At 53.2% G+C, this 45,136-nt stretch carries 48 protein-coding genes; 28 read left to right on the forward strand and 20 right to left on the reverse strand.

The features are described 5' to 3' along the window. Positions 1 to 119: 119 nt before the first annotated feature. Together KNP06_RS14015 and KNP06_RS14020 are read right to left on the reverse strand one after the other, a co-directional pair. Positions 120 to 1,520: an MBL fold metallo-hydrolase gene (locus KNP06_RS14015; protein ID WP_034776653.1), complete on the reverse strand. Its 1,401-nt coding sequence runs from the start codon at positions 1,518 to 1,520 to the stop codon at positions 120 to 122. A gap of 69 nt (positions 1,521 to 1,589) precedes the next feature. Next, the gene (locus KNP06_RS14020; protein WP_029595926.1) at positions 1,590 to 1,886 is read right to left on the reverse strand and encodes a rhodanese-like domain-containing protein; all 297 of its coding nucleotides are present in this window, start codon (positions 1,884 to 1,886) and stop codon (positions 1,590 to 1,592) included. Positions 1,887 to 1,999: 113 nt separating this feature from the next. On the opposite strand from KNP06_RS14020, the gene KNP06_RS14025 reads away from it, so the two are divergent. From KNP06_RS14025 to KNP06_RS14040, 4 genes are all read left to right on the forward strand, one after another. Further along, a complete protein-coding gene (locus KNP06_RS14025) occupies positions 2,000 to 2,371 on the forward strand; it encodes a rhodanese-like domain-containing protein (protein WP_235420128.1) in 372 nt (123 codons plus the stop codon). Positions 2,372 to 2,413: 42 nt separating this feature from the next. Further along, the gene (locus KNP06_RS14030) at positions 2,414 to 3,193 is read left to right on the forward strand and encodes a sulfite exporter TauE/SafE family protein (protein ID WP_214707954.1); all 780 of its coding nucleotides are present in this window, start codon (positions 2,414 to 2,416) and stop codon (positions 3,191 to 3,193) included. 197 nt (positions 3,194 to 3,390) lie between these two features. After that, positions 3,391 to 5,298, forward strand: a complete 1,908-nt coding sequence (locus KNP06_RS14035; protein ID WP_214707956.1) for an LTA synthase family protein — start codon at positions 3,391 to 3,393, stop codon at positions 5,296 to 5,298. Between the two features lie 103 nt (positions 5,299 to 5,401). Next, positions 5,402 to 6,016, forward strand: a complete 615-nt coding sequence (locus tag KNP06_RS14040; protein ID WP_214707958.1) for a class I SAM-dependent methyltransferase — start codon at positions 5,402 to 5,404, stop codon at positions 6,014 to 6,016. A 19-nt stretch (positions 6,017 to 6,035) separates the two neighbouring features. Here KNP06_RS14040 and KNP06_RS14045 read toward each other — a convergent pair whose 3' ends face one another. The 4 genes from KNP06_RS14045 to KNP06_RS14060 form a co-directional block, all read right to left on the reverse strand. Further along, positions 6,036 to 6,230 carry a hypothetical protein gene (locus KNP06_RS14045; protein WP_138859834.1) on the reverse strand — a complete coding sequence of 65 codons (195 nt, stop codon included), beginning with the start codon at positions 6,228 to 6,230 and terminating at the stop codon, positions 6,036 to 6,038. A gap of 106 nt (positions 6,231 to 6,336) precedes the next feature. Next, positions 6,337 to 6,885 carry a cysteine hydrolase family protein gene (locus KNP06_RS14050; RefSeq protein WP_214707960.1) on the reverse strand — a complete coding sequence of 183 codons (549 nt, stop codon included), beginning with the start codon at positions 6,883 to 6,885 and terminating at the stop codon, positions 6,337 to 6,339. Between the two features lie 64 nt (positions 6,886 to 6,949). Next, entirely contained in the window at positions 6,950 to 7,687 is a 738-nt protein-coding gene (locus tag KNP06_RS14055; RefSeq protein ID WP_034776666.1) for an ABC transporter permease, read from the reverse strand. Further along, entirely contained in the window at positions 7,665 to 8,603 is a 939-nt protein-coding gene (locus KNP06_RS14060; RefSeq protein ID WP_034776668.1) for an ABC transporter ATP-binding protein, read from the reverse strand. The genes KNP06_RS14055 and KNP06_RS14060 overlap by 23 nt, the downstream gene beginning before the upstream one ends. A gap of 334 nt (positions 8,604 to 8,937) precedes the next feature. Here KNP06_RS14060 and KNP06_RS14065 point away from each other — a divergent pair, with 334 nt between their 5' ends. Together KNP06_RS14065 and odhB are read left to right on the forward strand one after the other, a co-directional pair. Next, the gene (locus KNP06_RS14065; protein WP_214707964.1) at positions 8,938 to 11,784 is read left to right on the forward strand and encodes a 2-oxoglutarate dehydrogenase E1 component; all 2,847 of its coding nucleotides are present in this window, start codon (positions 8,938 to 8,940) and stop codon (positions 11,782 to 11,784) included. Between the two features lie 18 nt (positions 11,785 to 11,802). Then, entirely contained in the window at positions 11,803 to 13,080 is a 1,278-nt protein-coding gene (gene odhB, locus KNP06_RS14070) for a 2-oxoglutarate dehydrogenase complex dihydrolipoyllysine-residue succinyltransferase (protein WP_214789437.1), read from the forward strand. A 37-nt stretch (positions 13,081 to 13,117) separates the two neighbouring features. Here odhB and KNP06_RS14075 read toward each other — a convergent pair whose 3' ends face one another. Continuing rightward, a complete protein-coding gene (locus KNP06_RS14075; RefSeq protein ID WP_214707968.1) occupies positions 13,118 to 14,710 on the reverse strand; it encodes a diguanylate cyclase domain-containing protein in 1,593 nt (530 codons plus the stop codon). Positions 14,711 to 14,867: 157 nt separating this feature from the next. Between KNP06_RS14075 and KNP06_RS14080 the strand changes: the two genes are divergently transcribed. The 4 genes from KNP06_RS14080 to KNP06_RS14095 all read left to right on the forward strand — a co-directional run bounded on the left by KNP06_RS14080 (position 14,868) and on the right by KNP06_RS14095 (position 17,734). Continuing rightward, on the forward strand, positions 14,868 to 15,539 hold the full coding sequence (locus tag KNP06_RS14080; protein WP_214707971.1) for a DsbA family protein: 672 nt from the start codon (positions 14,868 to 14,870) through the stop codon (positions 15,537 to 15,539). Then, positions 15,536 to 15,952, forward strand: a complete 417-nt coding sequence (locus tag KNP06_RS14085; RefSeq protein WP_214707973.1) for a disulfide oxidoreductase — start codon at positions 15,536 to 15,538, stop codon at positions 15,950 to 15,952. The genes KNP06_RS14080 and KNP06_RS14085 overlap by 4 nt, the downstream gene beginning before the upstream one ends. Positions 15,953 to 15,963: 11 nt before the next feature. Continuing rightward, positions 15,964 to 16,551 (forward strand): SCO family protein, encoded by a 588-nt coding sequence (locus tag KNP06_RS14090; RefSeq protein ID WP_214707974.1) that lies wholly within the window; start codon positions 15,964 to 15,966, stop codon positions 16,549 to 16,551. Between the two features lie 88 nt (positions 16,552 to 16,639). After that, positions 16,640 to 17,734 carry an MBL fold metallo-hydrolase gene (locus KNP06_RS14095; protein ID WP_251129171.1) on the forward strand — a complete coding sequence of 365 codons (1,095 nt, stop codon included), beginning with the start codon at positions 16,640 to 16,642 and terminating at the stop codon, positions 17,732 to 17,734. A gap of 22 nt (positions 17,735 to 17,756) precedes the next feature. On the opposite strand, the gene KNP06_RS14100 is transcribed toward KNP06_RS14095, so the two are convergent. Further along, complete coding sequence (locus KNP06_RS14100; protein WP_214789439.1) at positions 17,757 to 18,974, reverse strand: MFS transporter; 1,218 nt, start codon at positions 18,972 to 18,974, stop codon at positions 17,757 to 17,759. Positions 18,975 to 19,113: 139 nt separating this feature from the next. Between KNP06_RS14100 and relB the strand changes: the two genes are divergently transcribed. Together relB and KNP06_RS14110 are read left to right on the forward strand one after the other, a co-directional pair. Further along, positions 19,114 to 19,338, forward strand: coding sequence for a type II toxin-antitoxin system RelB family antitoxin (relB, locus tag KNP06_RS14105; RefSeq protein ID WP_214789441.1), 225 nt, complete (start codon positions 19,114 to 19,116; stop codon positions 19,336 to 19,338). Beyond that, positions 19,335 to 19,604: a type II toxin-antitoxin system RelE family toxin gene (locus tag KNP06_RS14110; RefSeq protein WP_214710439.1), complete on the forward strand. Its 270-nt coding sequence runs from the start codon at positions 19,335 to 19,337 to the stop codon at positions 19,602 to 19,604. Before relB ends, KNP06_RS14110 begins: the two co-directional genes overlap by 4 nt. Positions 19,605 to 19,693: 89 nt before the next feature. Here KNP06_RS14110 and KNP06_RS14115 read toward each other — a convergent pair whose 3' ends face one another. Next, positions 19,694 to 20,389, reverse strand: coding sequence for a DsbA family oxidoreductase (locus tag KNP06_RS14115; RefSeq protein ID WP_131437502.1), 696 nt, complete (start codon positions 20,387 to 20,389; stop codon positions 19,694 to 19,696). An 87-nt stretch (positions 20,390 to 20,476) separates the two neighbouring features. Next, entirely contained in the window at positions 20,477 to 21,121 is a 645-nt protein-coding gene (gene trhA, locus KNP06_RS14120; protein WP_214789443.1) for a PAQR family membrane homeostasis protein TrhA, read from the reverse strand. A 125-nt stretch (positions 21,122 to 21,246) separates the two neighbouring features. Between trhA and KNP06_RS14125 the strand changes: the two genes are divergently transcribed. After that, positions 21,247 to 21,771, forward strand: a complete 525-nt coding sequence (locus KNP06_RS14125) for a DUF1836 domain-containing protein (RefSeq protein WP_214789445.1) — start codon at positions 21,247 to 21,249, stop codon at positions 21,769 to 21,771. A gap of 40 nt (positions 21,772 to 21,811) precedes the next feature. On the opposite strand, the gene KNP06_RS14130 is transcribed toward KNP06_RS14125, so the two are convergent. From KNP06_RS14130 to KNP06_RS14140, 3 genes are all read right to left on the reverse strand, one after another. Next, positions 21,812 to 22,426, reverse strand: a complete 615-nt coding sequence (locus KNP06_RS14130) for a PH domain-containing protein (RefSeq protein WP_214710443.1) — start codon at positions 22,424 to 22,426, stop codon at positions 21,812 to 21,814. 13 nt (positions 22,427 to 22,439) lie between these two features. Beyond that, positions 22,440 to 23,273, reverse strand: coding sequence for an aldo/keto reductase (locus KNP06_RS14135; protein WP_214710444.1), 834 nt, complete (start codon positions 23,271 to 23,273; stop codon positions 22,440 to 22,442). Between the two features lie 63 nt (positions 23,274 to 23,336). Further along, complete coding sequence (locus tag KNP06_RS14140) at positions 23,337 to 24,248, reverse strand: MBL fold metallo-hydrolase (RefSeq protein ID WP_214710445.1); 912 nt, start codon at positions 24,246 to 24,248, stop codon at positions 23,337 to 23,339. 364 nt (positions 24,249 to 24,612) lie between these two features. Here KNP06_RS14140 and abc-f point away from each other — a divergent pair, with 364 nt between their 5' ends. From abc-f to KNP06_RS14155, 3 genes are all read left to right on the forward strand, one after another. Beyond that, on the forward strand, positions 24,613 to 26,310 hold the full coding sequence (gene abc-f, locus KNP06_RS14145; protein WP_214710446.1) for a ribosomal protection-like ABC-F family protein: 1,698 nt from the start codon (positions 24,613 to 24,615) through the stop codon (positions 26,308 to 26,310). A gap of 12 nt (positions 26,311 to 26,322) precedes the next feature. After that, positions 26,323 to 27,099: a hypothetical protein gene (locus KNP06_RS14150; RefSeq protein ID WP_214710447.1), complete on the forward strand. Its 777-nt coding sequence runs from the start codon at positions 26,323 to 26,325 to the stop codon at positions 27,097 to 27,099. A gap of 115 nt (positions 27,100 to 27,214) precedes the next feature. Then, positions 27,215 to 28,126, forward strand: coding sequence for a cation diffusion facilitator family transporter (locus KNP06_RS14155; RefSeq protein ID WP_214710448.1), 912 nt, complete (start codon positions 27,215 to 27,217; stop codon positions 28,124 to 28,126). A 43-nt stretch (positions 28,127 to 28,169) separates the two neighbouring features. Here KNP06_RS14155 and KNP06_RS14160 read toward each other — a convergent pair whose 3' ends face one another. The 3 genes from KNP06_RS14160 to KNP06_RS14170 form a co-directional block, all read right to left on the reverse strand. Continuing rightward, complete coding sequence (locus KNP06_RS14160; RefSeq protein WP_114165942.1) at positions 28,170 to 29,309, reverse strand: zinc-dependent alcohol dehydrogenase; 1,140 nt, start codon at positions 29,307 to 29,309, stop codon at positions 28,170 to 28,172. Between the two features lie 106 nt (positions 29,310 to 29,415). Next, on the reverse strand, positions 29,416 to 30,273 hold the full coding sequence (locus tag KNP06_RS14165; RefSeq protein ID WP_214707994.1) for a metallophosphoesterase: 858 nt from the start codon (positions 30,271 to 30,273) through the stop codon (positions 29,416 to 29,418). Positions 30,274 to 30,368: 95 nt separating this feature from the next. Next, positions 30,369 to 30,782, reverse strand: a complete 414-nt coding sequence (locus KNP06_RS14170) for an organic hydroperoxide resistance protein (protein ID WP_214707996.1) — start codon at positions 30,780 to 30,782, stop codon at positions 30,369 to 30,371. Between the two features lie 118 nt (positions 30,783 to 30,900). On the opposite strand from KNP06_RS14170, the gene KNP06_RS14175 reads away from it, so the two are divergent. After that, positions 30,901 to 31,347: a MarR family winged helix-turn-helix transcriptional regulator gene (locus KNP06_RS14175; protein WP_214707998.1), complete on the forward strand. Its 447-nt coding sequence runs from the start codon at positions 30,901 to 30,903 to the stop codon at positions 31,345 to 31,347. Between the two features lie 19 nt (positions 31,348 to 31,366). After that, a complete protein-coding gene (locus KNP06_RS14180; RefSeq protein ID WP_214708000.1) occupies positions 31,367 to 32,293 on the forward strand; it encodes a CAP domain-containing protein in 927 nt (308 codons plus the stop codon). A gap of 42 nt (positions 32,294 to 32,335) precedes the next feature. Here the strand turns inward: KNP06_RS14180 and KNP06_RS14185 are convergent, their stop codons facing one another. Continuing rightward, a complete protein-coding gene (locus KNP06_RS14185; RefSeq protein WP_029595900.1) occupies positions 32,336 to 32,809 on the reverse strand; it encodes a glutathione peroxidase in 474 nt (157 codons plus the stop codon). 162 nt (positions 32,810 to 32,971) lie between these two features. Between KNP06_RS14185 and KNP06_RS14190 the strand changes: the two genes are divergently transcribed. Next, positions 32,972 to 33,493 (forward strand): VanZ family protein, encoded by a 522-nt coding sequence (locus KNP06_RS14190; RefSeq protein ID WP_214708002.1) that lies wholly within the window; start codon positions 32,972 to 32,974, stop codon positions 33,491 to 33,493. A gap of 290 nt (positions 33,494 to 33,783) precedes the next feature. Next, positions 33,784 to 35,085 carry a murein hydrolase activator EnvC family protein gene (locus KNP06_RS14195; protein WP_214789447.1) on the forward strand — a complete coding sequence of 434 codons (1,302 nt, stop codon included), beginning with the start codon at positions 33,784 to 33,786 and terminating at the stop codon, positions 35,083 to 35,085. 33 nt (positions 35,086 to 35,118) lie between these two features. Here KNP06_RS14195 and KNP06_RS14200 read toward each other — a convergent pair whose 3' ends face one another. The 3 genes from KNP06_RS14200 to KNP06_RS14210 all read right to left on the reverse strand — a co-directional run bounded on the left by KNP06_RS14200 (position 35,119) and on the right by KNP06_RS14210 (position 37,514). Beyond that, positions 35,119 to 35,325 (reverse strand): hypothetical protein, encoded by a 207-nt coding sequence (locus tag KNP06_RS14200; protein WP_214708006.1) that lies wholly within the window; start codon positions 35,323 to 35,325, stop codon positions 35,119 to 35,121. Between the two features lie 42 nt (positions 35,326 to 35,367). Next, entirely contained in the window at positions 35,368 to 36,213 is an 846-nt protein-coding gene (locus KNP06_RS14205; protein WP_214708008.1) for a GNAT family N-acetyltransferase, read from the reverse strand. A gap of 86 nt (positions 36,214 to 36,299) precedes the next feature. Continuing rightward, the gene (locus KNP06_RS14210; RefSeq protein WP_214708010.1) at positions 36,300 to 37,514 is read right to left on the reverse strand and encodes a dicarboxylate/amino acid:cation symporter; all 1,215 of its coding nucleotides are present in this window, start codon (positions 37,512 to 37,514) and stop codon (positions 36,300 to 36,302) included. A 211-nt stretch (positions 37,515 to 37,725) separates the two neighbouring features. On the opposite strand from KNP06_RS14210, the gene zapA reads away from it, so the two are divergent. The 8 genes from zapA to KNP06_RS14250 form a co-directional block, all read left to right on the forward strand. Further along, positions 37,726 to 37,947: a cell division protein ZapA gene (zapA, locus tag KNP06_RS15360; RefSeq protein WP_021066785.1), complete on the forward strand. Its 222-nt coding sequence runs from the start codon at positions 37,726 to 37,728 to the stop codon at positions 37,945 to 37,947. An 8-nt stretch (positions 37,948 to 37,955) separates the two neighbouring features. Continuing rightward, on the forward strand, positions 37,956 to 38,492 hold the full coding sequence (locus KNP06_RS14220; protein WP_034776712.1) for a CvpA family protein: 537 nt from the start codon (positions 37,956 to 37,958) through the stop codon (positions 38,490 to 38,492). 63 nt (positions 38,493 to 38,555) lie between these two features. Further along, complete coding sequence (gene polX, locus KNP06_RS14225; RefSeq protein WP_214789456.1) at positions 38,556 to 40,271, forward strand: DNA polymerase/3'-5' exonuclease PolX; 1,716 nt, start codon at positions 38,556 to 38,558, stop codon at positions 40,269 to 40,271. Further along, entirely contained in the window at positions 40,272 to 42,626 is a 2,355-nt protein-coding gene (locus tag KNP06_RS14230; protein WP_034776714.1) for an endonuclease MutS2, read from the forward strand. A gap of 13 nt (positions 42,627 to 42,639) precedes the next feature. Beyond that, on the forward strand, positions 42,640 to 43,050 hold the full coding sequence (locus tag KNP06_RS14235; protein ID WP_034776716.1) for a DUF350 domain-containing protein: 411 nt from the start codon (positions 42,640 to 42,642) through the stop codon (positions 43,048 to 43,050). A gap of 141 nt (positions 43,051 to 43,191) precedes the next feature. Beyond that, positions 43,192 to 43,656 carry a hypothetical protein gene (locus tag KNP06_RS14240; protein ID WP_214710452.1) on the forward strand — a complete coding sequence of 155 codons (465 nt, stop codon included), beginning with the start codon at positions 43,192 to 43,194 and terminating at the stop codon, positions 43,654 to 43,656. A gap of 32 nt (positions 43,657 to 43,688) precedes the next feature. Next, complete coding sequence (locus KNP06_RS14245; RefSeq protein ID WP_214789450.1) at positions 43,689 to 44,156, forward strand: hypothetical protein; 468 nt, start codon at positions 43,689 to 43,691, stop codon at positions 44,154 to 44,156. A 308-nt stretch (positions 44,157 to 44,464) separates the two neighbouring features. Next, positions 44,465 to 45,136, forward strand: a 672-nt coding sequence (locus tag KNP06_RS14250; RefSeq protein ID WP_214789453.1) for an EcsC family protein, incomplete at its 3' end; no start/stop codon positions are given.

Here is a 45,136-nt window from a genome sequence, read left to right on the forward strand (position 1 = left end):
ATTCACTCCCAATATGATTTAGTCCAGTGTACACAAAAACCCTGAGCAGTAGACTTTTTTTTAGTGTCTACTACTCAGGGTACAGTTTAGTGGGCGCTTTCTTTGTTTGTAGTATAGCATTAGCCGATTTGTTCTGCATTGAGGACAGTCTTCATTGCGCCATAGCCACCGAGGATGTTTTGGATATCCTTGTAGCCGAGTGATTGAAGCACACTCGCGGCCATTCGTGAACGGACGCCAGATGCACAGTGAACGGCGATTGTTTGATCTGTCGGGAGACCTTCATGGTCGCGTGCCAGTTTACCGAGTAGGATGCGCTCGGCTTTCTCGTAGTGGCTCGCGTTCCATTCTGTCGCATTTCGGACATCGAGGACGAAAACGTCACCTTTTTCTGCCGACTCGATCGCTTGTTCCGCTGTCACATCTGTGTACGTTTCCGTCAACAGTTCTTGACCGAGTTCTTCGACTGGGACGACGAAGCGGAGACGGTCGAGACCGATTGATTGGAGGTCCGTCTGTACTTGATCGACATCTTCCGCGCTCGCGATGAGCGTGATGTCTTTGTCGAAGTTGACGAGCCAGCCGGCCCATGAGACGAACTTCGTGTTGTAAGGGATGTTGATTGTGCCTGGGACGTGACCTTTGGCGAACTCTTCCCCTTTACGCGTATCGACGACTTGTGTTTCCTCGACGAGCGTATCGAGGCGGTCCGAACCGACGACTTCTGGACGAGCGATTTCGTTCGTGACTTGGATGCCTTCTTTGTTCACTTTTTTCATCATCGCGAAGTAGTTCGGCGGTTCTGGTTGGTCCGTCGTCAACTCTTTGATGAACGCGTCTTTGTCTGTCATTTGAAGCGCCCAGTTCGTCGCTTTCTCGTAACCGACCGTCGATGTCGGGATGGCGCCGAGCGCTTTCCCGCAGGCACTTCCGGCACCGTGACCCGGCCAAACTTGAACGAAGTCAGGAAGATCTTTGAACTTCTTGAGCGAGTCGAACATTTGCTCGGCACCGATTGCTGTCGTTCCTTTTACACCGGCTGCTTCTTCGAGCAAGTCAGGACGACCGATATCGCCGACGAAGACGAAGTCGCCTGTGAAGATACCCATTGGTTGTGTTTGGTTTCGGTCGTAGAGCAAGAACGAGATATGTTCTGGCGTGTGCCCTGGTGTATGCATGACTTCGAGTGTGACGTTACCGACTTTGAACGTGTCGCCATCTTTGACGAGTTTTGAGTCGATGTCTTTCGCGAATGCATATTTCCATGACGCGTCGCCTTCGTCTGATAGATAAGCCGTTGAACCGGTACGTTTCGCAAGCTCGAGTGAACCTGAGACGAAGTCGGCGTGGATGTGAGTCTCAGCCGTCGCGACAATCTTCATGCCTTCTTTTTCAGCTTCCTGAAGATAAGGTGTGATGTTACGGGCCGGATCGATGACGACGGCCTCGCCGGTCATTTGGCAACCAACCATATAAGATGCTTGTGCTAATTTTTGATCATAGAAATAACGTAATAACATGTGAAATACCCCCTAAGAATAGTTGACTGTAAACGATTGTCGTTTTTGAAATATATATATAGAAGATTGTTAGACTGTTTCGCCCGTCCAGCTCATCATGCCGCCATCGACGTTGATGACATCGAAGCCGAGTGAATCAAGGTAAGCCGAAGCGTTCATGCTTCGTCCGCCTGCTGCACAGATGACGTGAATCGGTTTCGAACGATCGAGCTCATCGACTTTCGCACCGAATTCAGAGAGTGGCACGTTTTTCGCTTGCTTGATGTGGCCACCTGCAAATTCGTCTGTCTCCCGAACATCAATCAAGTTGAGTGTTTCATCAGATTGAAGCAATGTTTCTAGTTCAGTTGTCGAAATGGTTTTCATGAGTCATTGATCTCCTTTGTGATTGTAGAGTTTTTGAAGTGAGTTTCTTTCGTTGTTTTTAATATACCCCCTGAGGTATACTGAATGCAAGAAAAAGAATCGGAGGTCGAAAATTGAAGAAATTAATGCTGATTTTATCGATTTTGGTGCTAGTGACGATCGGAATCGTCCTTTTCACGTCCAAAGAGACTGGAATCACAAAAATCGACGTGGAAACACTACAAAACAGATTGGAAAACGAAGAAATAACCTTGTTAGACGTCCGAGAAGTAGACGAATACGAGGGGGGGCATATCGAAGGAGCGGTGAACGCACCACTTTCTTCATTAAATGAAACCGAATTGCCTTATCCGAAAGATGAACCGATCTATGTCATCTGCCGGAGCGGAAATCGAAGTGCCCAAGCGGCACAACTGTTGAAAGAACGTGGCTACACTGAAATTTATGATGTCTCGGGCGGCATGATTGCCTGGGAACAAAAATAAAAACTTACTTATTATATAGGGTAGGGAATTGGAGGAATTGATATGGAATTTGGATTTATCATCACCATCTTTTTGATCGGCTTTATCGGGTCGTTCATTTCAGGGATGGTCGGAATTGGCGGATCGATTATTAAATATCCGATGTTGTTGTATATTCCACCGCTCCTCGGCTTCGCGGCGTTCAGCGCCCACGAAGTATCGGGAATCAGCGCGATTCAAGTCTTCTTCGCGACGATCGGTGGAATTTATGCATACCGGAAAGGTGGTTATTTGAACAAACAGCTCATCTTGTATATGGGTGTCGCTGTCTTGATTGGGAGTTTCATCGGCGGCTACGGCTCGACGCTCTTGTCTGAGAACTTGATTAACGTCGTTTATGCCGTGCTCGCGACGATTGCGACAATCATGATGTTCTTACCGAAAAAGAACGTCGAGGATGTTCCGCTCGACCAAGTCACATTCAATAAAGTAATTGCAGCGAGCTCGGCGTTCATCGTCGGGGTGGCAGCAGGAATCGTCGGGGCAGCAGGAGCGTTCATCTTGATGCCGATCATGCTCGTCGTGCTCCGGATTCCGACGAAGATGGCGATCGCGAGTTCGCTCGCCATCACGTTCATCTCGTCAATCGGCTCGACAGCGGGGAAAATCATCACCGATCAAATCGTGTGGGAACCTGCCGTCATCATGATCATCGCGAGTTTGATTGCGGCACCGCTCGGTGCAAACGTCGGTAAGAACATGAAGACGAAGTCACTTCAAATGATTTTGGCGTTACTGATTTTAGCGAGTACAGTAAAAATTTGGATGGACATTATCGGTTAAGCGAATCAATGTTAAATGGCTACTGAGGCGACTTGGTAGCCTTTTTTTGTGTAAAGACTGCAATGGAATTGTTAAGTTTATGTATAGTTGTAAACGTCAATTAGTTGAATCGGGTTCACAAGAACGTTAAAATAGAGGCTATACGTCTAAAAAAGAAAATGAACCTTTCACTTGAATTCCATATAAGGAGTGTTTACATGAATCGCACGAATCAATCGAAAGGAAGAATGGACCGATTCCGCCAAGCGGCGCTCGACTCGTTCAAAACACATCGTCTGTTCTGGATGTTCACCATCTTGTTATGGACGAAGTCGCTGATCGCGTATCAGTTCTTCTTCAACATGCCGGCCGAGAATCTGGTCCAGGCATTCATTCTCATCATCAACCCGCTCAGCTTCACGTTGTTCTTGTTCGCCTTCAGCTTCTTCTTCGGGGGAAATAAGAGGAAGTGGGCGCTGTATAGTCTATATCTCGTCTCCTCGCTCATCTTGTTCGCGGATACGACCTATTACCGTGAGTTCACGGATTTCTTGACCGTACCAGTCCTATTCCAATCGTCGAACATGGAGACGCTCTCGTCGTCATTCCTCTCGCTTCTCGAATGGAAAGACTTGCTCTTGTTAGGGGATCTCGTCGTGCTCCCGTTCCTACTATGGAAAATGAAAGAGACGAGCCAAGCGTCACAGCGCCGCGTCTTGATCACATTTACGGCAGCCGCCGCCATGTTCGGGTTCAACCTCGTCCTTGCGGAAATGGAGCGTCCAGAGTTACTCACGCGCTCGTTCGACCGGGAACTGTTGGTCAAAAACTTAGGAACGTTCAATTTCCACGTCTACGATGCCATGCTTCAAACGAAGACATCGGCCCAAAAGGCGCTCGCAGACGGATCTGAATTGGATGAAGTCGAGAACTTCACACGTCAGAACTATGCGGCTCCAGACCCGGAGATGTTCGGGAAGTATAAAGGCAAAAACGTTGTCGTCGTCTCGTTCGAGTCGGCTCAAAACTTCACGCACAACATGAAAGCGTCGAACGGCGAGTACATCACGCCGAACTTGAACAAACTGATCGAAGAATCCCACTACTGGCCGAACTATTACCATACGACCGGCCAAGGGAAGACGTCAGATGCCGAGTTCGCACTCGATAACTCGCTTTACGGCCTCTCGCGTGGAGGAGTCTACTTCACGAACGCCGATAACGAATACAACGCGTTACCAGAAGTCATCAAAGAAGATAACTACTACTCGGCCGTATTCCACGCCAACAACAAGTCGTTCTGGAACCGCGACCAGATGTATCAAAACATCGGCGTCGACAAGTTCTTTGACGAAGCCAGCTACGACCTCGGGAACCCTGAGGATATGACGGAGTGGGGTCTGCTCGATGATGAGTTCTTCCGCCAATCGGTACCGATGCTCGAAGAGCTGCCAAAACCGTTCTATGCGAAGTTCATCACGCTGACGAACCATTTCCCGTACACGATGCCGAGTGAGAAGCACGAGCTCGTCCCGAAATTTGAGACGAACTCGACGACACTCAACAACTTCCCGCAGGCGCTCGCCTATCAGGATTACGCGCTCGGGTTGTTCATCGATGAGTTGAAGGCGAACGGCATGTGGGATGACACGATCTTCGTCGTCTACGGCGACCATTACGGCATCTCGACGAACCATAACGCCGCCATGGCGGATTTGCTCGGGAAAGACGAGTTGACGCCATACGACGTCGCCAAGCTCCAAGCGGTCCCGTTCGCGATTCATTTGCCGGGACAAGACAAAGGTGAAGTGCACGAGACGATTGGAAGTCATGTCGACATGAACCCGACGATTCAGCACTTGCTTGGAATCGATACGTCAGAACAGGTCGGATTCGGGAACGACTTGTTCTCGAAAGAGCATTATGACCGCGCCATCTTCCGTGATGGGACGGTCGTGACGCAAGACCATCTGTTCACGCAGTCGATGTGCTATGACGCCAAGACTGGCGAAGTCGCAGAAGACGGTGAGGCGTGTACACCACTTGAATCAGAAGCGAACAAAATCCTCGAGATGAACGACCAGCTCATCTATTCAGATTTACTCCGCTTCAAACAAGCTCAATAATGAAGAGAGAAAAGATTGGAAACAGTCTTTTCTCTTTTTTTGTGGTCGTCGCGCCTTAGGAAGACTAAGATGAAAGAAGTGCACATCAGAAAAGGAGAACGAGATGACATTAGATTATACGGGAGAACGGGTCATCCCAGATCGCATGGACCCGCTGAACGGCTTGTTGCTTGAACATATCGCCCGTTACCATTTCGCCCTCTTATACATGAACGGACGCGTCCTCGATTTTGCGAGCGGGAGCGGATACGGCAGTCAATTGATCGCCAAGAACTTGAAAGGGACCGTGACCGAGGTCGTCGCGCTCGACTTGTCAGAAGAGGCGACGCGCTATGCGAAAGGCCGCTATCACCATCCGAACGTGGCCTATGTAGTAGGCGACGTGTTAGACCGGACGTTGCCGGAGAAACTCGGGACGTTCGACTGCATCGTCAGCTTCGAAACGATCGAACACGTGACCGACTATGAGGCGTTCATGGCGAACGTGTGGCAACTCTTGAAGCCAGGGGGCATCTTGGTGTTATCGACGCCATTCGGGCAAGGGGTCGGGCAACCGACGAATGAACTGTTCCATGTCCACCAGTTCACCGAGGCCGAGTTTGAGGAATTATTTACGTCATTCACGTCGACCGAATTTTATTATCAACGAGGTGTGCTCGTCGAACCGAAACGGGGGGCACGCCATTATCCGATCGGGATCACCGTCGCGGTTAAATAAAAAATCCCGATGAACGAGGTCATCGGGTAATGAAATAGTATAACAGGCCGAGCGCCACGAAGGAGATTGGGAACAGGACGATATACGTCCACGACACCATCGACCAACTTTTCTTTTGACTGTAGTCTGATTTGTCTTTCCCGAGTCCGACCATGATGGTGAAGACGAGGGCAATCAAGCAAACGAGTAGCGATAATCCGATTGTGAGATACATATTGTCACATCCTTCTTTGTTTCTTCATATATCAAGCATAGCTGAAAACGTAACGAAAAAGCCTCTGAAATGTTGGGATTCTGTGTCCGACAATCAGAGGCTTTTATCACACCTGGGCATTTTTTATATATGTGTCGGCATCATCGATTGGAATGCCAAGCGCCTCGTGGATGACGATCAAGGCGCTGTCGTTGCGCTTGTCCGTCTCGGCGGCGACACAGTCGCGCGGGACGTGGAGCTCATACTCACGCATATAGCCGTCATTCGCCGAGAACAGGATACAGATATCTGAGGCGACACCGGTCAGGACGAGCGATGTGACGTCAAGTTGACGCAACAAGATGTCGAGCTGTGTCCCGTAAAACGTCGAGTGTCTCGGCTTGATGATGAAGTATTCTTTTTCTTCCGGCGCGATCCGTTTGGCGATGTCCCTGCCTTTCGAAGACTCGACGTGCCGGATGATATCCTCGGTGCTATCTTTCCACTGCCCGAAGTTATCGTTGCAGTAGATGACCGGCCAGTCGTTCTCTTTAAAGTGACGTTTCAGTTTCAAAATCGGGTCGACGATCGGCTCCGTATGTCGAAACAGGTCGTCCCCACCGACGAAGTCGAAGTCGTTAAACAGATCGATGATGAGTAACGCCGTCTTTGGCATCGTGGTCCCTCCATTCAAAGAAGTCTCTGTATAGGAAGTACCACACTCGTTCAGACGTTAATCGTCATTCAGCAAACGTTTTGCTGCGGAACATGAACGCCGTGATGATATAGAAGGCGACGATGTGAATCAAGACGTAGAACGCCGAGAACCAAATCGTCACGTCCATCGTCTCCATGAAACCTGGGCTTTGGTAGTAGATCGACAAGTCCGTGTGTAGGAAGACAATCCATTTGGCGATGGCCGGTTTCCACGCGATGAGAAGACCACCGATCATCGTCGAGACGAAGTTTGCGAGCACGGTGAAGCCGATCACGACCCCGACCGATTTGAAGACGACCGAGAACATGAGCGTCAAGAAGATGACGAACACGCCGCTCGAGACGCTAAGCAGGACATTGCGGAACTGCTCGAGCGTCAACTCCCCGTCGAGCGTCAACGCAAAACCGTACGTGACGGCAAGAATGAACACGAACTGGGCGAGCATGATGAGAAGGGCGGCCACAAGTTTCGACAGTAAAATTCGATCGCGCGAGTAAGGGCTCATGAGCAAATGCTTCAACGTATCAAATTTCAACTCGTTCCCAATCATCTCAGCGGTGAACACGATCGTGAAGATGCCGAGGAACGTCATCGCCGCCATCGTCGCATAGTTGACGAACGTTTCCGCGTCACCTGGGTTGTTGCCGCTCCGGACGATGAAGTACGTTAAGACGATGATCCCAGTGTACATACCGAGTGCGACGAGCGGTTTGATCGTACGTCGCCATTTCATGAACTCATTGGCTAGTAATGAACGCATTGTTCGTGCCTCCTTCTTTTTTCGTCAATTTCAAGAACTGTTCTTCAAGTGTCTCGTGTTTCATCCCGATCTGATAGACGGCGATGTCACGTTCGACGAGATGTTTCAACAAATGCGGGATATCGGTTTCCGGACGCGGGACGATGAACGTCTCAGCTGACTGTTGAATGATTTTCACATCATCAAAAGCGAGTGCCACGACATCGAGCGCTTCGTTCATCTGCTCGCGGCCGACTTTACAGAGGATGACACTTTCCGTCTTAGCCTCACCGTCTCCGCCTTGGACCGACTTGATTTGTCCTTGATCGATGATGGCGAACCGGTCGGTGATCAGTTCCATCTCGCTCAATAAGTGACTTGAGATGAGGATGGCGATGCCGCGGTGGTCGGCTAAATGCCGTAAGTAGTTGCGCAAATCAGCGATGCCTGCTGGGTCGAGACCGTTTGTCGGCTCGTCGAGGATCAATACTTTCGGGTTATGGAGCAGGGCACGGGCGATGCCGAGTCGCTGTTTCATTCCGAGTGAGTATTGTTTCACTTTCATATCGAGCTTTGTCTCAAGTCCGACGAGGGCACCGAGGGCGTTCAAGTCGACTTTCTTTAGACCAGGAATCAAATTCATCGCGTGAATCAGGTTCTCGCGGCCCGTCAAATACGGATAGAAAGCCGGGTTTTCGACGATGGCCCCGATGCGACTGAGCGCTTGTTGGCGTTCTGTCGAGACGTCGAATCCGTCGACGGTCACTTTGCCGTGTGTTGCTGGCATGAGGCCGGTGATAATACGAATCGTCGTCGTCTTCCCGGCGCCGTTCGGTCCGAGGAAGCCAAAGATTTCTCCGGGCGTGACGTCAAAACTGACATTCGTCAGGACGTTCGTCTGGCCCATTTTCTTGTGTACATTTTGTACGGATAACATAGGGTCACCTTGCTTTCGTTTAGAGTATTTTTCAACTGGACACCCCTATATACGGACTGGATTGAAACAAGGTTTCACCTTTTTTTGAAACTGTTGAAACAAAGCGGTGATTTCACAATTAATTGATAAGGAAAACTTATTGAAATAGTATGGACGAATTGTGAATTTGAAAGGGTCTTTCCACAGGGAAAGGTGTAGTATGAAGAGGAGAGAAAGAGGCAAGATTTGGCTCTTTTTGCAGGACGAATCAGATGGATGAACTGCTTCGTGCTTAATGTTAAAATGAAAGCGTTCACACATCGGACGCACAGGAACGGATAGGGGGATTTATTCAATGGGAGAGTCGTCGAACGGTCGCGAAGAAGTGCAAGCATTTTATGGTCCAAACTTAGGCTATATCGTTGAATTGTACGAGCAGTATGTGGAAGACCCAGAATCGGTCGACGCGGAGACGCGTCAATACTTTGACGAACACGGGGCACCGGAAGCGAGCGCACCTGTCGCGCCGGCTGCATCGTTTGATTTAGAGAAAGTCGTGGCAGCGACACGGTTGGTCAATGATATCCGGGCACTCGGCCATAAAGCGGCCGATATCTATCCGCTCAAAGACCACCCGCGCGAACACGGCTTGTTTGCATTTGACCGTTACGGATTGAGTGAGGCCGACCTCGAGCAAGTACCAGCTCACTTGTTGTCGGAAGACGTGCCAAAACCGGGCGCGAACGCGCTCGAACTCGCTCGTCATTTGCTTGACGTCTATACGGGCACGGTTGCCATCGAGCTCCGCCACTTGGACGATATGGAAGAGAAGCGTTGGATTCGCCGCCGCATCGAGCAAGGCGCATTGAAAGCGAAGTACTCGAAGAACGAGAAAATCGAGCTGTTCCAGCGTCTAGCCGAGACAGAGTTGTTCGAGTCGTTCCTTCATAAAACATACGTCGGACAGAAACGCTTCTCGATCGAAGGGCTCGACGCGATGGTGCCGCTCCTTGACGCCATGGTCGGCGGCCTCATCTCGAGCGGGTCAGAACATATCAATATCGGGATGGCCCACCGCGGACGCTTGAACGTACTCGCCCACGTGCTCGGCAAACCGTATGAGATGATTTTTGCCGAGTTCCAGCACGCCCCGAACAAAGAGTTGATCCCATCGGAAGGGTCGATCGGCATCAACTTCGGTTGGTCCGGCGACGTGAAATATCACCTCGGTCTCGACCGCAAAGTGTTAGAAGAGAAGAAAGAGGTCCGCTTGAACCTCGCCAACAACCCGAGTCACCTCGAGTTCGTCGGTTCGGTCGTCGAAGGCTACACGCGCGCCGCGCAGGACGACCGCTCAGAAAAAGGGATGGCAGTCCAACATGACGACAAAGCGGCATCAATCTTGATTCATGGGGACGCCGCATTCCCGGGACAAGGCATTGTCGCCGAGACGCTCAACATGACGAACTTGAAAGGCTATCGGACAGCCGGGACGGTCCACGTCATCGCCAACAACACGATCGGCTTCACGACCGACCCGAGCGACTCGCGCTCGACACGTTATGCGAGCGATATCGCCAAAGGCTATGAGATTCCAGTCTTCCACGTTAATGCCGACGACCCGGAAGCGTGTGTCGCCGTCGCCAAACTGTGCAGCGAGTATCGTGCCAAGTTCCATAAAGACATCCTCGTCGACTTGATCGGTTACCGCCGCTACGGTCATAATGAGATGGATGAGCCGATGAACACGAACCCGGTGCTCTATAAAGCCATCAAAGAACACCAATCGGTCCGTCACGTCTACGCAGATGTGCTCGAAGCGGAAGGTGTCATGTCGAAAGAAGACAAGGCGACGATCGAACAGTCGATTGAGGATCGTCTCAAGTCGGCCCGTGACCTCGTCCCGGCCGAAGAAGAAGATGCCGACATCGTCTTGCCGGAAGCGGTCCATAAAGGATTCCCGTTCGTCGAGACGGGCGTGGAACGTGACGTGCTCCAACAATTGAACGATGAATTGCTCGTCTGGCCGGAAGGCTTCGGCGTGTTCCATAAACTTCAAAAAGTGCTTGACCGTCGCCGTGACGCGTTCGCGGACAATGGGAAAGTCGACTGGGGCCATGCCGAGACGCTCGCCTATGCCTCAATCATCTCGGACGGCACGCCGATCCGCTTGAGCGGGCAAGATTCGGAGCGCGGAACATTCGCGCAGCGTAACATCATGTTGAACGATGTCGAGACAGGCCAGAAGTTCTCGCCGCTCCATCACTTGTCGACGGCGAACGCCTCGTTCTCGGTCCACAACAGCCCGCTCTCAGAAGGCTCGGTACTTGGTTTCGAATACGGATATAACGTGTTCGCCCAAGATACGCTCGTCCTATGGGAAGCACAGTACGGTGACTTCGCCAACTCGGCGCAAGTCATGTTCGACCAGTTCATCTCGGCCGGTCGCGCCAAGTGGGGCCAAAAATCAGGTCTCGTCATGCTGTTGCCGCACGGCTATGAAGGCCAAGGTCCTGAGCATTCGAGCGCCCGCATGGAGCGTTACTTGACGCTCGCTGGAGAGAAAAACTGGACGGTCGCGAATTTGTCGACGGCCGCGCAGTACTTCCACATCTTGCGTCGTCAGGCGAAGATGCTCGGTACAGAACAAGTCCGTCCGATGATCATCATGACACCGAAGAGCCTGCTCCGTCATCCGCTCGCAGCCTCATCGGTCGATGAACTGTCCGACAATAACTTCCGCCCGATCATCGAACAAGTTGGTCTCGGTGAGAATCCGGATCAAGTCGAACGTCTCGTCTTCTGTTCAGGGAAGATGGCAATCGATTTGCAAGAAGCGACGATGAAGTCAGAGGAGTCACTCGACTTCCTGCACATCATCCGTGTCGAAGAAATTTATCCGTTCCCGGTCCGTGAGATCCGTGAATTGATCAGCCGCTATCCGAACGCGAAAGAGATTGTCTGGGTCCAAGAAGAGCCGAAAAACATGGGGGCATGGACGTACATCGAGCCTCGTCTCGAAGCGGTCACATCGAACCGATTGAACGTTCGCTACGTCGGCCGCCGCCGTCGTTCGAGCCCGGCCGAAGGAAATCCGACGGCCCATAAACAAGAACAAGCACGCATCATCCGTGAAGCCATCTCACGTGACGCCGTCTCGGCTGCTGCCGGCACGAGCACATATCAAAAAGATCGTAAATAAGTTAAGGGGGAACTCATTGTGATCGAAATCAAAGTACCGGAATTAGCAGAGTCCATTACGGAAGGAACGGTCGCGTCTTGGCTCAAACAGCCAGGCGACCACGTTGAAAAAGGGGACGCCATCGTCGAACTCGAGACGGACAAAGTCAACATCGAAGTGCCGGCCGATGAGTCGGGCACGCTCGACGAGCAATTGGCGGCCGAAGGGAACACGGTCCAAGTCGGACAAGTGATCGCCCGCCTCAGCTCAGGATCGGGCGGCGGTACGGCTGTCGCGACGAAGACAAAAACGGAAGCGGCGACAGAGACAGCTCCGGCACCGGCCGAGACAAAAACAGAGGAAGTCGGCGAAGCGAAGAAAGTCGAACGCCGTGAAGAGCACGTGGCGAGCCCAGGCAAAGGACCAATCGCGACACCGGCGGCCCGTAAATTGGCCCGTGAGAAAGGCATCGACTTGTCGGCCATCCAAACGAACGACCCGATCGGCCGCATCAACGTCCATGATGTGACGAACCACGAGTCGAAACCGGCACCGGCACAAGCACCACAAGCGCCAAAAGCACCGGCAGCGGCACCGCAACCGGCAGCGAGCGGCAAAGATGAAGAGCGCATCAAAATGACGCGTCGTCGTCAAACGATTGCCAACCGCCTCGTCGAAGTGCAACAGACGGCAGCGATGTTGACGACGTTCAATGAAATCGATATGTCGGCCGTCATGGCGCTCCGCAAACGTCGCCAAGAGAAGTTCGTCAAAGATAACGACGTCAAACTCGGCTTCATGTCGTTCTTCACGAAAGCGGCCGTCGCGGCGCTCAAACGGATGCCATACTTGAACGCAGAGATTCAAGGCAACGAGATCGTCTTGAAGAAATACTATGACATCGGCATCGCCGTGTCGGCTCCGGACGGCCTCGTCGTCCCGGTCGTCCGCGAAGCGGATCGCAAAAACTTCGGTGAGATCGAGAAAGACATCTTGCACCTCGCCGATAAAGCCCGCAACAACAAGCTCGGGTTGAGCGACCTCACAGGTGGCACGTTCACGATCACGAACGGTGGCGTCTTCGGCTCACTCTTGTCGACACCGATCTTGAACGGACCACAAGTCGCCATCCTCGGGATGCACTCGATTCAACTCCGTCCGATTGCTATCGACGCAGAGACGATGGAGAACCGTCCGATGATGTACGTGGCCCTCTCGTATGACCACCGTATCGTCGACGGTCGTGAGGCTGTGACGTTCCTCAAGCACATCAAAGACATGATTGAAGACCCAGAACAATTGTTGTTCGAAGCATAAGCAAAAAATCCATGTCGCGTCGGCGACATGGATTTTTTTATGTGAGCGATTCATCGAGCGTGATTTGATTTTTTCCGTTCGCTTTGGAGCGGTAGAGCGCCTGGTCCGCCCGTTTGATGGCGGCGTGCGGCACCGTTTCTGTCTGCCAGAGCGAGGCGCCGATACTGGCCCCGACGGTTGCCGTCCCGCTTTCAATAGCGATCGGTTTGGACAGGGACGCGATAATGTCTTCGCCGATGCGTGTGATGGAGTGTCCGTTCTGTCCGTTCCGTTCGAACAAGAGGAAGAACTCGTCACCGCTCAAACGGACCGGATAGGACCCATCGAGCGTCACTCGTTTCAATCGCTCGGCAATCTTAATCAAGACGTCATCCCCGACGGCGTGCCCGTATGTATCGTTGATTGCTTTGAAACCGTCGAGATCGATATAGAAACAGACGTATTCGTTCTTTGTCGCCTGGGCTTCGTTCAAATAGTGACGAAGCGCCGTCCGATTGGCGAGCCCGGTCAAGACGTCGCGATGGGCGAGCGACTCGTAATGGACCCGCTCCGTCTCGGATTCGGTGAGTGACGTGACGAGCGATTCTAAGGCGAAAGCGAGCGACTCGATCTCATGAATCCCTGATTGGTGTGGAAACGTCTTCGCTTTGCCTTGTTTCATGAGGGCTGCCGTCTCGGTGATCCGTTTTAGCGGCCGGGTCACGACTGAGGCGAGGAGCCAACCGAGGATGGCCGTCACGAACGAGGCGACGAGGCCGATCGATAAGATGTTCCGCTCGAGTGAGGCAACCGGGGCGAAAGCGACTTCGGCCGGTTGGCGGACGACGACACTCCAGTCGAGGCCGGCGTAATCTTCATACCCTTCCCCGGTGGCGACGCCCGTCAAATAGGATTTCCCGTCCGCCCACGTGTCGACGTGCCATCCGTCGTCTAGTTTCGTCGGGAGCGGTTTCCCGACGAGATGGTCCGGGCCGAGCAACACGGTGTTGTCGCGTCCGCTGACGACGAAGAGGTCGGTATACTCGGACTGATGGTGGAGCGTCCGGTTGAAGTGGCGGAGCACTTCCTTCCCCCATTCCCAACTGAGGTGAGTCGCGAGCACGCCTTGGAAGGCCCCGTCACGGAACAGCGGGACACTGATGTCGACGAACTGAAGGACTTCACCGGTCGGGTTCGGCAACAGCTCCGCGAGCAACACGGCCTCGTGGACATCCCCGATGAACGGCTCATCCTGGGCTTCTAGAAAGACAGGGCGTTCGCTGATTGAAGCGCCTTCTAATATTCCATTCGTCGAAGCGACGACGTTCCCCGCCGCATCGGTCACGCCCATCCATGAGAAAGCGGGGATGTTCGTTTGGACTTGGTCGAGCAGGGCCCGGCTCGAGGCGGGTTCGTTCAAGGCGTCGAGTCCTTGGAGCAATTGGATTTCTTGATAGCGCGACCACATGTAAAAGTCGAGCTTATCGACGAGCTGGTGCGACGTCATCGACAACCGTTCCCCGATCTCTGCTTCGAGCGAGGCGGCGGAGCGTTGGCTGGTCATGTACGTTAGCGTGATGGTGAGCAAAAAGACGAGTGTGGCGATGCTGAGCGCCAAGATCAGGCCGAGGCGCATCGAAAATGATTTCATGAACAAATTCCTCCTACAGTGACAATCTCCACTCTGTTCATCGTCATCTTTTCCGTGACATGAAGCGAAGTTATAAAAAAACAAGGTCGATTTCGTGGAAACAGATAGCGCTTTCGTTATAATGAAAGACGAATCGATACAAATAGAGGTGAGACAAATGAAACAGAATAAACTATTGGTCATCGCGACGCTGCTCGCGGTCGCCCTCGTGGCCGTCGTGGTCGTTCTCTTGAACCGGCCGGCCGAACAAGCGGAGACGGCGGCACCAGTAAAGGCAGAGCATGTGTCGACCGAAGGACAGCCGACGCTCGGAGATGCGGACGCACCCGTCTCGGTCGTCGAGTTCGGGGATTATAAATGCCCGTCTTGTAAACAGTGGGGTGAGACGGTCTATCCGAAGTTGAAGCAAGACTATATCGACACAGGGAAAATCAGTTTCAGCTACATCAACGTCCTGTTCCACGGACAAGAGTCGATTTTGGCATCGCTCGCGTCAGAGTCGGTGTATAAACAAGACCCGGACGCGTTCTGGGATTTCCATAAGGCGCTCTACGACGCGCAACCGGCGAGTCAGCAGCACGACGAGGCATGGGTCACGGTCGAGCGGTTGACAGAGATTGCGAGCGAGACGACATCGGTCGACGTGGCGAAGCTCGAGGACGACTTGAGTGAGAACTCGACGGTGCTCGATCAAGTGAGCCTCGATGACGGGCTCGTCAAAGAGCACGGTGTCCAGTTCACCCCTTCAATCATGATCAACGGCGCCATGCTCGAAGATCCGTTTGACTATGAGACGATTGAACGATTGATTGAGCAAGGCACACCATGAAGCAGTCGTTCTTGACCCGTTATGGTCTCTATCTCGCTTGGCTCGTCGCTCTCACAGCGACGCTCGGCAGTCTTTACTTCAGTGAGATTCGCGAGTTCGTGCCATGTGAGCTTTGCTGGATTCAACGCATCTTCATGTATCCGCTCGTCATCCTGCTCGGCGTTGCCGTGTTCACGGACGACAGGGCGGTGAAGAAGTATGTATTGCCGCTGTCGATGATCGGCGGTCTCGTTTCTTTGTACCACTACTTGGTCCAAAAAGTGCCCGGGTTCGCCGACATCAAACCGTGTGTCGCAGGCGTACCTTGTAACGTGCAGTACATCAATTGGTTCGGGTTCGTGACGATCCCGTTCCTTGCCTTGACGGCATTTACTTTAATCACGCTCCTCGTCTGGCGCGTGAGACGCAATTGACAATGAAGGAGATGGAACGTGTGAAGAAATGGATGCTCATCGGATTGATCAGCTTGATGGCGGTGCTCGCCGCGTGCGGCCAGGAGATTGAAGACCCGCTCAATTGGGAGATCGAGTCGTTCGACTATATGAATCAAAATGAAGAGATGGTTAGTCTGGACGATTTGAAGGGCAAAGTTTGGATGGCCGACTTCGTCTTCACGAGCTGTGAGACGGTCTGTCCACCGATGACGTACAACATGACAAAGCTCAATGAGGCGCTCGTTGAGGAAGGTGTCGAGGACGTCCAGTTCGTGTCGTTCAGCGTCGATCCAACCGTCGACACGCCAGATAAAATCAAAGAATTCATGGCAAACTACGACTTGGCACAGGCTGACTGGCAGTTCTTGACGGGCTACTCGCAGGAGGAGATTGAGGCGTTCGCTCAACAGAACTTCAAGGCGCTCGTTCGTAAACCGGCAGAGGGCACGCAAGTCGATCACGGGACATCCTTCTACCTCGTCGACCAAGATGGGAAGATCATCAAAGTGTATCCCGGTTTCCAAGACGTACCGCTCGAGGATATCGTGAACGATATCAAGATTTTACAAGAATCATGAGACGGCCATGTGCCGTCTTTTTCTGTATTCAAAAACAGGGAAATCGGCGCTAGTACCGTATAATGAAAACGTAGAGGAGTGGATGAACATGAAGAAGACATTATTATTTACATTGATGGGCATGGCAGCCGTGACGGGGACCGTGCTTACCCAATATAAACCGCTCGGGAAAAAGCCGAAAACGCTACGGTCGCCGAACCTCGTGAACGGCAAGTTCCGCAATCAGCTCGATACACCGATGCGGTTTTCAACGGACGACATGATCTCGATGTCGAAGGAATATTTGAACCCGGACTCGCTCCGGAAACCGAGTGAGCGGTTGCCGGTCGTCCCAATCGACTTCAGCGAGAAACTCGGCTCGAGCTTCACCCGCATCTATTGGCTCGGCCATTCGGCGATGCTCGTCCAAATGGATGGCAAGACGATGCTCGTCGACCCGATGTTCGGCCGGAGCCCGTCGCCGCTCCCGTTCGCAAAGAACGTGCGGTTCAGCGAGGACTTGCCGTTCGAGCTCAACGACTTACCAGATATCGATGTCGTCCTGCTCACGCATGACCATTACGATCATTTGGACTATGCGACGATTCAAACAATCAAAGACAAGGTCGCGGTCTTCATCGTCCCACTCGGTGTCGGCAGCCACTTGAAACGGTGGGGTGTCGGGACGGAACGCATCGTCGAACGTGATTGGGGCGAGACGTACAACTTCGGGCCATGGACGTTCGTCTGCACGCCGGCTCGGCACTTCTCGGGCCGCTCGCTCACTGACCGCAACGCGACGCTCTGGGCGTCATGGGTCGTCCTCGGTGAGACGGATCGCCTGTTCTTCAGTGGGGACGGTGGATACGGGCCGCACTTTAAAGAAATTGGTGATGCGTACGGACCGTTCGACTTCGCAGCGCTCGAGTGCGGCCAATACGACGAGCGTTGGCCGGACGTGCATATGCAACCGACTGAGACGGCACAGGCGTTCCGGGACGTGCGGGCCGACAAGATGCTCCCGATCCATTGGGGCGCGTTCACGTTATCGTTCCATGCCTGGTTCGACCCAGCCGAACAGATGGTGGGGCTCTTACCACGAGAGGACGTGCTCACGCCGCGAATCGGTGAGCGGATCACGCTCGACGGACGGAACGACACGACCAACTGGTGGCGTGACATCGAAGACATGAACAAGCGCTGACCGAATTCGGTCAGCGCTTTTGTCACGAAGAGAGGCGTTCGGCCTCGTCCGTTTCGATATGAAGTTTGTGTTTGCGCGTGTAGATGAGGAACGCACCCGTCATGAGGATCGAGCTGATCCCGAACAAGACGACCATGAGCTGTAAGCCGATCAAGTCGAGGAAGAAGCCGGTGACGAGTAACACGACTTGGAAGACGATCCGGTCGAGCATGTTCCGGAACGAGAAGAAACGTCCGTGATAGTCTTTCGGCATCCGTGTCTGGAAAATCGTCACCGCCGTCGGGAAGAAACAGCCGACCGAGAAGCCGAACAAGACGAACGCCGCGATCGAGACGGCCGGGATGTCGGCGAAGTAAAGCATGAGCTGGGCGACCCCGATCAAAAACGAGAACGTGAACAAGATGGAGAACACGGAGAACTTCTCACCGATCCGTTTGATGAGGAACGCACCGACCATGAAGGCAATCCCTTCGGCCGTGTAAATCCATCCTTTGATCGCCGTCGAGTCCTGTAGCTCGCTAATGTTGATGACGAGTAAGTTGAACCCGCCGATGAAGAGGAGCGGGATGAGCGTCATGACGAGCGTCATAAAGATGACCGGAATCGATTTGATGATCGGAAAGACGTCCTTAAACCCGCCGGACGACTTGGCGTCCACTTTCTTCGCAGACGGGACGGTCGTCTCGTCGATCTTCAAGAACCACGTCGCGACGGCGAGGAGCAGATAAGCGACAAGCGAGAGCGCGTAGACGTCCCGAAGTGAGATGAGCGTGAGCAAGATGCCGGCAATGGCTGTCCCGATGACACGCGACAGCGTCGATACGTTCATGTGCACCCCGTTCAAGGCGAGCAACTCTCGTTCCTTGACGATGAGCGGGATGGCCGCCTGGAGCGCCGGAAAGTAGAACGCGGCCGACCCTTGCAGGAAGACGAGGAAGACGACCATCCACAGCACGCTTCCCGTCTCGATGGCGACGAACATGAACAGGACGCTCAGTGCCCGGACAATACTCGAGATGAGCATGATTTTCTTTTTCGAGCCTTGATCGGTGAGACGGCCGGCGAGCGGCCCGATGGCGACCCCGGCGAGCAATCCGCCAGCGAGGATGAGGGCCTTGACGAAGTCAGACGGCACTTTCTCCTGCATGAACTCCAAGTTGCCGATGATGCCGAGCCAAAGCCCGAGACCGGCCACGAACTCCCCGGTCAAGATGATCCAGACGTTGCGATTTTTCCACATATGGTTAAGTCCTCGATTCTTATTAGGTAATAATAATTATCCTTCAGAACGATTTAGAAAGCTACAAAAAAGAAGCCGGGATTCGGCTATACAAATATGTATTTTCGTAATACAATGTATTACAAAGGAGGTCGATCATATGAGTACAATATCTGTTCGACTCGACGAAGAGGATGCACGTCTCATTAGAGAGTATGCGAAAACGAAGAATCTTACCCTTTCCACTCTCGTCCGCGATGCTGTTTTAGAACGAATTGAGGATGAACTCGATTTAAAATTGTATCATGAAGCCATGAATGCTCATCAAGAGCATTCTGAGGCAATTTCATTCGACGACATGATGAAGGATTTAAACTTGAAATGAAAGTTTATCAAGTCGCATTCGAACGAAATGCTCAAAAAACATTGAAAAAGATGGATCCCCAACAGGCACGGATCATCATGGCCTGGATCAAGAAAAACTTGGTCGGAACAGATGATCCGCGCCGTCATGGGAAAGGGCTAGTTGCCAATCACTCTGGCGAATGGCGGTATCGCATTGGTGATTATCGTCTAATTGCAGATATTCAAGACGAGACAATCACAATTCTCATTTTAGAAATCGGTCATCGCAGAGATATCTACAAGTAAAACATTGCGTATACATAAGGTTTTTTAAGAAAACCCTAAAAAGCATTCGTCCAAATATAGGCGAATGCTTTGCTTTTGTTCGTGTAACATCAGATATCGCAGTTGTCGTCCGTGCACGTCGCGCCACCCGAGAGCACTTGAAGCGTCGGTGCCGATTCGGCCCACGTCTTCTCAAGCACTTGTGTGAACGCCTCGGTCGGTTGCGCGCCAGAGACGCCATATTTTCCGTCAAAGACGAAGAACGGGACGCCGGTGATGCCGAGGTCGCTTGCACGCTTCTCTTCAGCGCGAACGTCTTCTGTGTATACGTCTGAAGCGAGCACGTCTTTCACGGCGTCAGCATCGAGTCCGACACTTGTCGCAATCTCGACGAGGACGTCGTGGTCGCCGATATGTTTCGCGTCGACGAAGTACGCCTTGAGGAGCGCTTCTGACAGTTCTTTCTCTTTGCCGACCGTCTTCGCATAGTGCGTCAATCGGTGCGAGTCGAGTGTGCCCGTGACGACCATGTTGTCGAAATCGTACTCAAGTCCGACGGTGCGGGCCTGGGCAGCGACTTGTGCCGTCGTGCCTTTCGCCTGCTCGAGCGGCATGCTGTATTTCTTCGCAAGTGCTTCGTAAATCGAACGCGAGTCCGTCGTCGGGGCGTTCGGGTCGAGCTCGAAACTCTTGAACTCCACTTCGACGTTGTCCGCGTGCGGGAACTGTTCGAGCGCTTCTTCTAGACGGCGCTTGCCGATATAACAGAACGGGCAGACATAGTCTGACCAAACTTCAATTTTCATATTCAATCCCTCCTACAGTCAGTGTAGGATGTCTTGAATTTGAAGTAAATGAATGTGCTCATGAAAAAAAGTCCTCACGAGGAGGACTTAGAAGACGTACCAGAACACGCAGACGAAGTGGGCGAAACTGCCGAACAAGATAAACAAATGGAACACCTCGTGGAAGCCCCAACCGCGCCAGTTGACGAACTTCGGCTTGAAGCCGTAAATGAGTCCGCCAATCGTGTACATGACGCCGCCGAGGATGAGCCAGAAGATGCCGGCGTTGCCGATGACGTCATGAAGCGGCCCGATGAAGAACACCGATAACCAGCCCATGCCGATATAGAGTGCCGTCGACAAGAAGCGCGGCGCGTGGAACCAGACGAGCTTGAAGATGATGCCGAACAAGGCGAGCGCGTGGACGGTGCCGAACAACACCCAACGCGTCGGCCCTTCGAGCGCAAGCAACGTGAGCGGGGCGTATGTCCCGGCGATCAAGGCGTAAATCATCGCATGATCGATTCTCCGGAAAAAGGCGATGACTTTCGGCGAGGCGATGATGCTGTGGTACAGGCCGGACGACAAATAGAGGAAGACGAGGCTAATCCCAAACAAGATCGCAGCCATGATGGCGAGCGGCGACCCGAGCAGAGACGCTTTCACCGTCATCGCAATCAACGCGACGAACGCGAGCACGGCCCCGGCCAAATGGGTCAGTGCATTAATCGGTTCCCGAAAAATCGAATTCATGTAAAAACACTCCTTATCACGTCATGTAGTATCCATAACTACATGATAAGCTGTATACGGAAGAACAACAAGGTTTTTGTTTCGACAAATTGAGTTTGTCCGTATACTGAAAGGGAGGTGATCCAATGAAACCGCACGAGATTGTAGAGACGGAAGGGACGTTGCCGAAACAGGTGCTCCCGACGATCGACTTATATATGGACCAAGTCATCCAGCTGTTCGAGCAACATTACGGCAAGATGAAACGAAGCGACGATGAGACGATTTTGACGAAGACGATGATCAACAACTACGCCAAGGGCAAGTTGTTCCATCCTGTCAAAAACAAGAAATACACGAACGAGCACTTGATGTTGCTCAGCCTGATTTACGAGATGAAAGGATTGCTCTCGATCAATGACATCAAAGAGACGCTCCGGCCGTTGAACGAGTCGGACGAGGGCTTCTCGCTCGAGGACTTCTATGACGCGTACCAGGTTCAGAAAGAGCAGAACATGCAGGCGTTCGAGGCGCAAGCCGAGACGCTCCTCGCCAACGTACGCACGAACGAGACGAACGGCATCCAACAGTCGCTCGCCATCGCCTCGGCCGTGCACATGAGCCATTTGTTTCAACGGCTCGCCGAACAGTTGATTGATGAAAGTAAATGAAAATGGCCCCGATTCAGAGACGAATCGCGGGCCATTTTCATTAGTTGTTGATATATTTTTCGAACACGTCACCGAAGTCTTTGCGGTTCCACTCGTGATAGTGGCCTTTGAGCCAGTCGAAACTCTGTTCGTTCAATTCCTTGAACGTCGCGGCAACGTTCATGTCGCCTTGGCGGAGCCCGCTCAAAATCGACACCGAATGCGTGAGTGACGCGTTGGCATACTCCATCATCTTCCGGCCTTCACGTTGCTTCTCAGCGATGGCGAGGAGCGATTTGTACAAGTCTTTCACATGCTCGATTTGTTTCTTGTTCACGTCGATCGAGTACGGCTTGTCGCCGATGGTGAACTTGATCTCGACGTCCATGTCGACCGTACCGGCCGTCTCGAACATGACGTTATTCAATGGGAAATGGGCGTAAGGATAACGGTACAAGACGCGTTTCGAACTCATCGCACTCGTCCCGTCCAGGTGGATCATCGCCAAGTTTGTGAAGCAGTACTCGTCCGATTTCGATTTGATCAAGAAATAAATCTTCTCGTTGTCCTCATGCAGGACGTAATCATCCGAATCCGCTTTATCAAAATCTTTCGGGTCGATGACTTCGCCGATATCGCTGAAGCCTGTCAAATCAGAAGCTAGTTTTTTGAACATGTACAATCTCTCCTCAGTAGTGGATTTTGTGCATCTCGTTCGGGTCAGACCCGGTCCGCTCGTCGCGGTTGAGTCCATCGATCGCGTGCATCTCTTCTTTCGTCAACGTGAAGTCGAATACCTCTATATTCTCGCGAATCCGGCTCGGCGTGACTGATTTCGGGATGACGGCGACGCCGTTCTGCAAGTGCCAACGCAAGATGACTTGAGCCGGCGACTTCCCGTATTTTTCAGCAATCTTAGTGATGACCGGGTCCTCAAGCGCCTCACGCCCTTTCATGAGCGGGCTCCACGCCTGAATCTGGATATCGTAGCGCTGACAGAACGAAATCAACTCTTTTTGGGACAGGTATGGGTGGATCTCGACTTGGTTCACCGCCGGGACGATCGAGCATGACTGGATGATCTGTTCGAGGTGGCTGATCTCAAAGTTCGAGACCCCGATGGCCCGAACCTTGCCTTCCTCATACAACTGTTCGAGCGCTTTATACGTCTCGACGAACTTGCCGAAGCGCGGCATCGGCCAGTGAATCAAGAACAAGTCGACATATTCGAGCCCGAGCCGGTCGAGGCTATCTTGGAACGCTTGGAGTGCCTCGTCATAGCCGTGGAACTCGTTCCACAGTTTCGTCGTCACGAAGATGTCTTCCCGCGGGACGCTTGACTCGCGAATCGCTTGGCCGACGCTCTCCTCGTTTTGATAGATGGCCGCCGTGTCGATTAACCGATAGCCGGCATCAAGCGCCGCTTTGACCGTGTCGACCGTGACCGCTCCGTCTTCCACTTTGTACACGCCGAGTCCGAGCATCGGCAGTTTCACATCATTGTTGAGTGTGGTCCATTCCATAAATTGATTCCCTCCCTCTCACCTCTTACGTTACCGAAAATCGTCCGGAAGTGAAAGCGAAAGCTACAGCCGAATACTTTCGCCGTGCGCCTTGATCACGATTTGATCACGTTCAAGCTTTGCCGCGGCGACGAGTCGCTCATACGGCTCCTCGACGGGTTCGTAGGATAAGACGAACGTGTCCCAATGCATCGGGAAGAAACGCTTCGCGCCGCTCTGTTTGAACATTGTCCATGCCTGCTCCGGGGTGCAGTGCGCTTCCTCGAACGACTCGGGTTGATAGGCGCCGATCGGGAAAAAGGCGAGGTCGATCGGCTCTTTGTTCGCGAGCCCGTTGAACGACTCGGTGTACGCCGTATCCCCGGCGAACAGCATGCGGACCCCTTTATATTTCAAGACGTAGCCGTTATAGCCCATATGTTTGTCCCATGGGAAACGATTGCCCCAGTGGGCGACAGGAATCGCTTGGACGTGGAGCCCGTTCGCGAGCGTCAATTTATCGTGTGGATGCATCTCGAGCGTCTGTAAGCTCGGATATTTACGTAACAGTTTGCTCGTGCCCGGGGCCGAGATGACGACCGTATCGCGGGTGATCAGCCGCTTCAGGCTCTTATGGTCGAAGTGGTCCATATGGGCGTGACTGAGCAAGATGACGTCGACGTGCCCGATCTCCTCGATCGAGAGGGCGGGGGCGGTATGGCGTTTCATACCGAACGTGACCGGGCCGACGTGGACCCCAATCCGGTTCGAGAACACCGGATCGGTCAAAATCTTTAATCCGTACCAATGGATGAGCACGGTCGAATGGCCGACCCAGGTGGCGCCGACCATCGTCTCATCGAACGAGGAGAGGTCCGGCTTGACCGTCGGGACTTTGAAGGCGGGGCGAGGCAGTCTTTGTTTGAATCGTGTATATAAGAACGTACCGACGCTCGCTAGGACAGCGCTCGGGACGAGTAGGTTTCGTAATTTCATGGCAGTCACCTCATCATCTAAGTTGGTTTAATCATACCGCTCGCATGACGCGCTTGCATCCGCCGGAAGGTGTAGAAAAAATCGGAGATTGTGGGGCACCCCCTTGCGAATCCGCTTTCAATTTGGTACGGTTGCAATAACTTAGGAAAGGAAGGTACAACGTGCCATGAAAAAGTCACACGCCCTCAACAGATGAAACGAATCATCACTGTTCGCACGAACAGTCACGGGTGAAGTGTGTCCAATTTCAGGCTACGGGGGTAACCCTTCTTTCCGCTTGACCGGAGCTCTTCACACCATCGCTTTTGAGCGGATGGTGTTTTTGTTTCATCGCGTATCCGAACAATTAGCGAGGTGAAACAATATGTTATCAATCCAACAAGTCCGGTTCGACCACGACCGGCAACCATTATTCGACAACGTCTCGTTCGACGTGGCGGCAGCAGAACGGGCCATCTTATTCGGACAGAACGGGTCCGGCAAGACGACGCTGTTCAAGCTGCTTATCGGCGAGCTGACCCCACAGGCAGGCACGATCGACGTCTTAGGTTCGGTCGGTGTCGTCGAACAGACGGTGTTTGACGGAGAAGAGACTGCGCTGGACTACGTCATGCAAGGCGACCCGCAGCGCTATCCGCTCTACATGGATGTCACATCAGGTGACACGGCGCGCGTGCTTGAAGCATACGACGAGGCGCTCGCAACTGACGCCTTCGGACTCGAGACCGAAGCGAGACGAGCGCTCAAACGGCTCGGTCTCGACGCACAGGACTCGATCCGGCTCCGAGAGTTGAGCGGCGGTGAACAGACACGGGCCCAACTTGCTCGGCTCACGATGCGACATGTCGATATCGTCCTGCTTGACGAGCCGACGAACCATCTCGATGTCGACTCAATCGAGTGGCTGACGCGCTGGGTGAACGAGTTTCCGGGTACGGTGCTCGCCATCTCCCACGACCGCCAGTTCATCGACGATGTCGCGACGGTCATCCTTGAATTAGACGAAGGGAAAGTCGTCCGCTATCCTGGCAACTACACGGCCTATAAACACCAGAAGGCCGAGGAACGTGTACGCGACGAGCGAGCCCATGCCCGCTACGTAGCGCGGAAGTCGGAGCTGCTTGATATGATCGCCCAATATAAGGGGTGGCATTTGAAAGCGAAAGCGACGGCGAGCGTACGGAGTCCCGGCGCGCAAAAAGGAGCGGCGAACCTCGCCGTCAAAATGAAGGCAAGGGAACGTAAGCTCGAGCAACTCGAAGGTTCTCGGCCCGATCGCCCGAAAGACGCGGCCCATGTCTCCGTCCGTTTCCAAGCCGACCCGCTCGAGGCGAAGACGTGGATCACGGTCGACGACGTCTCGTTCGGTTACGAGGAACCCCTCTTTGAGCACCTCTCGTTCACGGTGAACCGGGGTGACCGCATCTCCATCGTCGGGCCGAACGGGAGCGGGAAGACGACGCTGTTGAAACTATTGATTGGAGAACTCGCACCGGAGACCGGGGACATCCAGCGTCACCCGAAACTGAAAATCGGTTACTTCTCGCAGACGCTCGCCCGATTGCCAGCCGAAGGAACGTTGCTCGAGGCGCTCCTCGCCGAAAGTGACATCACCGAGACGGAGGCGCGGACGCTGCTCGCCCATTTCTTGTTCCGCCGTGATGAGGTGTATAAGCCGATTCGAGAGGCGAGCATGGGGGAGAAGTGCCGCATCGCCTTCCTCATCTTGTACTTCTCGGAAGCGGACCTGCTCGCCCTCGATGAGCCGACGAACTATTTGGATGTGGCCACACGGGAGCAAATCGAGGCCGCGCTCGAAGTGTATCGAGGCGGATTGATTCTTATCTCGCATGACCGGACGTTCCACCGCTTGACGGACCGGACGATCGAGCTCGGAAAGACGGTGCGCGTCCTTGAGTCGGGTGATACAAAACCTCCGGTCGACGTCGACGCGACGCTGCGGACGCTCGAGACGTTGACGAGCGAGCCGCAAATTTTCTTCGACGAGGCAGGAAACGGCATCCCCCTTACCGAATCCGAACAGAATAGACGAAACAAATAGGGGTGGAATCACATGAAAGAAGAAGTACGGGTATCACGGGCCGCATCACGGAAACGGAAGCGGTTATGGCAAACGGCGACGGTCATCGCATTGATCGCTTCACTCGTCGGCGTCATCGCCTTCGCGGCCTTCATGGACACGAAGAAATCGGCGTTGCCGGAGACAGACGACATCGCGACCGAGTCGGTCAATAATGAATCAGAGGCGACAGAAGAAGACGAGCCGGAAGCGGAGGCCGACGAGTCAGCGGGAACGTACGTCTATATCGCGGCACCTTATACGAAAGTGTTCGCCGACGACCGGGCGACGGTCATTTATGAGGCCGACCTCGGTGACCGGTTCGAACAGCTCGAGGCCGTCAGTGGTTTCGTCAAGCTCCAATTGAATGAGCGGACGACGGGATGGGTGACGGAAGCACAAGTGACGGGAGAAGCGACGAGCATTTCCGATGACGATGTGACCGCGGCATGGAAGACCGTCGTCCCGACGGCGGATGCGGCGACAATCGAAGTGCTCGGCCAAGACATCGACAGTGTCCGGGCCACGCTCGGTACCCCGAAAGCGGTCCAGCGTGACCAAGTGAACGAATACCATTTCTATGACGGCTTCTTCTTGATGGTACGTGACCAACAAGTGCGGGCGATCGACTGGGACCGCCAAGCGGTCGCGACGCCTGATGTGACGGCGACGAGCAGTCAAAACGCCGGCAGTTGGTATGAAGGTGAGACTCGCCAGTTGAAGTTGTTCCCCTATGACGGCGTCATGCGGGTCCGGCTCGAACAGAAATAACGACAATCGTCGAGAGGACATCCCTTTCGGCGATTGTTTTTATGTATTCATTCAAATTAACGTTTGAATGTTTGAGGTGGAAGGTATAGACTATATAGAGAGAGGGGGAGAAACAATGGGCGCACATCACGATCATCACGGGCACGACCATCACCATCATCATACGACGAACCAACGGGCATTATTCTGGTCGTTCGTCCTGATTGCGACGTTCATGGTCGTCGAGGTCATCGGCGGATTATGGACGAACAGTTTGGCGCTCTTGTCGGATGCGGGCCACATGCTCAGTGACGCAGCCGCGCTCGGTCTCAGTTTTCTCGCCGTTCGGTTCGGGGCACGGCAGGCGACGCCGGAGCGCACGTTCGGCTATCGACGGTTCGAGATTTTGGCGGCGTTCGTCAATGGATTGACGCTGCTCGTCATATCCATCTACATCATCATCGAGGCGTATCAGCGCTTGTTCGCCCCGCCTGAGATTTTGAGCGGGGGCATGCTCACGGTCGCCATCATCGGACTGCTCGTCAACGTACTCGCGGCCTGGCTGCTCATGCGGGGGGAACGTGACAACTTGAACGTCCGCAGTGCACTGTTGCACGTGTTCGGCGATTTGCTCGGCTCGGTCGGTGCCATCACGGCGGCCGTATTGATCATGGCGTTCGGATGGACACTTGCCGACCCGATCGCGAGTCTGTTCGTCGCTGTCCTGATTTTGTTGAGCGGCTACCGCGTGACGCGGGAGGCGATCCATATTTTGATGGAAGGGACACCCGACCAAATCGACGTCGTGGCGATGCAACGTGAACTCGGTGGCGTCGATGGCGTCAAAGAAGTCCATGACTTACATGTCTGGTCAATCTCATCGAACGAACTCGCCGTCACGTGCCACGTCTTGATCGGGGCAGACACGGACGACCAGCGCGTCTTGCGTGAGGTGACGAAACGAATCCGACAGTTCGCCACGTTCGAGCGTTCGACCGTTCAAATCGAAAGGGAAGCACAATGTTGCGAAGAACGGACGATCTGGTAAATAAACAAGCGGTCCCTGACATCTGTCGGGGACCGCTTGTTCGTTATGGTTTCAAGACGACTTTGACGCAGTCGTCCAAATGATCATTGAACATCTTGTACGCATCAGCTGCCTGCTCGAGCGGCAGACGGTGCGTGATGATATCGGTCGGGTCGAACTTCTTGTCGACAATCATTTGGAACAGCTCAGGCATGTAGTGAATGACCGGCGCTTGTCCCGTCCGAATGCTGACGTTTCGGGTAAAGAAATCACCGAGCGGGAACTGGTTGTAGTTCATCGCGTAAATCCCTGTCAATTGTACGGTACCGAACTTACGCACCGCTTCTTTCGCGACTTTGATGGCGCTGAGGGTTCCTCCTTGGACCATCAACTTTTGTTCGACTTTCTCAATCGGTGATTTTTTTCCGTCGAATCCGACACAATCGATGACCACGTCAGCCCCGCCGTTTGTAATTTCATAAATATACTTGCCAGTATCGATCGGGTCTTTCATCAACACGGTCTCGACATTGTTAGAGAGTTTAGCCCGGTTCAACCGGTAGATTTCCGGGTCGACGGCGATGACGCGTTTCGCACCACGCACCCAGGCTAATTTTTGTGTCATCAAACCGACAGGACCTGAGCCGAGGATGACGACCGTGTCTCCCGCTTTCATACCGGCATTCTCTAGACTCCACCATGCTGTCGGAATAACGTCCGACAAGAACAAGAGTGCCTCGTCGTCTAGTTCACATGACTCCGGGATGACAAGCGGCATGAAGTTTCCATATGGCACTTTTAAGTACTCGGCTTGACCGCCGGGATGGTTCCCGAACTGCTCCGTGAAACCGAAGTAGCCGCCTGCATCGGTATGAGGAGCATGGTTCGAGTTGTCGCACTGGCTCTCCATTTCATGCTCACAGTAGTAACAGTGTCCGCAAGAGACGTTAAACGGTAAGACGACACGGTCGCCTTTCTTCACTTTCGTCACATCCGGACCGACTTCTTCGACAATTCCCATCGGCTCGTGACCGATCACATAGCCATGACGGGTCGGCATATTTCCTTGGTAAATATGCAAATCGGATCCGCAGATGGCCGTTGACGTGATTTTGACGATAATCTCTTCCCGGTTCTCAATCTCCGGGTCTTTCACATCCTTGACTTCAATGTTTTTTGCTCCTTGATAGGTGACAGCACGCATATGTCCACTTCCTCCTTTTTTTGAAAACAGGTAAGTTACAACAAGAGTACTGTACCCTTCTTAAGCGCCTGCGAATCCGATTTATGGGGAACATAGGAAAAGGGGCTCACTGGGGAGCCCCTTTCCCGATGACGTCGATGACGACAATCTCCGGTGGATTGAACACACGCGGTACGCTGACGCTATAGTTGAAGCCACGCCCGATGACGTGTGTGAATGATTCGTGCTCGTACAAGCCCCCGGCGTACTTCGGGAAGAAGCCTTGGTCCGGCGCATACAGCCCGTTCAATAAATAGGGAATTCGAACCTGTCCGCCGTGGGCATGGCCTGACAGGACGAGGTCAAACGGTAAGGCGGCGTACGTCTCGACCTGCTCGGCCCGATGTGACAAGAGCAGACTGAACGCCGTCTCCGCGTCGACATCACCGAGTGAGGTCAATGCCGTCTCTTCCCAGCTGCCGTGGATGTTTTCCGTATACGTCCGCAATGGGTCCTCGAGTCCGCCGACGAGGACGTCGACGCCGTTGACATTGATTGACGCGGTCTCGTTCTCGAGCACGGTCACACCATAGGAGCGAAATACGTCCTTGACGTCGTGGCGGACGAAATCGTCCGAGCCGTCGATCTCATGATTGCCGGTGACGAAATACATCGGCGCGATGCCTTGTAAGCCTTTGATCAATTCAAACGAGGCGTCAGGTGAGCGGAACCGGTCGAGAATATCGCCGGGAAGGGCAATCAAATCGGGTTCTTGTTCTCGTACTTTGTCGATCAAGACACGTTGGTCGTCCCCGTATGAATAACCGTGCAAGTCGGACAACAAAATCACCCGGAACGATTGACCGGTCTCAAGTTTGTCGGATTCGACCTTATAATTTCGAATGGTCAGTCCGTTATAAAAAGCAGCGAGGAGGAACGCGACCCCGACGCCGATCGTCACATATTTGCGTTTACCTTTGAACATCGTCCGCCTCCTCTCGATGAATCGTTCGTTTCTTCATTCTACTCTGTAGAGTAGGGAGACGCAAAAAAAAGCCCGCTCGGAAGGGGGCCATCTGATTATGCTGCTTTGGCAGTCAACTTGACGTCGACGTTGCCGCGTGTCGCTTTCGAGTACGGGCAAACTTGGTGTGCCGCTTCGACGAGACGTTCCGCCGTCGCTTGATCCACACCTTTGATCTCGACTTCGAGTTCGACCGAGATGAAGAAGCCTTCATCGTCTTGGTTGAGCGTCACGTGTCCTGTGACGTTCGTGCCATCTGTTTTAATACGTTCTTTGCCGATAACGAGGTTCAAGGCGCTACCGAAACATGCCGCATAACCCGCTGCGAAGAGTTGCTCCGGGTTCGTCGCTTCGTCCGCGTGTTTTGAGCCAGGCATTGAGACGTTCAAGTCGATGACGCCGTCCGTCGATGTAACGCGACCTTCGCGGCCACCGATTGCAGTTGCAGAAGCTGTGAATAATTGTTTCATGATTCAATTCCTCCATTTCGTTTTTAGGCAATTAAGTTGTGCACAATCTAATTATAGAGCAGTCAAACAGATAATCAAATGATATGCTTGTCCTAAGACTGTAGCCGGAGGAAATACTATGAAAAGTTCGTTAACATTAGAGCATCAGATCTGTTTTCAGCTCTATACCGCTTCAAAAGAGCTTACAAGATTATATCGCCCAATCTTGGCGCCGTTAAACCTGACATATAGCCAGTACTTGGTCATGCTCGTTTTATGGGAAGAGGACAATATCGATTTGAAACAGCTCGGGGAGCGGCTCACGCTCGATTCGGGCACATTGTCACCGCTCGTCAAGCGGCTCATGCAACTCGATTACGTGGAGAAAGTGCGGGCGACCGACGACGAGCGCCGTGTCCTGTTGTCACTCACGCCGTCCGGGAGCGCATTGCGTGAGCAGGCCGAGGAGGTACCGCTCAAAGTGAGTGGTATGCTGAATATAGATGAGGCGACGTATATCGCTTATATGGAGATGCTCATCGACATCAAGGCGCGGTTGCGTGCGTTCGGTGAGCGAGAGGAGTAGGTTTTCGAAAGGAGACGCGATGTTTCGTAAATTAGTGATTTTATTGCTCGCGATCGGCATGTATGCGGCCTGGAAATTTGAAGTGCCGAACGTGTCGGCGCCGACGAGCATTCAAGTGAAGTCGACGGAAGTGGCGGAGGAGCAACAAGAACGCTCGACCGACGCCCCGCGCTTCACGAGCCAATATGCCGGGCACGACTGGTACTTGCTCGAGAAGAGCGGCGACCGTAGCCTCGAGTTGATCGATGCTGACGGTTCGAAGAAAGGCCATTACCAGTTCGAGACGGGCAGCATCTTTGAAGGGCTCATCGTGGGCAAGACGACGCGACAACAAGTCGAGCAAATCGGTTTCGATGAGGTCAAGTCATACAATAAGGGATTGAAACGCTATTTGATTCCGGACGACCCGTCGTTCAACGTCTATGCGATTGATGATGACTACTTGACGCTGTTCTTCGATCAGCACGATGAGGACAAGCTAAAGGCCGTGCTCACCGTCGACCGGGACGTCGAGGAGTCGAGCGACGGCTATTACGGCGACGTGTCGGAAGACAATCTCGTCGCGAACGAACAATTGATGCGGATGCTCATGAACTGGGACCGTCAGAAGTTTGGATTGTCGGCGCTCGCTGACTACGAACCGCTGCTCCCGGTCGTGCGCGCCCATAGTGAGAACATGGCCCGCAACAACTTCTTCAGCCATACCGATCCCGAGGGCCGCGACCCGTTCGAGCGGATGAATGAAGCCGGCATCGCCTACTCCCTCGCCGGAGAGAACTTGGCGATGGGGCAGATGAGCGTCTTCCACGCCCACTGGGGACTCATGAATTCGCTCGGCCACCGGGAGAACATTTTGAAAGATGGTTTCACGCACGTGTCGGTCGGCCTCGTCTATAATGAAGAATCAAGTCCGTTCTACACGATCAACTTCATCACCCCACGCTAAAAAAAGAATGGCCCGCCGGATTTCGGTGGACCATCCTTTTCCTTATAACAGGCGTTTGACCGCCGTCTCGATCTCGTCCGGTGTCGTCTGCGGCGAGAACCGTTCGATGACGTTGCCGTTCCGGTCGACGAGGAACTTCGTGAAGTTCCACTTGATCGTCTTCGAGCCGAGCAGGCCAGGTGCTTCTTTCGATAAGTATTGGAAGAGCGGGTGGGCGTCTTTCCCGTTCACGTCGACTTTGGCGAACATCGGGAACGTCACGCCGTAGTTCAATTGACAGAACTCGCTGATTTCCTCGTTCGAGCCCGGGTCTTGATTGCCAAACTGGTTGCACGGGAAGCCGAGGATATGGAAACCTTGCCCTTGGTAACGTTCATATAATTTCTCGAGCCCGTCGAGCTGTGGTGTGAAACCGCACTTGCTCGCCGTGTTGACGATCAACAGGACGTCCCCCTCGTATTTGGATAGCGGTTGGAGCTTGCCGCTCATGTCGGCCGCTTCATATTGATAGATCATGTTGATTCCCCCTTTTTGATTTTATTATACCAATCGGAATTTCAAGACACGACTTTGAACCGGTTGTTCGCAATCAAATTCTCATGAAATGATGAAGTCGTTGTTACAATGAAACATGATGGACGGCGTATAATGAGACTCGTTGTAGAAAGGAACGGTGTTATGTACATACTGAAAAATGAATTTATATGGATCAGTTTGATCCTGATTGGCTTATTCTTCTCGAGCGCGACCCCGTATTCGGACCAGAGCATCGTCTCACCGCTCGAACGGTTCGATTGGACGTGGGCCGAACCGGTACTCTCGACCGTCGACTTCGAGTACGCCGGAGGACCAGTATCGCTCGAGGCGAAAGGGAGCGTCGGCTTGATTGAGTTCTTGATTCGGAAAGCGGCGCACTTCACCGTCTTCTTCGCTCTCGGGGCACTTCTCGTCAAAGCCGTGTCACGGACAAGACTCCATGCCGGTCTGACGATCTTGTTTGCATGGACGCTCGCAAATACGGTCGCCATCTTTGATGAGTTCCATCAAAGCCTGACGCCTGAGCGGACGCCGCTCATTCAGGATATCCTGCTCGACAGTTTCGGGGCAGCCTGTGGCGTCCTTCTCGTTGGCGGTTATTATTTGTGGAAACACGGCCGAACGAACCGGTCGCGATCGGGGTATGTCTCCCCAAGGTGGTAAAAAAATCATATAGGTAGTTATTTGAAAAGCGCTTTCAAGAAGTGCTTTTCTTTTTTATTTATAACGTTTTTGTGACATGAGTAAATGAGAAATCCCTTTATACCCCCATTTTTAAACGTATAAAACCCAAAACAGGTCAATGTAATGCGAATGAAATATAAGTGTAAAATAACTTTAGGTTTGGATTGCTATAATGAGTCTCAGAGCGATACAGGAATTCGCGTTTTAACTTATAAATTATTCGATCTATTTTATATAGAAATTCACAGAACTCAGCGGAGGGAAGCACATTGGTTAACTTGAAGAAACTTGCAGCAACCGTCACTTTAGGAGCTCTTCTCATTAGCGGCACGACACCTGGCTATGCAGCGTCACTTACAGACAAACAGAAAAAGGTGCAGCAGCAACAACAAAAGAATAGCAGTGAACAGAGCAAAGCGAACGCCTCGATCCAAAAACGTGAACAGGCAATCAGCAAAGAGCAGCAAGAAATCAACAAGTTAGATGCTGAACTCCAAGACGTCATCAACGACGTCGCACAAAAGAAAGCTGAGATTCGTGCGACACAACAAAAAATCGCAGCCCTTCAAAAGCAAATCAAGCAATATGAAGCGAAGATGAAGGCGCAAGAAGAGCTCATGAAAGAGCGCATGGCCACAATGCAAAAAAACGGCGGCGGCTCGATCGACTGGGCAGAGTTCATCTTCGGTTCGAAAGACTTCGGTGACTTGCTCACACGCATGATCACAGCTGGTACGATCCAAGAGAACGACAAGCAAATCTTCGAAGAGTACCAAGCGACAAAAGAGAAGTTGGCGAAAGCGCAAGCTGAATTGAAAGCCGAGCGCGACGCTCTCGTGAAACAAAAAGAAGAACTCGAACAACGTCAAAAGACGCTCAACAAGAAAATGAAAGAGCGCGCAGCGAAGATCAAGAAACTCAACGCTGAAAAAGTGAAGTTCGAATCGAAATTGGTGAGCCTCCAAGAAATGGAGTCAACACTCAAGTCACAAGAAAAAGCCATCAAAGCTGAAATGGAAGCACAACGTCGTGCGGCCGAAGAAGCCAAACGTGCGGCAGCGGCAGCAGCGGCAGCGAAGAAACAACAGAGTTCGAACTCTGCTGCGAGCGCAGTCAGCACGCCGACAGCATCGGCAGCAGCTTCAGTACCAGCAAGCGGCGGCATGTTCCAACGTCCGGCGAACGGTCGTCTTTCACAAGGTTGGGGCGCGGCGAGCGGTGCGAACGGCTACTCGTTCCACAACGGACTTGATATCGCGGGACCAGTCGGAACGCCGATCAATGCGTCACAAACAGGTACGGTCACACGTGCTGGATGGGGTGGGGCCTACGGCAACCACGTCATCATCACACACGTCTTGAACGGGCAGGTCTGGACGACAGTGTACGCACACATGAGCTCGGTATCGGTATCAGCCGGTCAACGTGTGACACAAGGCCAAAACATCGGCGCGATGGGTAGCACAGGGAACTCGACTGGCTCACACTTGCACTTTGAGATTCACCGTGGCGGCTACTCGTACTCGTCTTCGAGCGCGGGTAACACGGTCAACCCAGCTTCATTCTTCTAAACGTATAGTAAAAGTGATCGACGAACGCGTCGATCACTTTTTTGTTGCCTTATACGCGATCAAGGTCAGCAGGGCGGCACCGATGACGCTCAGCCAGAGCGTATCCCAGTTCGGGTCGTCGAGCATGCTCCTTCCGCCGAGGAAGACCATGTAGCCGAGCACCGCGAGCGTGACGACTGTCAAGGCGGTCATCCGGACCCGGCGCGGGATGCGGAGCCACCAACCGAATAGTCTGTTCATCAAAAATCGCCTCCCCCTACAGTATAGGGGAGACGCATCAAATCAGCTAGGCAATCGAATCCACGCCGAGGTGAAGATTTTCTGATAGCCGACTTCTTTGTAAATCTTGTTCGATGTCGGGTTGCTCAAATCTGTATAGAGCGTACAATATTGTTTCGACGTCAAGAGCTCCCGGCTCAGCTCGGCGACGAGCGAGCGGGCATAGCCGCGCTTGCGCAACGCTTTTGGCGTGTAGACGAACGAGACGGTGACGCCGTTTGCGGTCTCACGCGATTTCTTCGCGCAGGAAACGACCTTGCCGTCGACTTCCCAGACGTACACTTCTTGATTCTCGAGCATCGTCGCGATCTTTTGTTTCGCTTCCTTCTTCGACGAGACCCGCAAACCGGTTTCCTTTTCAAACGCGTTATACGCCTTCACGAGGAACGTCTCATCTTCCTCGGTGGCACGTCGCATCGACCCTTCCGACAGCGGGATGTCGTTGACGTGATCAAGACGATACAGGCCTTGCTCCATGAAGACTTTCGGCTCTCGCGCCGTCAGGATGTACCAGAGCGTGTAGAAGTTCATTGCTGAATCAGCTTGCGAGACGACCTCGGTGAAGGGAATATCCCCGTTCAACAGTTCAGGCACGAGCAGACGAAGGACGTCATTCTCTCGCTCAAGATTCACGAGCACATAATTGAGCGGATGAGGCGGCGTCACTTGCAGGATCGCGAGCACATCACCGTCATCTTCGACGGTCAGTTGATGATACGACTCGTATCGGTCTTGCTTGATGGCATCGAGCACACCGATCATCAAGCTGTTCTCGGCCTCATGTTCGAGCAGGTGGGGCATGACGCGTTCTTCAAATCCGGACAGGTCGTTCCAACGAATCAGTTCCATGTAAACACCCTTTCTTCGTATGTATGAAAAACGGGCAAACCGCGTGGCCTGCCCGTTTTCCTCATTCTATCAAATTTTGGAGCGTATTATGCGATTTCTTCGCGCGCTTTCGCGTCGTCGAGGAGTTTCGTGTTGCGTTTGAAGTAATGAACGATCTTGGCGATGGCCCCGTCTCCCGTGACGTTCGTCGCCGTGCCGAAGCTATCTTGTGCCAAATAGAGAGCGATGACGAGACTTTGCATCGTCGCATCGAACCCGAGGATTGAACCGAACAAACCGAGCGAGGCCATAACGGCTCCACCTGGTACGCCTGGTGCCGCGATCATCGTGACGCCGAGGGCGAGGATGAACGGGAGCACGATCGCGAAAGACATCGGCATGCCGTTCAAGTACATGAGGGCGACACCGACCGATGTGAGCGTGATCGTCGACCCTGACAAGTGGATTGTTGCACAGAGCGGGACGACGAAGTTGGCGACGCCTTCGTCTGTGTTGTTCGCTTTCGCTTGACGAAGCGTGACCGGGATTGTCGCCGCTGACGACTGTGTCCCGATGGCTGTGAAGTAAGCCGGCATCATCGTCTTCAAGAGGCGAAGCGGGTTCTCTTTGTTGAGACCCCCTGCGATCGAGTATTGAATCAAGAGCATCGTCAAGTGTAGGACGATGATTGTGACGAAGACGAGCGAGAACACCGAGAGAATCTCAGCGACTTGTCCGGCATACGTCATGTTCATGAAAATTCCGGCGATGTGAATCGGTAATAGTGGAATGATGACTTTGCTGATGAGTAGTTCAATGATATCGCGGAAATCCATGGCCAAATCGAGCGAGCGCTTGCTTTCGATGGCGGCAATCCCGATGCCGATGACGAATGCGAGAATGAGCGCCGTCATAACGCCGAATACCGGTGGGATCTCGAATTCCATGAAGCCTTTTAAGAGCGCTTCCTCCGGGCTTTCAGCTGACGCGTTGTTACGTGTCAAAATTTGTGGGAACAGGTTGCTCGTCGCGAAGTAGGCGAGCGTCCCGGCAACGATTGTCGATACGTATGCGATCAGTGCCGTCAAACCGACCAATTTCCCAGCGCCTTTTCCAAGTTCCCCGATTCCTGGAATGATGAAGGCGAGAATGATGAGTGGGATGGCGAAGCCTAGGAACTGTCCAAAGACCGTGTTGAACGTGACGAACGTCCGGACAATCCAGTTCTGGCTTTCTGGTACGATGCTACCGAGTAGAATCCCGAATGCGATAGCGATGATGATGCGACCTAGAAGGCCAATGCGTAATTTCAAATAAATCATCCTCTCTTGATGTTTGAATTGTTGCTATTTTCGCACATTTCATGCGGTGTTGCCACCCTATCTTTCATTTTTCAATGAAGATTGACGTTTGACAACTTTGAAATAGGGTATTACAAAATGTTGGAGTGGAAAAGCGAGGGACCTTCTTCTTTTCCTAATATACAAACGATGTTATGATTAATTTTGAATAGACGTAAAGGAGGGGTGACGCGTGCAGGTACAACGAACAACAATTCATATCGCGGGTCAAGACTATACGATCGTCAGCGAAGAGCCGGCCGATCATGTGAGGGAAGTGGGCTTTCTGGTCGATAGCAAAATCCGTGAGATTCGTGAACAGTCCCCTCATCTAGACGCTCGTCAGGCAGCGGTGCTCGCCGCTATCCAAATCGCGAGCGATCACGTCAAAACTAAACGAAATACGGGAGAATAAATCACTTTATGGTTACTCTACTTATACTGTTTTTCTTGTTCATCGGAATCGTTAACGGGTTCCGTCGCGGGGCGATCTTGCAGCTCGGCCATTGGGTCGCGCTCATCATCAGTTTCCTCGTCGCCAATGCATACTACCGTGATCTCGCCGAAGCGTTCAAGCTTTGGATTCCGTATCCGTCGCAACTCGATGGAACGCTTCCGAAAGGTGTCATCGATTTAAACGCGCTCACGGGGCTCGAGATGACATTTTATAACGTCTTTTGGTTCGTCGTGTTGTTCGTCATCACGAAACTTGTCTTGCATCTCATCCTATCGATGCTCGACTTCTTGACGGACTTGCCGATTTTGCGCCAATTGAAAGGCATCATTGGTGCCGTCCTCGGTTTCTTCGAGGCGTATGTGATCACGTTCTTCATTTTATGGGTCATCGCCTTCGTGCCGATGGCAAGCGTCCAAAGTGCGGTCGATAACTCGTCGCTCGCGACGTACATCATTCAAGACACGCCATACCTCTCAGAATGGTTCTCGAATAAGATGTTGTAACACGACAGGCCGGAATGCAAGCTAGTGCTTGTGTCTCGGCCTTTTCTGTATGGAAAAGGGGGAATTTCAATGAATAAAGTTGAAGCGATGATGCTGTTAGAAAAAATCGCGCAATATATGGAGATTAAAGGGGAGAACCCGTTCAAAATCAACGCCTTCCGGAAAGCCGCGACGGCGCTCGAGAACACGGAGCTCGAACTCGAAGACATCGAGGATTTGACGACAATCTCTGGGATCGGCAAAGGGACGGCTGCTGTCCTGCAAGAGTGGCGGGACACGGGGCGGAGCGAAGTGCTCGAGTCACTCCAAGAAGAGATCCCATACGGTCTCATGAAACTGCTCAAAATCCAAGGACTCGGCGGCAAGAAGCTCGCCAAGCTCCGTGAAATCGGCGTCGTCGACCTCGAGACACTCATTACCGTGTTAGAGGACGGCACGGCCGCGAGCCTGCCGGGATTCGGGGCCAAGAGCGTCGAGAAGTTGCTCACGGCGGCACGGAACCTCGAGTCACGTCCGGAACGTTTGGCGTACGCCATGATGCGTCCGGTCGTGGAAGAGATTGAGACGGTGCTCGAAGCCGAACCGCTCGTCTTGCGCCATTCGGTCGGCGGCAGTTTCCGCCGTGCCGAGGAGACGTGTAAAGACCTCGACTTCATCATCGCGACCGAGGAACCTGTCGCGCTCCGTGACAAGCTGCTCGCCCTCCCGTTCATCAACGAGGTCATCGCGGCCGGCGAGACGAAAGTGTCGCTCGTCCTTGAGCGCGAGGAGATGGTGTCGGTCGACTTCCGCATGGTCGAACCGGGCGCCTTCGCTGCGACGCTCCATCACTTCACCGGCTCGAAAGACCACAACGTCCGCATGCGCCAGCTCGCCAAGGCGAAGGGTGAGTCGATCTCCGAGTATGGCGTCGAGACCCCGGACGGCCTCTGGCAACCGGAGACGGAAGCCGAGCTGTTCGAACGCTACGGTCTGCCGTTCATCCCGCCGGAGCTCCGGGCAGGGAACCTTGAGTTCGAGCATGACATCTCGAAGCTCGTGACGCTTGACGAAATCAAGGCCGACGCCCATATGCACACGGTCTGGTCGGACGGGAAGCTGACGGTCGACGAGCTCGTCGCGGCGATGAAAGCGCGCGGCTACGAGTGGATCGCTATCACCGACCACGGCAAATACATGTCGTTCGTCAACGGCTTGACCGAGGAACGGCTCGAGGCGCAAGGGGAAGAAATCCTTGAGGCCGCGAAGAAACACGACATGCACGTCCTACGCGGTGTCGAGATGGACATCCGCCCGGACGGGACGCTCGACTATGAGCCCGAGTTCTTGGCGACGCTCGACTACGTCGTCGCCTCGATTCACTCAAAGATGGACCAGTCCATCGACGAGATCATGGCCCGGCTCGAGAACGCCTGCCGCTCGCCGTACGTCAACGTCATCGCCCATCCGACCGGTCGCCTCATCGGGCGCCGTGACGGCTATCCGATCGATGAGGAGCGCTTGATCGCCCTCGCCAAAGAGACGGGGACGGCGCTCGAGTTGAACGCGAACCCGAACCGGCTCGATTTGACGGCCTCGACGCTGAAGAAAGCGAAGGCGGCCGGCGTCAAACTGATGATCAACACCGACACGCACCACCCTGATATGATGGAAGATATGGCACTCGGCGTCCTGCACGCTCGGAAAGCCTATCTCGAACCGTCAGACATCATCAACTGCCTCTCGTTCGAGGACGCCAAGGCGTTCATCGACGCGAAGCGACAGAAAGGAACATGCTAGATGGATCACGCGTTACGCGTTTTAGAATATGAAAAACTACGCCAGCAGCTCGCCGCCCACGCCGCGAGCTCACTCGGGAAAGAACGGGCGCTCAACATGCAGCCCGACTATACGTACGACCGGGTATTGTCGAACTTGAATGTCACCCGTGAGGCGACCGAGGTCGTCCGACTCCGGGATCGTCTCCCGCTCGGCGGGCTGACCGACGTCCGCAGTGAAGTGAAACGGGCCGCCATCGGCTCGGTCCTCTCGACGAGCGAACTGCTCGCCGTCGCCGCCGTCATGTACAGCGGTCGCCAAGTGAAGAACTTCTTCGAGAAGCTTCATGAGGACAATGAAGACCTCCGCATCCCGCGCCTCGACGAATACGCCGAGCGCTTGACGAAGCTGATCGAGGTCGAACAGTCGATCCGTCACGCCATCGACGACCAAGGCACGGTCCAAGACTCGGCGAGCGACCGTCTCCGTGGCCTCCGGACCCAGCTCCGTAGCTTTGAAGGCAGCGTCCGCTCACGGATCGACAACATCCTCCGCAACAACGCGAAGATGCTGTCAGACGCCATCGTCACGATCCGGAACGACCGTTACGTCGTCCCGGTCAAGATGGAGTACCGCCAAGCGTTCGGCGGAATCGTCCACGACCAATCGGCATCGGGCCAGACGCTCTTCATCGAGCCACAGGCGATCGTGTCGATCAACAACGAGATTCAAGAAGTCCGCCTGAAAGAGCGCGCCGAGATCGACCGCATCTTGAGCGAACTGTCGAACCTCGTCGGCGGTGTCGCCGATTCGGTCGTAATCAATCTCGACGTGCTCGCCACGCTCGACTTCGTGTTCGCGAAAGTCGCCTACGGCCATCAGCTCAAAGCGACGGAGCCGAAATTGAACGACGAACGCGAGATCAAGTTGAAACAGGCGCGTCACCCGTTCATCCCGCAAGATGAGGTCGTGCCGATCACGGTCGAGCTCGGTGAGGCGTTCACGTCGCTCGTCATCACCGGACCGAACACCGGCGGTAAGACGGTGACGCTCAAGACGCTCGGATTGCTCCAACTGATGGTGCAGTCAGGTCTGTACGTGCCGGCCGAGTTCGGGACGGAGCTGTCCGTCTTTGACGCCATCTACGCCGACATCGGGGATGAGCAGTCGATCGAGCAGAGCTTGTCGACGTTCAGCTCGCACATGACGAACATCGTCAGCATGCTCGACAAGATCGACTTCATGTCACTTGTCCTGTTCGATGAGCTCGGTGCCGGGACCGACCCGCAAGAAGGGGCGGCCCTTGCCATCGCCATCCTCGACGAAGTGAAACGACGCGGCGCCCGCGTGGCGGCGACGACGCACTACTCGGAACTGAAGGCTTATGCCTACAACCGCGAAGGCGTCATGAACGCCTCGATGGAGTTCGATATCGAATCACTCAGCCCGACGTACCGCCTGTTGATTGGCGTACCGGGCCGTTCGAACGCGTTCGAGATTAGTCGACGTCTCGGTTTATCGGAACAAGTCATCGACAAGGCACGGAGCCACGTCGGTACCGACGCTGAATCAGTCGAATCGATGATCAATGAGCTCGAGGCGGCCAAGCAACGCGCCGAACAGCTCGAGAAAGAACTCATCGTCAAACGCCACGACCTTGAAGAAGAGCAGGCGGCGTTCGAGGCGAAGCTGACCGATTTCGAGCGCGAGCGCGACACGATGTACGGCGAAGCCGAGGCCCGTGCCGAGAAGGCCGTCGAACAGGCGAAGCGCCAGGCGAACGAAGTCATCGACCGTTTGAAGAAGCTACGCGCAGAAGGGATCGTCAAAGAGCACGAGATCATCGCCGCGAAGAAACAGCTTGAATCGGCGAAACCGACGCTCCAAGAGAAAAAGATCCAAAAAGTGAAACAAAAAGCGCAACAGAAACGTACGTTCAGTAAAGGCGAAGAAGTGAAAGTGACGACGTTCAACCAAAAGGGCTATATCGTGAAGCAATTGAACGACAACGAGTACAACGTCCAAGTCGGGATCATGAAAGTGAACGTCAAAGCGGACGACCTTCAGAAGATCGGCCCATCGAAAGAGCAGTCGCTCCAGTCGAAAGGCAGCTCGCTCAAGCGTCAGAGCTCGACGAAGTCGGAGCTCGACCTGCGCGGCGTCCGGGTCGAAGAAGGGCTTTCCCGCCTCGACAAATATATCGACGAGGCGCTCGTGTCCGGGTATGACAACGTCCGTATCATCCATGGTCTCGGGACCGGTGCGATGCGACAGGCGACACAAGAGTACCTAAAAGGACATCGTCACGTGAAGAGTCAGCGCCCCGGTGGGATGGGGGAAGGCGGACTCGGAGTCACGGTCGTCGAACTGAAGTGAGGGGAACAGACGGATGGGGAATGTGAACGTGAACGTATTGCTTGAGTCGCTCGGCCTGTATTCAATCGCCGGGCTCATGATTGTCGTCGGTCTCGCCGTCTTCGAGGTGACGACACCGTACAGCAATTGGCGCGAGATTCAAAAAGGAAACATCGCCGTCGCGCTCGCGACCGGCGGGAAAATCGTCGGTCTCGCCAACATCTTCCGTGTCGTCGAGAGCCATCACGACCAAACGATGGATGTGTTGGTCGGGGGGAGCTTCGGCTTCTTCCTTCTCTTGACGACGTATTGGTTATTCGAATTTTTGACGCCGTCGCTCAAAGTGAACGAGGAGATTGGGAAAGGGAATATCGCTGTCGGCCTGATGGCGTTCCTGCTCTCGATTGGGGTCTCGCTCGTCGTCGGCGCGGCGTTGGTGAGGTGAAGACATGGTATATGAGAGACTAGCGAAGATTCTCTTCATCGGGGCCGGCCTGTTTTTAGTGGCAGCGGCACTGTGGTTTATCTTTTATTGAGGGAAAGCGACGTTTTCGGACGTCGCTTTCTTTGAAAGGGGGAGACAAGTGTGGCAATCGATTTGAACTTTTTGATGACGACGGAAGACTATGTGCTCGAGACGGAGTCGTTCCAGATGAAGGGCGTCACCTATTATCCACTTGAGTGGACGTTTTTCGGGGCAAATGATCCGACGATGTTGCTGACGTGGGACGCGGAACGCGACCGAATCAGTATCCGTTTTGAGCAATATGCGGTATTTCTTGGGACGATCGAGGACCACAGTATGCATGAAGATGGGCTACGCAATGCCTGCCCAATCGTGAAACTGAAGACGTCCCGATTCACACGATTTGCTGCAGAGAACATGGGGACAGAACGTGTCAACACGTACCGAGGCGAACTATCCCATTATGTGATTCGGACGTTTGAACAAGAGTTTCACGTCTTGGCGTACGAAGACCCGACCGTCATCGACTTGGGGAAAGTTGGAGATACAGGGGTTGTGGTCGAAACCACAGATGAACTTTCTTAAGAAAATCTAGCAGATGCGGAGGAGGGTCGATGATGAAGAAGTTACTCTTATCCGTCGCTCTGTTCGCAGGAGCAATGCTTGCTTTAACCGGTTGCGGAGGAACGGACACGGTTGAAACGATTGACGACAGACCCGTTATTCATTTCGATGCCGGTTCAATCATTTCGTCAGCACGCGACCATCAAATCAAGATGCTCACGCTATCGAGTGTTCCGACCGATGTCGTTGCCATATCCGGAGCGGTTAAAGAGTTGCAGGGCATGCAAGCAGACAACGACATATACTCGACCGAACTGGAGGGCTTGCAACATGAGGATTCCTCGGCCGTTCAGTTCAAAGACCTCATTGTCGAATATTTAGAAGCTGAAAACGCGTATATCGATCAAACCATCGAGGCCTTATACGGTGGAGGCACGAGCCGCCCAAGTCGATTTTCGATGGAGTCGCTCTACTCGCGAATAAACGCAAAAGTGTCAGACTTCCGATATGAGCCCAAATAAACGGCTATTTCATAAAGTCAGAGTATGAAAACGTGTATGCAGAAGATGTGATACACGTTTTCAGCCTCTATATCAGCGTATTCAAAAAGCCTCAATCTTACAGATTACATCGCACAGCCCTAAACGCAGCTAGGTGACGTAATTCGTAGTGAGGTTTTTTGATTTTTAGTTGGTGACAGAAATCAACCCTTAAGAAGGCAATCAATCTAAACTGAAATGTTTCTCTAGACGAGCTTAAAGGAAACAGTATATAGCTGAGTAGGATTTTAGTGATGATGAGTGCTATAAAAGGGGACGAGGTGTGGACCATGTTGAACGGGGCAAAATTTTTCGAACAGTTAGTGATCAATGTCGTGAAATTGCCAGGGGTGAAAGTAGATCGAACAGAGTTTTTAGCAAAAAGTTTTAGTAAGCACGTGACCGCAAGACAATTAGCAGACATCCTTGAAAAAGGACCGGTTCAATCAAACGTTTCAAAAAAATTGATTCGACGAGTCGCAAAGAAGACCATCTTGAATCGAACGATGAAAAGTTCATCGGCTTCGTTTGCTGCGGGGTTACCTGGTGGGGTGGTCATGGCGGCCACTGTTCCAGCGGACACGGCTCAATTCTTTGGTGTAGCGCTTCGAGTGGCTCAAGAAATTGGTTATATCTATGGATATGAAGATTTTTGGAGTGAGAATGGCCTAGATGTCAATCGAGTGAGCGGAGAATTGATTTTGTTTCTCGGTGTCATGTTTGGTGTTGGCGGAGCGACGGCCACCATTAAAGTGTTGTCTTCGCAATTATCCAAACAAGCATTAAAGAAAATTCCGAATCGAGCAATGATGCAGACGATTTATTATCCGATTCTTAAGAAGATGGGAAGCTACTGTATTTTGCAATACAAATGTGGTTCTTACGCAATGTTGGTGAATGATGATGAGCAATCGCCCGAAGGTGGTCGCTCATTTTTTTGGAATATCAGTGAGCACAACTCG

Origin of the sequence: Exiguobacterium sp. s21 (assembly GCF_018617975.1) — a bacterium.
In the GTDB taxonomy this organism is placed as follows: domain Bacteria; phylum Bacillota; class Bacilli; order Exiguobacteriales; family Exiguobacteriaceae; genus Exiguobacterium; species Exiguobacterium mexicanum_A.

Excerpts from the sequence above, each read along its gene's own strand:
- KNP06_RS14015 (WP_034776653.1), bottom strand. The coding sequence starts at position 1,520 with ATGTTATTACGTTATTTCTATGATCAAAAATTAGCACAAGCATCTTAT.
- KNP06_RS14020 (WP_029595926.1), bottom strand. The coding sequence starts at position 1,886 with ATGAAAACCATTTCGACAACTGAACTAGAAACATTGCTTCAATCTGAT.
- KNP06_RS14030 (WP_214707954.1), top strand. The coding sequence starts at position 2,414 with ATGGAATTTGGATTTATCATCACCATCTTTTTGATCGGCTTTATCGGG.
- KNP06_RS14035 (WP_214707956.1), top strand. The coding sequence starts at position 3,391 with ATGAATCGCACGAATCAATCGAAAGGAAGAATGGACCGATTCCGCCAA.
- KNP06_RS14040 (WP_214707958.1), top strand. The coding sequence starts at position 5,402 with ATGACATTAGATTATACGGGAGAACGGGTCATCCCAGATCGCATGGAC.
- KNP06_RS14045 (WP_138859834.1), bottom strand. The coding sequence starts at position 6,230 with ATGTATCTCACAATCGGATTATCGCTACTCGTTTGCTTGATTGCCCTC.
- KNP06_RS14050 (WP_214707960.1), bottom strand. The coding sequence starts at position 6,885 with ATGCCAAAGACGGCGTTACTCATCATCGATCTGTTTAACGACTTCGAC.
- KNP06_RS14055 (WP_034776666.1), bottom strand. The coding sequence starts at position 7,687 with ATGCGTTCATTACTAGCCAATGAGTTCATGAAATGGCGACGTACGATC.
- KNP06_RS14060 (WP_034776668.1), bottom strand. The coding sequence starts at position 8,603 with ATGTTATCCGTACAAAATGTACACAAGAAAATGGGCCAGACGAACGTC.
- KNP06_RS14065 (WP_214707964.1), top strand. The coding sequence starts at position 8,938 with ATGGGAGAGTCGTCGAACGGTCGCGAAGAAGTGCAAGCATTTTATGGT.
- KNP06_RS14075 (WP_214707968.1), bottom strand. The coding sequence starts at position 14,710 with ATGAAATCATTTTCGATGCGCCTCGGCCTGATCTTGGCGCTCAGCATC.
- KNP06_RS14080 (WP_214707971.1), top strand. The coding sequence starts at position 14,868 with ATGAAACAGAATAAACTATTGGTCATCGCGACGCTGCTCGCGGTCGCC.
- KNP06_RS14085 (WP_214707973.1), top strand. The coding sequence starts at position 15,536 with ATGAAGCAGTCGTTCTTGACCCGTTATGGTCTCTATCTCGCTTGGCTC.
- KNP06_RS14090 (WP_214707974.1), top strand. The coding sequence starts at position 15,964 with ATGGAACGTGTGAAGAAATGGATGCTCATCGGATTGATCAGCTTGATG.
- KNP06_RS14095 (WP_251129171.1), top strand. The coding sequence starts at position 16,640 with ATGAAGAAGACATTATTATTTACATTGATGGGCATGGCAGCCGTGACG.
- KNP06_RS14100 (WP_214789439.1), bottom strand. The coding sequence starts at position 18,974 with ATGTGGAAAAATCGCAACGTCTGGATCATCTTGACCGGGGAGTTCGTG.
- relB (WP_214789441.1), top strand. The coding sequence starts at position 19,114 with ATGAGTACAATATCTGTTCGACTCGACGAAGAGGATGCACGTCTCATT.
- KNP06_RS14110 (WP_214710439.1), top strand. The coding sequence starts at position 19,335 with ATGAAAGTTTATCAAGTCGCATTCGAACGAAATGCTCAAAAAACATTG.
- KNP06_RS14115 (WP_131437502.1), bottom strand. The coding sequence starts at position 20,389 with ATGAAAATTGAAGTTTGGTCAGACTATGTCTGCCCGTTCTGTTATATC.
- trhA (WP_214789443.1), bottom strand. The coding sequence starts at position 21,121 with ATGAATTCGATTTTTCGGGAACCGATTAATGCACTGACCCATTTGGCC.
- KNP06_RS14125 (WP_214789445.1), top strand. The coding sequence starts at position 21,247 with ATGAAACCGCACGAGATTGTAGAGACGGAAGGGACGTTGCCGAAACAG.
- KNP06_RS14130 (WP_214710443.1), bottom strand. The coding sequence starts at position 22,426 with ATGTTCAAAAAACTAGCTTCTGATTTGACAGGCTTCAGCGATATCGGC.
- KNP06_RS14135 (WP_214710444.1), bottom strand. The coding sequence starts at position 23,273 with ATGGAATGGACCACACTCAACAATGATGTGAAACTGCCGATGCTCGGA.
- KNP06_RS14140 (WP_214710445.1), bottom strand. The coding sequence starts at position 24,248 with ATGAAATTACGAAACCTACTCGTCCCGAGCGCTGTCCTAGCGAGCGTC.
- abc-f (WP_214710446.1), top strand. The coding sequence starts at position 24,613 with ATGTTATCAATCCAACAAGTCCGGTTCGACCACGACCGGCAACCATTA.
- KNP06_RS14150 (WP_214710447.1), top strand. The coding sequence starts at position 26,323 with ATGAAAGAAGAAGTACGGGTATCACGGGCCGCATCACGGAAACGGAAG.
- KNP06_RS14155 (WP_214710448.1), top strand. The coding sequence starts at position 27,215 with ATGGGCGCACATCACGATCATCACGGGCACGACCATCACCATCATCAT.
- KNP06_RS14160 (WP_114165942.1), bottom strand. The coding sequence starts at position 29,309 with ATGCGTGCTGTCACCTATCAAGGAGCAAAAAACATTGAAGTCAAGGAT.
- KNP06_RS14165 (WP_214707994.1), bottom strand. The coding sequence starts at position 30,273 with ATGTTCAAAGGTAAACGCAAATATGTGACGATCGGCGTCGGGGTCGCG.
- KNP06_RS14170 (WP_214707996.1), bottom strand. The coding sequence starts at position 30,782 with ATGAAACAATTATTCACAGCTTCTGCAACTGCAATCGGTGGCCGCGAA.
- KNP06_RS14175 (WP_214707998.1), top strand. The coding sequence starts at position 30,901 with ATGAAAAGTTCGTTAACATTAGAGCATCAGATCTGTTTTCAGCTCTAT.
- KNP06_RS14180 (WP_214708000.1), top strand. The coding sequence starts at position 31,367 with ATGTTTCGTAAATTAGTGATTTTATTGCTCGCGATCGGCATGTATGCG.
- KNP06_RS14185 (WP_029595900.1), bottom strand. The coding sequence starts at position 32,809 with ATGATCTATCAATATGAAGCGGCCGACATGAGCGGCAAGCTCCAACCG.
- KNP06_RS14190 (WP_214708002.1), top strand. The coding sequence starts at position 32,972 with ATGTACATACTGAAAAATGAATTTATATGGATCAGTTTGATCCTGATT.
- KNP06_RS14200 (WP_214708006.1), bottom strand. The coding sequence starts at position 35,325 with ATGAACAGACTATTCGGTTGGTGGCTCCGCATCCCGCGCCGGGTCCGG.
- KNP06_RS14205 (WP_214708008.1), bottom strand. The coding sequence starts at position 36,213 with ATGGAACTGATTCGTTGGAACGACCTGTCCGGATTTGAAGAACGCGTC.
- KNP06_RS14210 (WP_214708010.1), bottom strand. The coding sequence starts at position 37,514 with ATGATTTATTTGAAATTACGCATTGGCCTTCTAGGTCGCATCATCATC.
- KNP06_RS14220 (WP_034776712.1), top strand. The coding sequence starts at position 37,956 with ATGGTTACTCTACTTATACTGTTTTTCTTGTTCATCGGAATCGTTAAC.
- KNP06_RS14230 (WP_034776714.1), top strand. The coding sequence starts at position 40,272 with ATGGATCACGCGTTACGCGTTTTAGAATATGAAAAACTACGCCAGCAG.
- KNP06_RS14235 (WP_034776716.1), top strand. The coding sequence starts at position 42,640 with ATGGGGAATGTGAACGTGAACGTATTGCTTGAGTCGCTCGGCCTGTAT.
- KNP06_RS14245 (WP_214789450.1), top strand. The coding sequence starts at position 43,689 with ATGAAGAAGTTACTCTTATCCGTCGCTCTGTTCGCAGGAGCAATGCTT.